Here is a 56,236-nt window from a genome sequence, read left to right as displayed (position 1 = left end):
CGGCGCGGTCTTCGGGCTGCTGGCCTGGCCCCGCGGCGCCCATGACGAGTTGCGGTTCGCGGCGGCGGAACTGCTGCGCAGGGCGGCCGAGATCGTGGTGGCGACCAGTGCCTCGGTGGCCCGGCGGGGACCGGTGCCGGTTCCGGCGGGGATGCCCGGGCATCGTTCGCTCCAGCACGCGGTGATCCTCGCGGAGTCCGCGTACGGGCAGTTCCAGAGCGAGCCGACACCGTTCGGCGGCAGGGGGCGCGGGCCGGCGCTGCCCGGGGTGGACTGGCAGGCGGCGCTGATGGCCGGGCACCACACCCTGTGGGGTTCGGAACGGCTGCTGGAGCCGCCGTGCACCGGCCTCGGCCCGGCGGCCGCGACGGTCAGCGCGCTCGGGGACCGCGTGGCCGGCCGGATGCTCCTGCTCTCGGCGGCACTGGACCCCGGCGGCGACACCCCGGCGGCCCCGGTGCCCCGCCTCGCCCGGACCCTCGCGGGCGCCGACGCGGAACCACCCGGGGCGCCGAGGCTGTACTACGCCACCGTGTCCTGGCTGGACTCCCTCATGGCCGATCTGTCCAGAGTCGCCCGCGGGGGACCGCCTCCCCCGCACTGACCCCGCCGGACCGCTGCGGGGATCCCCGATCCACGGGTAGGCGTGAAGGGAGGCCCGGCCCGGTCTCCCCCGTACGGCGCCGGCCGGGCTGGCCGGCGGAAGGAGCGAATGGGATGAGCGGAGGGACGCGGCACCCGGACCGGGACGAGCCCGGAAGGGCGCGGACCGGGGCGCGGCACGCCGCGCGGCCCCAGACCGAACAGCCCGCGCGGCCCCAGACCGAACAGTCCGTGCAGCCCCAGGCCGACCAGGCCGACCAGGCCGACCAGGCCGTCGAGCCGACCGGGCTGATGGATCTGCTGGGTGTCGCCGCGGTGCTCCTGGAGGCGGACGGCCGGATCGACATGTGGAGCCCTCAGGCCGAGGAGTTGTTCGGCTACGCCCGCGCGGAGGCCGTCGGGCAGTACGCGGCGCCCCTGCTGCTGCGCCCCGAGCACCGCGAGGCCGCGATCCGGCTGTTCGCCGAGGTGATGGAGACCGGGCGGGGCTGGGCGGGGGCCTTCCCGGTGCGGCACAAGGACGGCGGCACCAGGATCGTCGAGTTCCGCAACATGCGGCTGACCGACCACCTCGGCGATCACTACGCGCTGGGGCTGGCCACCGACCGCTCCACCCTGCGCCGGGTGGAGCGCGACGCCGCCCTCTCCGCCCGGCTGGTCACCCAGGCCCCGATCGGGCTGTCCGTCCTCGACACCGATCTGCGCTACGTGGCCGTCAACCCGGCCCTGGCGGCCATGCACGGCGTGCCCGAGGCCGACCACGTCGGCCGGCACTTCGGCGAGCTGCTTCCCGACCGGGCGTTCCGCTCGGTCGAGGCCCGCATGCGCGAGGTCCTGGAGACCGGGACCCCCGTGGTGAACCGGCAGGTGGTGGGCCGTACCGCCGCCGACCCGGGCCACGATCACGCCTGGATGACGTCGCTGTACCGGCTGGAGGACCACCACGGGCACACCCTGGGGATCGCCACGGTGGCGGTGGAGGTCACCGACCGCTACCGCGCGGCCCAGGAGGCCGAGCGGGCCCAGCGGCGGCTGCGGCTGATCGCCGGCGGCTCGGCGCGCATCGGCACCACCCTGGAGGTGGAGCGCACGGCGCGGGAGCTGGCCGACGTCCTGGTGCCCGACCTCGCCGACATGGCCGCGGTGGACCTGCTGGACAGCATGCTGCGCACGGGCCGCACGGAACCGGGCGAGGGCCCTCCGCTGTTCCGTGCGCTGGCGGTGAAGACCGCCTACCCCACCGACGCCGCCGGGGCGCTGGTGCCGCCCGGCCGGCTCACCGTCTACCACGCGGGCCACCCCGCGGCCGAGAGCGTGCGCACCGGGCGCCCCGTGCTGATCACCCACCTGGACAGCGGCGACGTCGGCCGCGTGGCCGCCGACCAGGTGGCCGCCCGGCTGCTGGCCCAGGCCGGTGTGCACACCGACATGGCCGTGCCGCTGATCGCACGGGGACAGTGCATCGGCGTCATGGGCCTGGCCCGCGCCCGCAACCCGCTGCCCTTCGACGCGGACGACCTGGCGCTGGCCTGCGAACTCGCCTCGCGGGCCGCTCTGAGCATCGACAACGCCGTCCTGCACCAGCACACCCGCAGCACCGCCGAGGCCCTCCAGCGCAGCCTGCTGCCCCGGCTCTCGCCCTGCCATCCGGGCCTGGAGATCGCCGCGCGGTACCGGCCGGCGCAGGCGATCGGCGAGGTCGGCGGCGACTGGTACGACGTGATCGCACTGGACGGCGACCGCACCGCCCTCGCGGTGGGCGACGTCATGGGCAGCGGGATCCCGGCGGCGGCCACCATGGGCCGGCTGCGCACCGCCACCTCCACGCTGGCGGACCTCGATCTCGACCCGGCGCGGGTCCTCACCCACCTCGACCGGATCACCCTCGGCCTCGACCCCTACATCGCCACCTGCGTGTACGCCGTGCACGATCCCCGGCTGGCCCGTCTGGAGGCGGCCTCCGCCGGTCACCTGCCGCCGGTCCTGATCCCGTCCGACGGGCCGCCGCGGCTTCTCGACCTGCCCACCGGCACCCCGCTGGGCGTCGGCGGCGTGCCCTTCGAGTCCACCACGCTCGCCCTGCGGCCCGGCGACCAACTGGTCCTCTACACCGACGGCCTGGTCGAGACGCGCGACGACCCGATCGACGCCCGGCTGGCCGAGCTGCTCCGGCTGCTTGCCCCGCCGTACCACCCCCCGGAGGAGACCTGCGACCGGCTGCTGCGGGAACTCCGGCATCCGGCCGGCCACGACGACGTGGCCCTCCTCATCGCCCGCGTGCTGCCGCTGGGGTCCTAGGGGGTGTCCGACGGGCCGGCCGGGCGCACCGCCGTGGCCAGCCAGGACGTGGTGGGGAGCCGGACCGTGCCGTTCTTCGTCTCGTGGGGGCGCAGATGGTCCGTCAGGGTGCGGCGGGCGCGGTCCCGCGCGGGGGCGTCGGCCTGTCGCATCAGATGGCCGCCGGGGCCCGTGCCCAGCAGGAAGTCCGCCGCGTCCTCGGCTCCGTGCCCCCAGGTCCCGTACGCCTGGACCCGGCTGACGGTGACGCCGGTGAAGCCGGCCGCGGTGAGGATCTCGTGGACGCGGTCCCGGGCGGCGAGGGAGAACATGCCGGGCAGCCCCGGCCTGCCGAGGTCGCCGAACGGCAGGATGTCGCGCAGTGCCGCCAGCGCCGCCACCCCGCCGTTGAGCGTGGCGTCGGCGGGGCAGACGAACGCCAGGCGTCCGCCGGGGCGCAGCGCCCGGCCGATGTTGCCGAACGCCGCCACGGGGTCGGCGAAGAACATCACCCCGAAGCGGCTGATCGCCGCGTCGAACGTGCCCGGTTCGAAGGGGTGCGCCTGTGCGTCGCCCTGGGTGAAGGAGACGTTGGTGATGCCCTCCCGCTCCGCGCGGGCCCGCGCCTCGGCCAGCATCGGGCCGGACAGGTCGAGGCCCAGCGCGCTCCCCCGGGGTGCGCGGAGCGCGGCGAGCCGGGTGGTCTGCCCGGAGCCGCAGCCGAGGTCGAGGGTGCGGTGCGCCTCGCTGATCGCGGCGGCTTCGAGCAGCGGCTCGTTGAAGCCCTCGTTCACGGCGTTCCAGCGGTCCTGGTTGCGTGCCCAGTGGGTGCCTTCCGGGCCGTTCCATGCCTGCGCCTGCTCGGTGTTGACGATGTCCGGCACGGGTGCCTCCTGCGGTGGACAGCGGAGAATGGGCGTGTGCCCAAACTGTATGGGCGCGCGCCCGTACTCGCAATCCCCGTTACCATCCGAGGAGTTCGCCCCCTCGCGGCCGAGGACGGCAGGACGCAGGAGAACGGAAGAGAACAGAAGAGAACGGAAGAAAGAGGCACATGTCACCGCGCGGAGTAGCGACGCCGGACGTGCGCGAGCGGCTGTTCGCGGCGGCCGAGCGCGTCGTGGACAGGGACGGGCCCGGCGCGCTCACCAGCCGTGCCGTCACCACCGAGGCGGGCTGCGCCAAGGGGCTGCTGCACGCGCACTTCACGGGGCTCGACGAGTTCGTGGCCGAGCTGTGCCTCGACCGGTTCGCGCGGACGGCGGCGAAGGCGCGGGCGCTGTCGGGGCTCGCCGGGCAGCACACGGTGACGCGGAACCTGGACGCCGTCGTCCTCGTGCTGTTCGACTCCGGTGGTCCGGCCCTGTCGGGCCTGGCCATGACGCGCCCCGCCGCCGCGGCCCGCATCCGCGCCGCCCTGGAGGGCGGGGCGCCGGGTTTCACCGCGATCGAGGAGTCCGTCACCGGCTATCTTCGGGCCGAACAGGGGCTCGGCAGGGTGGCGAAGACCGTCGACCCGGGCACCGCGGCCCTCGCGATCGTCGGTACCGCCCACCATCTCCTGATGACCGGTTGGCCCGGCACCCCCGACCCCCGGCCCGCCATGACCCGCCTGGTGGCCGCCCTGGTCGGGGCCTGAACCAGGCCCCGGTGGGTCACCGCTCGCGCGCCGGCAGAGCGAGCACCTGGGGCCGTACGACCGTCCACGCGGCGGCGGGCAGATCGCCGAGGGCGGTGGCGCGCAGGGACCGGAGGGTCTCCTCGGGATCGGCGTCGCGTACGGCGGCGCCGACGAGGACGTCGTAACCGTCGCGTACGGCGACGCGGACGACGTCCCCCGCGCCGTCGCCGGAGTGCAGGGCGGAGGCCGCCACGAGGGGCGGCGGGCCGCCCGCGTCGGCGGGGAGCTTGCGGTAGGCGCAGGCGACCGGGACGCGCCAGCGCAGAGCGATCAACACCGGGCGTTTCGCGATGACTTCGGCCAGGTCCGTCTCGTGGAGGCCGTCGGACTCCAGCACCGTGGCCCGCGCGTCGAGGACCAGCGCGGCGGGTAACAGACAACGCAGCGCGCTGCCCACGAGGTTGCCGCCGACCGTCGCCGTCCGGCGGACGGCCCCGGTGCCCACCGTGGCGGCCGCGAGGCGCAGTACGTCCGGCACCCGGCCGTCGATCCGCCCGAGGAGCACGGCGGCGCCGAGCGAGTCGGGTCCGATGACGTTGGCCTCCGGCAACCGGCACAGCGACATGGCCAGTTCGGGGAACCCGTCACGCTGCCAGGTGGCCCACACGAGCGTCGCCCCGCCGACCGGGACGGCTCCCTCGGCCAGGCATTCCCGCGCTTCGGAGACGGACGTGGGCAGACGCAGCAGCACAGTGACCGACCTGCCTTCCTCGGGGCCCCGAAGTCTGCTCGGGCGGGCGGGGGCGCGTACAGGGCTCACGCGGGCACAGCGACGCGCCCCCTCACCGTCAGTCGTGCGGCACCACCGCCACCGGCGCCGTCGCGTGGTGCAGCACCGCATGCGTCACCGGGCCGATGTGCGTGCCGAACGAGGCCGGGCGCCGTCGCCGGCCGACGACCACCAGCCCGGCGCCGTGCGAGGCCTCGACCAGTCGCAGCGACGCGCTCCCGTACCCGCATTCCTCGGTGACCTCGACCGCGGAGTACTTCCGCCGCCACGGCTTGAGCACCTCGCTGAGCGCGGCCTCCTCCTGGCGGGACCACTCCTGGTCGAAGGTGGGGTCGGCGGCGAAACCGTAGGCGTAGTACGGCGGCATGGACCAGGTGCGCAGGGCCCGCACCGGCGTCCCGCGCCGTTCGGCCTCCTCGAAGGCGAACGCGAGCACCGTGTCGTCCGGTTCGGTGGTGTCGACGCCGAGGACGACCGGGCCCTCGGGGGCGTCACCGTCCGGGCGCCACCCGGACCGCACCAGGACGACGGGCCGTCCGGCGCGCGCGACCACCGAGAACCCGACGGAGCCGACGAGGTGGCCGCCGAGCCGGCCGAGGCCCCGCGAGCCGAGCACCAGCAACTCGGACTCCTCGGCGACCGCCGCGAGCAACTCGCCGGGGAAGCCGTCCTGGTGTTCGGACAGCACCTCCAGGTCCGGGTGGCGCAGCCGCAGTTCCTCCGCCGCCTCGCGCGGGATCCGCTCGGTCCAGTGCCGCCGCGTCGCCACGCCGATCACCGGATCCTGCGCCATGGACTCCGTCACCGGCTCCCACACGTGCACCAGGCGCAGCGGCAGCCCGCGCAGCCGCGCCTCACCCGCCGCCCACTCGGCGGCGGTACGGCTCTCGGGGGACCCGTCGAGGCCCACGGTGACGGTGCGGGACATGACGTCCACCTCCTGTTGTCGGACATCCCGTTCGGGATCGCCTCAAGCCTCGTCGCCGCGCCGCCCGAGGGGCAGGGCCCTCAGGGTCCCCGTCCGGGGCCGACCGGCCCTGGGGCGGGCACCATGGCGAACGCGACCGCTTGTGCTCGACCGCGGACCGGTCCTGTACGGATTCGCCCATCACTGGTGCGTGTTTGCGCCAGGACGCGACAAGTCACGGCGGTGGGAGGCCGGTTGCGCTGGGATGTCCGTAGCAGCACGAGCGACATGGCGGGGTGGATATGAATGCGTGCGTGGACGAGCCGGCCTGTGCGGCGGACCCCGCGGTCCCCCGGCGGTGCCGGTGCGGAGCCCCCTTGTCGCAGGGCGGCCCGTCGACGGCCGAGGAGCGCTTCCGGGGGCTGCTGGAGGCGGCGCCGGACGCCATGGTGATCGTCGACGACAGCGGCGCCATCCGGCTGGTCAACGCCCAGACCGAGGCCCTCTTCGGCTACCACCGCGAGGAACTGCTCGGCCGCCCGGTCGAGTTACTCGTACCGCACCGCTTCCGCGACCACCACACCCGGCATCGCGACGGCTACGCGGCCAACCGGCAGGTGCGTCCCATGGGCGCGGGGCTCGAACTGCACGGACTGCGCAAGGACGGCAGCGAGTTCCCCGTCGAGATCAGTCTGAGCCCGCTGGAGACGGCGGACGGGCTGCTGGTCTCCGCCGCCGTGCGCGACGTCAGCGACCGCAAGGCGGCCGAGGCCCGGATCAACGAACTCGCCGCGCTCGTGGAGTCCTCCCAGGACGCCATCCTCGCCAAAACCCTGGACGGCGAGATCACGTACTGGAACGCGGCCGCCACCGAGCTGTACGGCTACTCCGCCGAGGAGGTCATCGGCCGGCACGTCTCCCTGCTCGCCCCCACCGAACTCCAGGACGACATCTGGGCGTTGCTCGAACGCCTGCGCCAGGGGGAGAAGGTCGAGCACTTCGAGACGCTGCGGGTCACCAAGGACGGGTCGCTGCTGGACGTCGACGTCACACTGTGGCCGACGCGGGACGCCGCCGGCAAGGTCGTCGGGGCGTGCGCCATCGTGCGGGACATCAGCGACCGAAAGCGGGTGGAGGCCGAGCTGACGGCCCTGCTGGAACAGCAGCGGCACATCGCCCTCACCCTCCAGCGCAGCCTGATGGGGACGCCGCCCGCGCTGCCCGGTCTGGACACCGCGAGCCGCTACCGGCCCGCCACCCAGGGCGCCGGTGTCGGCGGCGACTGGTTCGACCTGATACCGCTGGGCGCGGGCCGGGTCGGCGTCCTCATCGGCGATGTGATGGGCCGCGGTCTGGAGGCGGCCGCCGTGATGGGCCAGCTGCGCTCCGCCGCGCACGCGCTCGCCAAGACGGGCATGCAGCCCCGCCAGTTGACGCAGGCCCTGGACGCCGTGGTCGCCGACCTGGACGTGCCGGACCAGTTGGTCACCTGCTGCTATCTGGTCATCGCCCCGGACGCGGGCACCGTCACCGTCTGCTCCGCCGGGCATCTGCCGACCCTCGTCGTCGGCCCCTGGGAGGGCGTGCGGGCGCTGCCGGCACCGGTCAACGCACCGCTCGGGGTGGGCGGTGTGCTGTACGAGCAGGCGTGCTTCGACATCGCTCCGGGCGCCACGCTCGTGCTGTACACCGACGGGCTGATCGAGACGCCGGGCAGCGACATCGAGGCGCGGGTCGGCGAACTCACCACCGTCCTGGACACGTTCTTCCCGCGCTGCGCCGACCTGGAGGCGGCCGCCGACCATGTGCTGGCCGAGCTGCTGCCGGACGCCGACGGCCACGACGACGACGTGACCCTGCTGTTCGCGCGGCTCCCGGCGGCGCCGCTGGCCGCCGTCACCACCGAGCTGTCCGCCGTCCCCTCCTCGGTCCCCGAGGGTCGGGCCTTCCTGCGCCGGACGCTGGCCTCGTGGGAGTGTGCCGCCCCGGCCGACGACGCGCTCCTGCTGCTGTCGGAGACCCTCACCAACGCGGTGCAGCACGCCGAGGGCCCGGTGGGGCTGCGGCTGTGCCGTACGGCCACGGATCTCACCGTCGAGGTCAGCGACCGCAACCCGCACCTGCCCCGGCCCCGGCACGCCGCCGGGGACGAGGAGTGCGGACGGGGCCTGTTCCTGGTCCGCACCCTCGCCGACAGCTGGGGGGTACGGCCGACCGACGAGGGCAAGACGACCTGGTTCACGCTGAAACTGTGACCGCCCGCGCGGGGCCCCGGAAGGCGAGGCGGTCCGCGAGGGCCCGGACAAGGGCCGACCGGCCCTACCCCGGCCGGGTCCGCGCGGAGACGATGGCCTGGTGCTCCAGAACGACTTTCGCGCACTCGACAGGCGGACATGCCTGCGCCTGCTGGCCAGGGTGCCGGTCGGCCGGGTCGTGTACACCAAGCAGGCGCTCCCGGCGGTCCTCCCGGTCAATTTCTGCCTCGACGCGGACTCCTCCGTGCTGCTGCGCACCTCGGCGGGCTCCGATCTCGTGCGTGCCATCGACGGCGCGGTGGTCGCCTTCGAGGCGGACGAGTTCGACGCGGCGACCCGCTCCGGCTGGAGCGTGGTCGTCACCGGCCGCGCCTCGCTGCTGCCCGGCGCCGAGGGCCGTGAGCTCCTCGACGGCCCGGACTCCTGGATGCCGGTCCGCGACGACGTGCTCGTGCGGATCGACTCCGAGATGGTCACGGGGCGTGAGCTGACGGGTGCCTGAGCGGCCGCCGCCTCAGCCGGCGGTCACCGGGGCGAACCAGGTCGGTTCCTCGGTCATGGCCTGCTTGATCCGGGAGAGCGCGAACTCGTTCAGGCCGGGCAGCGCGTCCACCGCGAACCAGCCGACCTCCAGCGACTCGTCGTCGTTGACCCGGGCCTCGCCGCCCACCGCCCGGCAGCGGAAGGTGATGTCCATGTACTGACAGACGTCCCCGTTCTCGTACGTGACCGGTTGCAGCGCCTGGACCAGGACGACCCGCTCGGGCACGCACCGCACCGCCGTCTCCTCGAAGACCTCCCGCACCGCGCAGTCCGCGGGCTGCTCACCCGGCTCCGGGATGCCGCCGACCACCGACCATTTCCGGGTGTCGGTGCGCCGGCCGAGCAGCACCCTGCCCTCGTCGTCGAAGACGATCGCCGTGACTCCGGGCAGCCAGAGCAGCTGCCGGCCGGCCGAGGCACGCAGGGTGCGGATGAAGTCGGGAGTAGCCATGGCCCCGACCTTAACGGGCCACGGGCGCGCTCCCCGGTCACCCGCCCGTGTACTACGCCTCGACGGCGCGGCGGGCCCGGAGCCCGCTGCCGACCGCCCAGCCGATGCCGGCCACGGCGAGGAGCACGAGCACCGTCTCCGGCAGGACGCCCAGGTCGGTGGCGGGGGTGGTGGAGGTGCGCAGCGGCACCTTCTGCTCCAGGTAGGCGGGCACGAACATGCCGGTCCGCTGGGTGATCTTCCCGTCCGGCATGATGACCGCGCTGACGCCGCTGGTGACCGGGACGGTCACGGTGCGGCTGTGCTCGACGGCGCGGATGCGGGACATGGCGAGCTGCTGGTAGGTCATCTCGCTGCGGTCGAAGGTCGCGTTGTTGCTCGGCACGGAGATCATCTCGGCGCCGTGCGTCACGGTGTCCCGCACGTCCCAGTCGAAGGCGGCCTCGTAGCAGGTGGCGAGGCCGACCTTGGCGCCGTCCATGTCGAACACACCCGGCTCGGTGCCCCGGCTGAAGTCCTGGCGGAGCATGGTGGTCCAGTCCTTGTTGATGGCCCCGACGAATCCGCGCAGCGGCATGTACTCGCCGAACGGCTGGATCTGCCGTTTGTCGTACGTCTGCGTCGGTCCCTTGACCGGGTCCCACAGGATCTGCTCGTTGAGCTGCTTGCCGTCCTTGTCCACGACGGCGCCGACCGAGATGGGCACCCCGATCGCCCGCGAGGCCTCGTCGATGACGGCGGTGGCGTCGGCGTCGGCGTAGGGGTCGAGGTCGGAGGAGTTCTCCGGCCAGAGCACGAAGTCGGGCCTCGGGACCTTGCCCGCCTTGACGTCGGCGGCCAGCTTGAGGGTCTCGCGCACATGGCGGTCGAGCACCGCGCGGCGCTGCGCGCTGAACTCCAGGCCCGCGCGCGGCACGTTCCCCTGGATCACGGCGACCGTCCTGGTGCCGTCCTCGGCCTTGTCGCTCACCAGGCCGCGCGCGGCGAACGCGCCGGCCACCGGCACGGCCACGCTGAGCAGCGCGGCGGCGGCCGCCGCACGGCGCACGGGGTGGGAGCGGCGCCGTTCGGCGATCAGCCGGGCCGCCTCGTGGAGACCGAATCCGCACAGGACGACCGCGAAGCCCAGCACCGGGGTGCCGCCGACCGCGGCGAGCGGCAGGAAGACGCCGTCCGCCTGCCCGAAGGCGATCTTCCCCCAGGGGAAACCACCGAAGGGCACGCGCGCCCGTACGGCCTCGCCCGTGATCCAGAGGGCCGCGGCCCACACCGGCCAGGCGGGCAGCCTGGACACGGCGGCGACGCCCACGCCGACCAGCGCGACGAACACGGCCTCCACCGCGACCAGGGCCAGCCACGGCACCATGCCGACCTCGACGCCGGTCCACACCAGCAGGGGCAGCAGGAAGCCGAGCCCGAAGAGATACCCGAGCCCGAGGGCCGCCTTCCAGCCACGCCCCCGCAGCACCCAGCCGAACCCGGCGAACGCGGGCAGCGCCAGCCACCACAGGGAGCGCGGCGGGAAGCTGACGTAGAGCAGCACCCCGCAGAGCGCGGAGGCGACGGCCGGGACCAGGCGCAGCAGCCGGCGGCGGAGCGCGCCGGGCGCGGGGGACTGCCGGATCCGGTCCGACTGGTCCACGGAAGTTGCGGTGACGGTCACCCGGGTGAGTGTACGGCGGCTGACCTCGGCATTGACAGCCGCGGTCGGCGGGCGCGGACGGCCACGGCGGGCAGCGAGCGCTCGCCGGAAGCGGCTATGCCGCCGTCCCCGGGGCGATCGACCGCAGCCGTGCCCTGATCACCCGGACCGCCGACTCCGCGTTGTCCACGGTGACCGTGAACGTGTGCCCGTCCCACAGGCTGAGCACGATGCCCTCGCCCCGGCGTACGACCACCGCGGTGCCCTTCTCGGGACGCCACCGGTAGCCCCAGCCGCCCCACTGCCGCGGGGTCACCAGGGCGGTGAAGTCGGCGCCCGCCACGTGGGAGAGCGGGATGCGGCGGCGCGGCAGCCCGATGTGGCCGCAGCGCACCTCGACGCACTCCCCGTCGAGCCTGAGGTCCACGTGGACGAAGGCGAGGGTGCCGAAGAGGACCAGCAGCCCTGCCGCGATGCAGCCGACCACGGACATCGTCAGCGCGGTGGTCCCGGAGGACGTCCACGCGGAGTCCACGGCCAGCTTGATCCCCAGGGCCAGGCAGGCCGCCCCGGCCAGCGCCATCAGCCACTGCACCCGGTTGGTGGCCCGTCCGGTCCAGACCTCGGGGGTGAAATCGTCCTCGGTACGGGGCTGGTCCCTCATGACTACGAGGTTACTCAGGATTCCCCGCGCGGGTACCGTCTCTCGGCCCGCGCCTGCCCCATGCGGCCCTGGGGCGGTACCGGGATGTCCGTGCCGCGGCAGGCCCGCCGCGGACACGTCAGCTGCGGTCGGCCAGCGACCCCACCGCGGGCAGCAGTCGTCCCTCGGCATAGTGCAGTGCCGCCGCCGGCAGTCCGCCCTCGCGGCCGCTGAGCAGCACCGTGAGGGTGCCCTCGGCGGGGGCCCCCGAGGCGGGCGGTTCGCCGAGGCGGCGCAGCGCCTGGGCGGCCACCGCGCCGGCGGAGCCGTGCAGGACCAGCGGAGCCGCGCCGGGACGCTGCACGGCGGCGCGGATGCGTTCCGCGACCAGCTCGTAGTGGGTGCAGCCCAGGACGACAGTCGTCACGTCGTCCGGCGTCAGCGCGGCCGCCGCGGCGACGGCCGTCTCGATCGCCGCCTCGTCCGCGTGTTCGATGGCCTCGGCGAGACCCCAGCACGGCACCTCGGTCACCGGCACCCCGTCGGCGAAGTCCGCGATGAGTCCGCGCTGGTAGGGGCTGCCGGTGGTGGCGGGGGTCGCCCAGATCGCGAAGGGCCCGCCGCCGGCCGCGGCCGGCTTGATCGCCGGGACGGTGCCGATCACCGGGATGCCGGGCTCCAGCCGGGCGCGCAGCGCGGGCAGGGCGTGCACACTGGCGGTGTTGCAGCCGACGATCAGCGCGTCGGGCCGGCGGGCCGCGGCGGCCTCGGCCACGTCCAGCGCGCGCCGGGTGAGATCCTCGGGGGTGCGCGGTCCCCAGGGCATGCCGTCGGGGTCCAGGGAGAGGACGAGATCCGCGTCGGGGCGCAGGCGCCGTACCGCGGCGGTGGCCGCGAGCAGACCGATTCCGGAGTCCATGAGCGCGATCTTCACCCGGTCACGATAGACGATCCGCTCATGTGAACGGCTCGGGTGGGGCAGACTGCGCCCGTGAGCGCCTTCTTGTGGATCACCGTCGTGTCGCTGGCCGCCTGGTGCTGGCTGCTGCTGTGCCAGGGGTTCTTCTGGCGCACGGACGTCCGGCTGCCGCGGCGCCGGGAACCGGACGCGTGGCCGTCCGTCTGCGTGGTCGTACCGGCCCGCGACGAGGCCGCCGTGCTGTCCGTGAGCCTGCCGTCGCTGCTCGCGCAGGACTATCCGGGGCGGGCCGAGGTCTTCCTGGTGGACGACGGCAGCACGGACGGCACCGGGGAGCTGGCCCGGGACCTGTCCGCACGGCACGGCGGGCTGCCGCTCACCGTGGGTTCGCCGGGCGAGCCGCCGGCGGGCTGGACGGGCAAGCTGTGGGCGGTGCGGCACGGCATCGCGCTGGCCCGCGCGCGCGATCCCGAGTACCTGCTGCTGACGGACGCGGACATCGCCCACGCCCCGGACAGCCTGCGCGAACTGGTCGCGGCGGCCGGTACCGGCGGCTTCGACGTGGTCTCGCAGATGGCACGGCTGCGGGTGGAGAGCCGGTGGGAGCGGCTGGTGGTGCCGGCGTTCGTCTACTTCTTCGCGCAGCTCTACCCCTTCCGGTGGATCGGCCGCAGGGGCTCGCGCACGGCGGCCGCGGCGGGCGGCTGTGTCCTGCTGCGCGCCGGGATGGCGGAGAAGGCGCGGATCCCGGACGCCATCCGGCACGCGGTCATCGACGACGTCGCGCTCGCCCGCGCGGTCAAGGGCGCGGGCGGGCACGTCTGGCTGGGCCTCGCCGAGCGGGTGGACAGTGTGCGGCCCTACCCGCGGCTGCACGACCTGTGGCGGATGGTCTCGCGCAGCGCCTACGCCCAGCTGCGGCACAACCCGCTGCTGCTGCTCGGCACCGTGGCCGGGCTCGCGCTGGTGTACCTCGTGCCACCGGTGGCGGTGGTCGCGGGCGCGCCGGCGGGCAGCGCGCCGGTGGCGGCCGTCGGCGCGCTGGCGTGGGCGGTGATGGCGGGCACCTATGCGCCGATGCTGCGCTACTACCGGCAGCCGCTGTGGCTCGCGCCGTTGCTGCCGTACACCGCGTTCCTGTACCTGCTGATGACGGTGGACTCGGCCGTGCAGCACTACCGGGGCCGGGGGGCCGCCTGGAAGGGCCGGACGTACGCCCGCCCCGGCGCGGTGCCGGACGAGGGCTGAGCACCGCTCACTTGCGGCCGGGCTGCCAGTTCAGGCCCCAGCCGTAGGCGCGGTCCATGGTCCGCTGCGGGCTCACCCCGCGCTCCGGCACGAGGTAGCGGGCCTCGCGCCGGACGACGAGGTCGCCGCCCGTGTTGGTGATCAGGGCGAGCGCGCACACCGTGGAGGGGACCGTGCACTCGTCCAGCGAGAAGTCGACGGGGGCGCCGTGCTGCGGCTGGAGGGTGACGGTGGCGTGCAGTCCGGCGAAGGAGGCGGCGCCCTCGTAGACGGTGACGAAGACGAGGACGCGGCGCAGGTCCTGCCGGTGGTCGAGGTTGATCGTGAGGTTCTCGCCGCCGGCCGCCGCGCCGGTGCGGTCGTCGCCGTCGAGATGGATGTACGGCGGCCGGTGCAGCGATCCGAAGGAGTTGCCGAGCGCCTGGACGACCCCCTTGCGGCCGTCGGCGAGCTCGTACAGGGCGCACAGGTCGAGGTCGAGGTTCCCCGAGCCGCCGCCCCGGCGGGCGTCCGGACCCGAAATCCCTTGGCTGGTCCGCCAGTTGAGGTTCACCCGCATGACGCCCGAGGTGCCGCCCTGCTTCGTCAGCGAGACGGAGGGGGCGGCCTTGGTGAGGGTGACCTTGGTGAGGCGGACCGGGGGCGCGGCTTGGGCGGGGGGCGGCGGCGCGTCCGTCAGGGGCGCCGGGGCGGGCGGTGGCACGGCACGCTGCGGCTCGTCCACGGTGATGCCGAACTCCGTGGCGAGTCCTTCGAGTCCGCTGTCGTAGCCCTGGCCGACGGCGCGGAACTTCCAGCCGCCCTGGCGGCGGTAGAACTCGCCGAGCAGGAAGGCGGTCTCCACGGTCGCGCCCGGACTGTCGAAGCGGGCGACGAGCCGGCCGGTCGCGGGGTCGGTCACCTCGATGTACAGGTCCGGGACCTGCCCGAAGGTACCGCCGTCCGCCGAGGCGGCGAGGACGATCCGCTCGATCGCGCCCTCCACGCGCGCGAGGTCGACGGACAGGGTGTCGGTGACGACCGCGCCCTCGGTCCGCTTGCCCTCGTGGCGGACCGCGCCCGAGGGATGCGCGGGCTGGTTGTAGAAGACGAAGTCCGCGTCGGAGCGGACCTTCCCGGTGGCGAGCAGCAGCGCCGAGGCGTCCGCGTCGGGCACCCCGGGTCCGTGGCGCCGGCCCAGTTCGACCCGCAGCGCGGTGGTCGGCACCGGCGTGTTCGATCCCTTCGGCATGGACATGTCCGCCCCCCTCGTCTCCCCGCCCGCGGTGTCCGCGGACGCCCGGATCATCCCTGCATGCCCAGCCTGCTCCCGGCCACACGGAACTCCCCCGGGCCGCACGGGAAAGATGCGGGAAGATCGCCGGTCAACCGCCGGTAACCCTGCCACAGGATCCGTTCCTTACATGATCTATACGTGAACCGCTGCCCTTTTTCGGTAAGTTCGCTCGAATTGGGCATCCCCGGTCGCCACCGACACGGAAAACAACCCTCTTATCGGTCTCCCCAACCAGCACATCGTGGGCTTAACTTATGTGCCATGACCTCCCCCCGCTCCACCTATGGCGGCGGCTACTACTCCGCCTCCTTCCGGGACACCCCGATCTACGACTCCCTCGTGGCCGAGCGGGGAACCCCGCAGATCGCCCCGATCCGGGTCCCCGGCGTCTACGACTCGGGCAACAACCTGCCCGCCCTGCCGTCGGCTCTGCCCGCCCTGCCGGCCGCGCCCTCCCCGCAGCCCCAGGCTCCTGCCTACGGCTACCCCCAGCAACAGCAACCCGCCCCGTTGCAGCAGGCGCCCACGGCGTACATCCCGCAGCAGGCGAGCGCCCCGCGCGGCTACCCCGGCCCGCAGGCCCCGCAGCAGCGCCCGATGGCGCCGGGCACCGGCTACGAGGCGATGCGCCCGGCGGCGCCGCGTCCCGTGCAGGCGCCGTACCAGGACCCGTACAACAACCCTCAGCAGCGGGGTTACTGATCGCGGCACCCCCGCCGTCGGTGGCACCTGGCACGATGGCGACATGGAAATCGCCGAAGTGCAGTCGATCCATCTCTACCCGGTCAAGGCGTTCCAGGGCCTCACGGCCGAAGCGGCCGCGGTGGAGCCCTGGGGGCTGGCCGGGGACCGGCGCTGGGCGCTGATCGACGCCAGGGGGAAGGTCGTCACCCAGCGGGAGCAGCCGCGCCTCGCCCTGGCCGCCGCCGAGCCCCTGGCCGGCGGCGGCGTGCGGCTGTCGGCGGCCGGTCGGGCGGCGGTGACGGTCGGGGTGCCGGAACCGGCGGGCACCGTGCCGGTGAACATCTTCGGCCAGAAGGTGGAGGCGGTGCCCGCGGCGGCGGACGCGCACGCCTGGTGCAGCGCCTATCTCGACCAGGACGTGCGCCTGGTCCACCTGGACGATCCGGCCACCCGCCGCCCCGTGGACCCGGACTACGCGCTGCCGGGCGAGACGGTCTCCTTCGCCGACGGCTACCCCCTGCTCATCACCACCTCGGCCTCGCTCGACGCCCTCAACTCCCTGATAGCGCAGGGCAGTCACGCCGATGAGGGGCCACTGCCCATGAACCGGTTCCGGCCCAGTGTCGTGGTCCGCGGCACCGAGGCCTGGGCCGAGGACGAATGGGCGCGCGTCTCCGTCGGCGAGGTCGTCTTCCGGGTGGCCCGCGAGTGCGGCCGCTGCGTGGTGACCACCACCGACCAGCGCACCGCCGCGCGCGGCCGCGAGCCGCTGTACTCGCTGGTCCGGCACCGCAGGAAGGACGCGGGCCTCGTCTTCGGGCAGAACCTCGTGCCGCTCACCGGCGGCACCGTCCGGGTCGGCGACCCGGTGCGGGTGCTGGAGCGGGGCGGCGTCCGGTAGCCCGGTTTTCCCGATCGGGGAACCCTGGGGTGGCACCCGGTCGTTGAGGAGAGATGAGAAACGCGTGAGACGTCGCGGCCGTGACCGGCCGTGGCGGACGTGGGGGGTGGGGAGATGCGGGCAGTCACGGGCCTGTGGCGCTGGAGACGCAATCCGCTGTGCCGCGCGACCGATCTGGCCGAGGCGTGGGTGGCGCTCGTGGCGCTGGTGCTGATCGGCGTGGTGGCGCCCGCGACCGGCGCCCTGGTCGGCGCCGCCGCCCAGGACTCGCTCCAGCGTGCCGCGCGGGTGCAGCAGCACACCCACCACCTGGTCAGGGCCACCGTGGTGCGCGCCCTGGGCAAGGCACCCGAGAGCGATCCCGACTCCACCAGCGCGCGGGAGGCCCGTATCCGCGTCGTCGCCGACTGGTCCGCGCCGGACGGCACCGCGCACCACGGCCCGGTCCTCGCCGACCTCAAGTCCCCCCACCCCGGGGACCACTTCGGGCTCTGGACGGATCCGCGGGGCCGAATAACGACCCGCCCGCTGGACTCCGTCACCGCGACCACCCATGCCGTCCTGGCCGGATTCGGCGCCGCCTTGCTGGTCGCGGCCCTGGTCGAGACCGTACGACGCCTCACGCTCTGGCGCATGGTCCGCCGCCGGTACGCACGCTGGGAGCAGGACTGGGACCGGGCGGGCCCGGACTGGGGCAAGGCGGGCACCGGCAGCTGACCGCGGGCGGGCTGTGGTCAACCCACCCCGGGCGCACACGCTACGGTGGACCGGCCGAAGTGCTTTCGGCGACAACCCGCAGGCAGGCGCACCGCAAGGGCTCGCAGGGACGCCGGAACGCGAACGGGCAGGCCCAGCGGCCGGGCACGCTCGCGGACCCGGCACCGGCACCACCGCCCCGACGGGGCGTCAGCCGCCAGTACCACGAGGTGGGGGCAGAGCAGCGCCATGGCACAGGGCACGGTCCAGGTGACGCACACCGGTACGTCGCGGTGGCGGCGCCGCACGGGTGAGTACGCATCGCTCGCCGCCGCCCTGGAGGCCGCCGCCGACGGCGACGTCCTCACCATCGCCCCCGGCACCTACCGGGAGAACCTCGTGGTCCAGCGGGCGGTGACGCTCCGCGGGCCGGAGGGCTCGTCCGGCTCGGTGCGGATCGCGCCGGTGGACGGCGTGCCGCTGACCGTGCGGGCCTCGGCCGTGGTGCACGACCTGCATGTGGAGGGCCAGGACGCGGCGGCGCCCGCGGTGCTGGTCGAGGAGGGCACGCCCGAGCTGATGGACGTGCGGATCGTCACGCGCTCGGCCGTCGGCGTGGAGGTGCGCGGCACGGCCCGTCCGACCGTGCGCCGGCTGACCGTGGACAATCCGGGCGGCATCGGCATCGCCGTACTCGACGGCGGCAGCGGGGTGTTCGAGGAGTGCGAGATCGTGGCGGCCGGGCAGGCGGGCGTGGCGGTCCGCGGCGGCGGCCATCCGCGCCTGGACCGCTGCCGGGTGCACCACGCCTCGGGCACCGGGTTCACCGTGACCGGTGAGAACTCCGCGCTGGAGGCGGTCGGTTGCGAGATCTACGAGGTCCGCGGCTCCGGTGTGCAGGTCACCCAGCGGGCCACCGCCCACCTGACCGACTGCGATGTGCACCGCACCACCGCCGACGGGGTCACGATGGACACGGACGCGGTGCTCACGCTGGAGGACTGCCGGATCCACGACATCCCGGAGAACGCGATCGACCTGCGCTCGCGTTCGGTGCTCACGCTGACGCGGACGACGATCCGTCAGTTCGGGCGCAACGGCCTTTCGGTGTGGGACCCGGGCACCCGGGTGGACGCCAACCAGTGCGAGATCTTCGACAGCACCGGCGACTATCCGGCGGTGTGGGTGAGCGACGGCGCCACCGCGGTGCTGGACTCCTGCCGGGTGCACGACGTGCCGGACGCGCTGTTCGTGCTGGACCGCGGTTCGCGCGCGGACGTGGTGGACAGCGACCTCTCCCAGGTGCGCAACACGGCCGTGTCGGTGAGCGACGGGGCGACCGCGCAACTGGACGACTGCCGGATCCGGGAGGCGGCGACCGGCGCCTGGTTCCGGGACCACGGCAGCGGCGGCACCCTCGACAACTGCACCGTGGACGGCACCCAGACCGGAGTGATCGTCACCAAGGGCGCCGACCCGACCATCGAGCGCTGCACCGTCGACTCCCCCGCCGAGGCCGGTTTCTACGTCTCCGCGGGCGGCCGGGGCAGCTTCCTGAACTGCCGGGTCAGCGGGAGCGGCGGCTACGGCTTCCATGTGATCGACGGCTGCCGCACCACGCTGCGCAGGTGCCGCACCGAGCGCTGCGCGCGCGGGGGGTACGAGTTCGCCGACGCCGGCCCGGACGCCGGCTCCGGGTCGGGTCCGGTGGTGGAGGACTGCACCAGCGACGAGAGCGGCAGCCTGCGGCCCCCGGCGCCGCGGGAGACGGCCGTACAGACGGTGTCGCACTCCGCCGGGCTGCTCGGCTCGATCCCCGGGCAGCGCAGCACCGAGCAGGAGCCGTCGGCCACCGCGCCGGAACCGCTGGAGCCGCCCCGTACGTCCAAGGACGTGCTCGGTGAACTCGACGCGCTGGTCGGTCTGGAGAGCGTCAAGCGCGAGGTGCGGGCGCTGACCGACATGATCGAGGTGGGCCGGCGCAGACAGCGGGCGGGCCTCAAGGCCGCCTCCGTCAAGCGGCATCTGGTCTTCACCGGCTCCCCCGGCACCGGCAAGACGACGGTCGCCCGGCTCTACGGCGAGATCCTCGCCTCCCTCGGTGTGCTGGACAAGGGCCACCTGGTCGAGGTCTCCCGGGTGGACCTGGTCGGCGAGCACATCGGCTCCACCGCGATCCGCACCCAGGAGGCCTTCCAACGGGCGCACGGCGGCGTGCTGTTCATCGACGAGGCGTACGCGCTGTCGCCGGAGGACGCCGGGCGTGACTTCGGCAAGGAGGCCATCGACACGCTGGTGAAGCTGATGGAGGACCAGCGGGACGCGGTGGTGGTGATCGTCGCCGGTTACACGGCGGAGATGGAGCGTTTCCTCTCCGTCAACCCCGGGGTGGCCTCCCGCTTCTCGCGCACCATCACCTTCGGCGACTACGGCCCGCGGGAACTGCTGCGGATCGTGGAACAGCAGGCCGACGAGCACGAATACCGTCTCGCCCCGGACACCGCCGACGCCCTGCTCGCGTACTTCACCGCGCTGCCCAAGGGTCCCGCTTTCGGCAACGGCCGCACCGCCCGCCAGACCTTCGAGGCGATGGTCGAACGGCATGCGAGCCGCGTCGCCCAGCTCCCGGACCCGAGCACCGACGATCTCACCCTGCTGTATCCGGAGGACCTGCCGGAACTGCCCTGAACACCGGCGCCGGCCGCGGCAGAGCGCGGGGAGCGGGCGTCAGACCGGTGGTGCCTCGCGGGGTGCGGGGAATTCCGGGCGCAGGCGGCTCAGCAGGCGCGCCCGTAGGCGGGCGAAGTCCGGGTCGGCCTGGTAGTCGGAGTGGCCGAGGATCGGGCCCGGAAGCGGATGCTCGGGGGTGCGGCCGTAGGCGAGGGGGTCCCGCAGCGGCGGCTGGTCCACAGGGGGGTGGCCGTCGGGAGGCAGGCGCACCGGGCCGCCGATCGGGTCGGTGAGGCGGTAGAGGTTGTTCCAGCACGCGACGTCACGGTGCAGCGCGGCGAGCGCCGCGGGCCCGAAGTGGGCCGGGAACCAGCGGCCGTACAGCCGCTCCAGCGGTGAGCCGTACGTCAGCAGCGCGATCCGCCGCCGGGTGGACGGCGCCAGTTGCCAGGCCGCCGCCGCGGCGAGCACGCTGCCCTGGGAGTGGCCGGACAGGACCAGACGGCCCCCGGTGGCCTCGGTCCACGTCGCCATGCGCCACGTCAGGTCGGGCACCGCGCGCTCGGCGTAGCACGGGGGCGCGAAGGGGTGCGCGGCGCGCGGCCAGAACGTGCCGACGTCCCACAGGATGCCGACGGTGCGCCGGGCACCGCTGTCCTTGTAGGCACGCCGGCCCCAGGTGACGAACAGCAGAAAGCCGAACCCGACCAGCCACGACCCCAGCCCCTGCGAGATCCCGGCGACGACCCGCAGGGCGTCCACGGTGCCGCGCGCCGCTCCGTCCGGCGTCTTCCCGCTGGTCAGGGCCCCGGCCAGCGCTCCGCCGCCGAGCACCAGGGTGGCGGCGGAGAGCACGGTGAGGACGAGCGGCGCACGGTCGGTGAGCACGGCCATGGCCCGGGTGTGGGCGATGGCGCGGGTGCGGGCCGGGTCCTCGGGCTCGCCGGGGTACTCCTGGCGTACGCGGGCGCGTTCGGCACGGGCGAGCCGCGCGGTGCCGACGGCGAGCCAGACACCGAGGCCCAGCAGCACCGTGAGAAGCGGCGGGATCACGGAAGCCTGCCAGGTCAGCGACACCGGCGGCCCGACGAGTGCGGAACCGCTCCCGTCCAGCCAGTCGGCCACCCGCTGGGCGACCCCACCGGACATCACCCCGCCCAGGGCACAGGCGAGCAGCGCGGTGGCGGGCCCGCCGAGGCCGTGGGTGCCGGTGCGCGGGACGGCGGGCTGACCGGCGTCGGAGCCACGGCGCCCCTCGGCCCTCCGGTACTCCTCGGCCCCCCGGCGCTCCTCGACCGGTCGGCGCTCCTCGGCCCCCCGCCGGTACAGCCCCCACGCGACCGCCCCGAGCGCCACCACCAGCACCCCCTGCGCCAGCATCAGCCCGCCGAACGCCGGGTCGCCCGGCAGTCGCCCGGCCGACCGCCACGCGGGACGGGACCAGCCGGTGTAGAGCACGGCGAGGAGCAGCAGGGCGAGCGCGCCGAGCGGGAGCAGCCGTGCCAGGCGCCGGTCGAGCTCCTGGTCGAGACGGTGTTCGTCGCGGCCCCGGCGGCAGACCACGGCCACCGTCGCGCCCGCCCCGGCCAGCAGGAGGACGATCAGCAGCCGGCCGGCGGCGTCCAGCGGCGCGGGCCCGCCGGTCCGGTGGTCGAAGCGGGCCGCCGGAGTGACGAGGGCGGCGGCGACCGTCAGCAGCCCGGCTGCCGTGTGGGCGGCGCGCAGCCGGGCCACCAGCCGGCGCCCGTACCAGAACCCGGGCCGGGCCAGGGCGCTGCCACCGGGGTCCGCCGCGGGGTCCGGGTCCCGGACCAGCGGCCGGTGGGACTCGTACGCACTCCAGGTGCGGTGCGAGAGGAACCAGAGCAGGAGGACCAACGCACCCGGCACGACCGCCGCGAGCGCGAGCCGTCGCCCCGGCTGGACCCACCAGCCCCCGGAGGTGCCGAGGAGCGCCGCCCACCGCCGTACCCGGGGCCCCTCGGCCGCGTCCGGGGTGAGGAAGGCCAGCCAGAAATGGCGCCGGGCGCAGGACCGTACGCCGGCGCACTGCCAGGCCACCAGGTCCAGGGCCACCTCGCACGCGGCCGCCACCAGCAGCACCGTGAGGGTGAGGGCGGCCAGGCGCACCAGCAGGCCGTAGAGCCGGACGGCGCGCGAGCGGGCGGCGGCGGGCGGGCGCATCCAGTGGGCGAGGTTGACCACCATGAACGGCAGCAGCACCAGCCACAGGGCGCGGCCGGCGTCACCGGAGGTGAGGTTGCACCAGACGTACGCCTCCTGGACCGGCCCGCTCCGGGGCCCGGTGCCGGCTCCCGGACCGCCGGCGGGCCCGGCGTCGTCGGCCCGCCGGAAGACGGCCGCCGTCGCGTCCCCGGCGACTCGCACGGTGCGGGCGTCGCCCAGCATCCTCTCCGGAGTCGTACCGCCGACCCCGTGGACCAGTAACTCGAGATCGGCCGGTTCCGGCCGTGCGGGGCGTTCCCGCCCCTGTGCTCCGGAGTGTTCCTGGGCGCGTTCCACACTTCCCCCGTGAGCCGTGCGGTCTGTGTCCGTGCGCGCTTCAGGATGTCCGGTTCCCGGACGCCGCGCACCGCTCGTCACGGAATCTCCCCGATCGGTGCGTCGGCGACCGCTCCCGGAAGGGCCCGCCCGGGTCGGCGCCGGGCGGTGGGGCACCCGGTGCCGACCCGTGAAAAGATGGGACGCCCGCGCACCTCCGGACGGACGAACGCACTGGTCGAAGGCAGGTGGGCCGGGTGTCTCGGACGGTTGGCGGCGAAAGGACCGGAGCGTACGTGAGCGAGAATCAGCACCTCCTCGCGGAGCAGCGCCGCGCCCTGATCCTGGACGAGGTCCGGCGCCGCGGCGGTGCCCGGGTCAACGAACTGACCCGCAGGCTCGGGGTGTCGGACATGACCGTGCGCCGCGACCTGGACGCGCTGGCCCGGCAGGGCGTGCTGGAGAAGGTGCACGGCGGCGCGGTCCCCGTGGTCGAGGCGAGCACCCATGAGCCGGGTTTCGAGGCCAAGTCGGGCCTGGAGCTGTCGGCCAAGGAGGACATCGCCCGGGCCGCCGCCGCCCTGGTCACCCCCGGCACCGCGATCGCCCTCTCGGGCGGTACGACGACCTACGCGCTCGCGCAGCACCTGCTGGAGGTGCCGGACCTGACCGTGGTGACGAACTCGGTGCGGGTCGCGGACGTCTTCCACGCGGCACAGCGCGGCTCGGGCCGGCCGCAGGGCGCGGCCACGGTGGTCCTGACCGGCGGGGTGCGCACCCCCTCCGACTCGCTGGTGGGCCCGGTGGCCGACCAGGCGATCGCCGCGCTCCACTTCGATCTGCTCTTCCTCGGCGTGCACGGCATATCGGTCGAGGCGGGCCTGTCCACGCCGAACCTGGCGGAGGCCGAGACCAACCGCCGCCTGGTGCACTCGGCGCGACGGGTGGTGGTGGTCGCCGACCACACCAAGTGGGGCACGGTGGGGCTCAGTTCGTTCGCCGCGCTGGACCAGGTGGACACCCTGGTGACCGACTCGGGCCTGCCGCAGGAGACACGCGCCGAGGCCTGCGAGCATCTGCGGCGGCTGATCGTGGCCGGGGAAGACGACGCCGAGGACGCGGATGTGGAGGACGGGGAACCGGAGGGCGACGCCGAGGACGACTGAGGCGGCGTCAACTGGGCTGCTGCCAGGGCTCGGTCCGTCACCGACAAGCCCGAGGTGTACACGTACCGCGTCGACGTCACCAACGCCCCGGGCGCTCGTGCCTGGCCGGAGGAGCGGCGGCCGGCCCAGGGATCGTCGGCAACTCGCCGGTGATGTGCGCTCGTTCAGGGCGCCGAGCGGAGCCGGGACTGGTGGGCGACGGCCGCCCCGGTCACCACGGCACGGGCGTGCCGTCCCAGGAGAAGAACCCGCCGGTCGGCCCGTCGTCCGGCAGGAGCGCCAGCCGTACCGCGCCCTGAGCGGCCTCCGCCGGGTCGCCGCCCGCGGCCGCCGCCCGGGGGTTGAGGTCGGTGGCCCGCAGACCGGGGGCGAGCGCGTTGACCTTGAAGCCCTCCTCGGCCAGGGTCTGGGCGTACAGGACGGTGAGGGCGTTGAGGGCGGCCTTCGACGAACGGTACGCGGCCGCACCACCGCTGCCGGGCGCGAACTGGGGGTTCGGGTTCGTGCTCCAGGTCAGGGAGCCGGTACCGCTGGAGATGTTGACGACCCTGGGGTGCGGGGAACGGCGCAGGGCGGGCAGGAAGGCGTTGGTGACCGCGGCGACCCCGAACACGTTGGTCTCGTAGGTGCGCCGGAAGTCCTCCACGGCGGTTTCGGTGGGCGGGGCGAGTGACGGCGAGACGCCCGCGTTGTTGACCAGTACGTCCAGGCGGTCCAGCCGCCCCGCGGCCGCGGCGATGCTGTCCGGGTCCGTCACGTCGAGGACCAGCGGACGCGCCCCGCCGCCGATCTCCTCGGCGGCCCGCCGTCCGCGCCCGGCGTCGCGGGAGCCCACGTGCACGACGAAACCCTCCGCGGCGAGCAGCCGGGCGATGTGCTTGCCGATGCCCTTGTTGGCACCGGTGACCAGTGCTGTGCGATCGTTCATGACACCCACGGTCCCCTGGTGCCGGCCACCCTGCCAGGGACTACCTGTACCAGGCACGGGAAGAGGTGAGGCGGCATGGCACGGGAGGAACTGGCCCGGTTCCTACGGGAGCGCCGCGCGGCCCTGCGCCCGCAGGAGTTCGGCATGCCCGCGGGCGTCCCGCGCCGCACCCCGGGCCTGCGCCGTGAAGAGGTGGCCGAACTGGCCCACATGTCCGTGGACTACTACGTGCGCCTGGAGCAGGCCCGCGGCCCCCGTCCGTCGCCCCGCGTCCTGGACTCGCTGGCCGGGGCGCTCCGCCTGACGCCGGCCGAGCGCAGCCATCTCTTCCGCCTGGCCGGGACGAGCGCGCCGCCGCCCGCCACCGGCGCGGTACGGCGCGTGCGCCCGCACGTGGCGCGGATGCTGGAGCGCCTGCCGGAGACCGGCGCGATCGTCACCGACGCCGCCTACGGCCTCGTCGCCTGGAACCCGCTGGCCCAGGACCTGCTGGGTGGTGACCTCGGACAGGGCACGACGAACCTGGCCCGGCGCCGGTTCCTCGGCGAGGGACGGACGTACGAGACCTCCAGCTCGGAGGAGTTCGGGCACATCGTGGTGGCCCGGTTGCGCCGGGCCGCCGACCGCTACCCGCACGACGTCCAGCTCGCCGCCCTGCTGTCCGAACTGCGCTTTGGCAGCGAGGAGTTCCGCCGGATCTGGGAGACCCGCCCCGTCCACGCCCCCGGGCACCGGACCAAGACCCTCGGCCACCCGACGGCAGGCCGCCTGCGACTGAACTGCGACGTCCTCCTCGTCCCCGAGGACGATCAGGAGGTCGTCCTGCTCACGGCCGATCCCGGCTCCCCCTCGGCCAGAGCCCTGCGCCGACTGGCGGCGAGCGCCTAGGGATCGCCCGACGGCGGCGCGAACCGGAGCCGCCCGGGGCGCTCACTCGGGCCAGACCCCCGTGGCCAGCAGCGTCTCGATCGCCGCCGTGTACGGCGCGATGTCCAGGCCCTGCTCCGCCAGCCAGGCGTCCGAGTAGTACTTGTCGAGGTACCGGTCGCCCGGGTCGCACAGCAGGGTGACGACGCTGCCGGTACGGCCCTCGGCCACCATCTCGGAGACGATCTTCAGCGCGCTCCACAGCCCCGTCCCGGTGGAGCCGCCCGCCTTGCGGCCGATCACACCCTCCAGGGCCCGTACGGCGGCGACACTGGCCGCGTCCGGGACCTTCATCATCCGGTCGATCGCGCCGGGCACGAAGCTCGGCTCCATCCGCGGCCGGCCGATGCCCTCGATCCGGGAGCCGCACTCGCAGGTGACCTCCGGGTCGCCGGTGGTCCAGCCCTCGAAGAAACAGGAGTTGTCCGGGTCGGCGACGCAGACGCGGGTGTCGTACTGCATGTAGTGCACATAGCGGGCGAGCGTCGCCGAGGTGCCGCCGGTGCCCGCCGTGGCGACGATCCACGCGGGCTCCGGGAACCGCTCCAGCTCCAGTTGGCGGAAGATGGATTCGGCGATGTTGTTGTTGCCCCGCCAGTCGGTGGCCCGCTCGGCGTAGGTGAACTGGTCCATGTAGTGGCCGCCGGTCTCCACCGCGAGGCGGGCGGACTCCTCGTACATCTTCCGGGAGTCGTCCACGAAATGGCAGCGTCCGCCGTGGAATTCGATGAGGCGGCACTTCTCGGCGCTGGTCGTGCGGGGCATGACCGCGATGAAGGGCACCCCGATCAGCTTGGCGAAGTACGCCTCGGAGACGGCGGTGGAGCCGCTGGAGGCCTCGATCACCGGGCGGCCGGGCCGGATCCAGCCGTTGCAGAGGCCGTAGAGGAACAGCGAGCGGGCGAGGCGGTGCTTGAGGCTGCCGGTGGGGTGCGTCGACTCGTCCTTCAGGTAGAGGTCGATGCCCCAGCGCTCGGGCAGCGGGAAACGCAGCAGGTGGGTGTCGGCAGAGCGGTTGGCGTCGGCCTGGACCTTGCGGACGGCTTCCTTCAACCAGTCGCGGTAGGCGGGATCGGTGCGGTCGACATCGAGGGTGGCGCCGGTCCGGGCCTGGGGGGTGATGCTCACGTCGGGCTCCTTACGGTCTGCGCCGACGGCGCCTCGGGCGGGCCGGCACTTCCGAGCATAAGCATCTTCCAGACCGCTCCCCACCTGCATAAACGCATCTTTGGGCGACCCAAAGACACCCCTGGGGCGCAGGCGTACGAGACGAGTGGGCTTGCCGCCGCGTGTGCTCCGGGCCGCTGTCGTGCGCGCCCCCGCGCGCACTGGTGCTCCGGGCTGCGGCGCGGCAGACTGCACGCGTCGGGGCGATGGTCCCGCATGCGGGCGGGGGCACACCGGCACGAGGGAACACGCGCACAAGGGGGCGGCGAGGATGGCGGAACCGGAGTTCACGGCCATGGGCGTGCGGATCGGTAAACGCATGCGCTCGCTCACCCGGGCCGGACAGGTCCGGATCAGCGACGGCAGGGTGGAGTTGCTCAACAGCCACGGCAGCGAGATCGACAGCGCACCGGTGCAGGCGGTGCGCGCCTCCAAGCCCTGGTTCGCCCCGGACGACAAGGCGTTGGCCGACATCAACGGCCAGCGGTACCTGCTGACGCTGGGCGACCAGGACCCCGCCCCGGGCGAACCGGGCACCCCTGCGGCCCGCCGCTTCATCGAGGCGGTCCGCCGGGCGGCGGGCCGCGGCGGCTGAACGCGGACCGAGGCCTCTGTCGGCCGAGCGGCCGACAAGGAACGTTCACGCCTGGACGGGCGGCGCCCCCGGGACCACACCACCCACCCGCCAACACCCTCCGTGTCCGTACGGATGCGGCGAGTTGCGGTGAGCCGCCCCCTGCGCCACGCTGGTCTCACGTCACTCTGGGTTTACCGGCGACAGCGCTGCGAACCAGCCCGCCGGCCACGACAGCAGGCGGCCGCATTCCCGGGGGCCCTGCTGGATCCGTTGTTCTCCGTGTTTTCCGGTTCCCTCCGGACCTCACATCGGGGAGTCGCAGCCGTGATCAGTCACCCAAGCAGGCACTGCACGGTGGAGCTCCAAGCCCTGCCGTCGCGGATCGGCCAGGTCCGCAGAATCGTATCTGCGCAGTTGCGCTACTGGCATATGGACCCGTTGATAGACCGGGCCGCACTCGGCGTGACGGAGCTGCTCAGCAACGTCCACCGGCACGCCAGGCCCGACAAGTCGTGCACCGTCGAACTGGAGCTGCACCCGGACCGGCTCACGGTGTCGGTGCGCGACCACGATCCACGACTGCCGGTGCCGGCCGACGAGACGGCGGAGGCGGAGGCAGCGGCGGAGGACACGACTCCGCTCGCCACCTGCGGGCGGGGCCTCGCCATGGTCGCCGCGGTCAGCGAGAGCTGGGGCGCGCGGCCGGACGGCGACAACGGCAAGGTCGTCTGGTTCACCCTGCCCGCGACGCCTGGCCGGCCGGCCCGTACGCCGTGCCACACACCGGAACCCCAACCGGCGCCCACCCCGCTCACGGCGGGCGCCGTCAGCACGGCGGCACCCGCCGGCCCGCCCCGGGCCCCGGTCCCCGCGGCGGCCACCGCGGCTCCCGACGGGCAGGAGCTGGCCGCCACCCACTCGGTCGCGGCGAGCTGACCGAACCGTCGGGCAGGAGTACGGCGAGCGGCGACGAACCGCCCGCCGTACACCCGCGCCTTCACCCGCCCTGCGCCTAGCTACGTGGGCACCAGCCCCAAGGCGATCCTGGAGCGCGCGGGCGCGGGCCAGGGCAGCATGTACCACCACTTCAAGGGCAAGCCGGACCTCGCCCTCGCGGCGATCCGGCGGACCGCCGAGCAGTTGCGGGCGACGGCCGAGCGCTCACTGGAGGGTCCCGGCACGCCGTACGAGCGCATCGCGGCGTATCTGCACCGCGAGCGCGAGGTGCTCCGCGGCTGCCCGATCGGCCGGCTGACCATGGACCCGGACGTGATCGCCAGCGACGAGCTGCGCGCGCCGGTGGAGGAGACGCTCGCCTGGGTCCGGGGGCGGATCGCCGGGATCGTCGAAGAGGGCAAGGCGCAGGGGCAGTTCGCGCCGGAGCTGGACGGCGAGCGGATCGGCGCGACGGTCCTCGCGACCGTGCAGGGCGGCTATGTGCTCGCCCGCGCCGCGGGCTCCCCCGCCGCCTTCGACGCGGCCGTCGACGGCTTGCTCGCCCTGCTCGCGCCCCGAACCGCCTGAGGAGAGAGGCCAGTTGATGCATGCCATGCAGTACGAGGTGACCCTCCCGGCGGACTACGACACGGACGTCGTCCGCGCCCGCGTCGACCGCCTCGGCCATCTGCTGGACGACTGGGACGGCCTCGGTCTCAAGGCGTACCTGCTACGGGAGCGCGGCATCCACGGCTCGCCGGTCAACCAGTACGCGCCGTTCTACCTGTGGCACACCGTCGAGGGCATGAACCGCTTCCTGTGGGGCGGCGGCTTCCAGCGGCTGGCCGACGACTTCGGCCGGCCGGCGGTGCGCCAGTGGACGGGGCTCGGCTACGCGGAGGGCACCGGCACCCGCGCCGCGTTCGCCGTGCGGCGACGGCAACCGGTCCCGGACGGCGCCGACTTGACGGAACTGATGGCCGAAGCGGCCCATGCGGCCGAGCGGTCGGCCGCCGAGGCTCGGCCTGCGCTCCGGCCGGGGCCTGGCCGCCCGGTCAGCGCAGAGCGGCCAGCGGGTCGTCCAGGACCGGCTGCCAGGCCAGTTCGGCGGCGCCGACCAGGCTGTTGTGGTCGAGGGTGCACGGCAGGATCGGGACGCCGCCGCTCTGACCCCACAGGCTGCGGTCGGCGACGACCGCGCGCAGCCGGCTCGGATCCGCGTCCAGCAGGGTGCGGTGGAGACCGCCGAGGATGATGCGGTCGGGGTTGAGGATGTTGACGAGACCGGCGAGTCCGAGGCCGAGCCGGTCGATCAGGGCCTCGGCGGCCCGGCGGACGACGGGGTCGTCGTACTGGGTGCGCAGCAGGTCGTTGGCCTGCTGGAGGAGCGACACCTCGGGGCCCGGCGCGCGGCCCGCTTCCACGAGCAGCGCCAGCGGGTCGGCCTCGACGTCCAGACAGCCCCGGCTGCCGCAGTGACAGGGGCGGCCCTCGGGGTTGACGGTGAGGTGGCCGACCTCCAGGGCGAGCCCCGAACTGCCGGTGTGCAGACGGCCGTCGAGGACCAGCGCGCCGCCGACACCCCGGTGCCCGGTGGCCACGCACAGCAGGTCACGGGAGCCCCGGCCCGCGCCGTGCCGGTGCTCGGCGAGCGCCGCGAGGTTGACGTCGTTGCCCGCGAACGCGGGGCCCGGGATTCCCGCCGCGCGCACGCGCTCCTCGAACAGGCGGCGGACCGGCGCCCCGACGGGCCAGGCGAGGTGCAGGGGATTGAGGGCGAGGCCGTCGGGTTCGGCGACGGCGGACGGCACGGCGAGCCCGGCGCCGACGCAGCGGCGGCCGGTGCTGCGCAGCAGTTCCGCGCCCGCCTCGACCACCGAGCCGAGCACCTTCGCCGGGTCGGCGGCCACGGTCTCGCAGCCGGGCGCGGTGGCCACGATCCGTCCGCCGAGGCCGACCAGCGCGGCCCGGAAGCCGTCGGCGTGCACCTGCGCGGCCAGCACCACCGGGCCCTCCTCGGCGACGTCGAGCCGGTGCGAGGGGCGCCCCTGGGAGCCGGCCGCCGCGGCGGGGCGGGCGTCCACCCGGATCAGCCCGAGGGCCTCCAGTTCGGCGGCGACCGCGCCGGCCGTCGCCCGGGTGACGCCGAGTTCGGCGGTGAGCACGGCCCGGGTCGGCGCCCGCCCGGTGTGCACCAGCTCCAGTGCGGGCCCGAGCGCGCCACGCCCCCGGTCCAGCCGCGCCCTCGTGGTGGTCCTCTCCCCCGCCGCCCGGGGTTCCGCCTTGCCGCTCATGAGGGCGAGTCTCCCATGATCCGCATCGCCCGTGGCCCGCGCGGCCGTCACAGTCCGCTCACCCGCAGCGTGATGTTCAGCCGCCCGGCCAGTCCCAGCCAGGGCGGTGCCGTGCCCGGGTGGACGCGGGGCACGCCGTGGTAGGCGGCGCGGGAGGGGCCGCCGAAGACGAACAGGTCGCCGCTGCGCAGCTCCACGTCGGTGTACGGGCGCGTCCGCGTCTCGGTGTTGCCGAAGCGGAAGACGCAGGCGTCGCCGAGGCTCAGCGAGACCACCGGCGCGTCGGCCCGCTCGTCGCTGTCGCGGTGCATGCCCATGTGCGCGGCGCCGTCGTAGAAGTTGATCAGCGCGACGTCGGGCGCCGGCCCGGATGCGGCGGCCGGGCCGAACGCGTCGGCCACCGCGCGGCGGCCGACCTCGCCGAGCCATGCCGGGAAGGGTTTGACCGGGGCGCCGTCGCCGTCGGTGGCCGTACGGGTGTAGGCGTAGGGATACTGATGCGGGCCGGGGCAGCCGGGGTTGTCCCGTACGGGCCGTCCGCAGGCGGGGCAGGCGCGTACGACGCCCCAGTGCAGGCCGAGGCAGACCTGGCGCGCGGTCATGGTGCCGCCGCCCGGGGTGCGCACGGTGCGCAGTCCGGCCGGGGGCCGTGCCCAGGCCCGGCAGGCGGCGAGCAGTTCGCGCTGCCGCTCGGCCGGCAGCCAGTCCGGGAGGTGCGCGGCGCCCGGCGCGATGTCCGCGCGCTCCCGCGGGAACAGTTCCACGCCCCCATCCTCCCCCCAGCGGCCTCCCCGCCCCCGCCTTCCCCTACGGCTTCCGCCCCTACGGGGTCTGAGCTGCGGTTCCGCTAGCCTGGAGCGCGATGAGCGACCGTATGACGACACCGTGGGGCGAGGTCGAGCTGTCCCGCTTCCCCGAGGACCCCCGCGACCCGCTGCGTGCCTGGGACGCCTCCGACGCGTATCTGCTGCGCCATCTGGCGGCGGAGGAGGTGCCGCTGACCGGGGAGGTGGTGGTCCTCGGTGACCGCTGGGGCGCGCTGGTGACGGCGCTGGCGGAACACCGGCCGACCCAGATCACCGATTCGTTCCTGGGTCAGGAGGCGAGCCGTGCCAACCTGGCGCGGGCCGGCGTCGAACCGGGCGCGGTACCGCTGCTGACCACGCGGGACGAGCCGCCCGAGCGCGTGGACGTGCTGCTGGTGCGGGTGCCGAAGAGCCTGGCGCTGTTGGAGGACCAGTTGCTGCGGCTGGCGCCCGCCGTGCACCCGGGCACGGTGGTGATCGGCACCGGCATGGTGAAGGAGATCCACACCTCCACGCTGCGGCTCTTCGAGCGGATCCTCGGCCCCACCCGGACCTCTCTGGCCCGGCAGAAGGCCCGGCTGATCTTCTGCACCCCCGACCCGGCGATGGAGCGGCCGGCGAACCCGTGGCCGTGCCGCTACGACGTCCCCGGCGGCGTCGGCGCGATCTCCGGCCGCCCGGTCGTCAACCACGCGGGCGTCTTCTGCGCCGACCGGCTGGACATCGGCACCCGCTTCCTGCTCCAGCACCTGCCGGGCCCCGGCCCGGCCCGCGTGGTGGACCTGGGCTGCGGCAACGGCGTGGTCGGTACGGCGGTGGCGCTCGCCGACCCGGCGGCCGAGGTGCTGTTCGTGGACGAGTCGTTCCAGGCGGTGGCCTCCGCGGAGGCCACCTACAAGGCCAACGGGGTACCCGGGCATGCCGAGTTCCGGGTCGGCGACGGGCTCGCCGGGGTGGCACCCGCGAGTGTGGACCTCGTCCTGAACAATCCGCCGTTCCACTCCCACCAGGCGACGACGGACGCGACCGCCCGGCGGATGTTCACCGGCGCCCGGCGCGCGCTGCGGCCGGGCGGCGAGCTGTGGGTGATCGGCAACCGGCACCTGGGTTACCACGTGACGCTGAAGCGGCTGTTCGGGAACTGTGAACTCGTCGCGAGCGACCCGAAGTTCGTCCTGCTGCGGGCGGTGAAGAAGGGGTAGCCCCGGGCCCGGCCGGGATGAGACGGGATCACGCGGGATCGGACGGGTCCCCGGCGAGGACCCCGATGACGCGCCGCACCTCCCGGGCCATCGCCTCCCTTCCGACGCCGAGGTACGTGCGGGAGTCGACGGCCTCCGGGCGGGCGGCGAGGAACTCCCGGATCGCGCCGGTCATGGCGATGTTGAGCGCGGTGCCGACGTTGACCTTGGCGATGCCGCCCGCGACCGCCTCGACCAGGCCCTCGTCCGGTACGCCGGAGGAGCCGTGCAGCACCAGGGGAACGGGCAGCGCGGCGGACAGCCGTTTGAGCAGCGCGTGGTCGAGGGCGGCGGTGCGCGTGGTCATGGCGTGGACGCTGCCGACGGCGACGGCCAGGGCGTCGACCCCGGTGCCGCCGACGAAGTCCCGCGCCTGCGCCGGGTCGGTACGGGCGCCGGGCGCGTGGGCGTCCAGCGGAGGGCACCCGTCCTTGCCGCCGACCTCCCCCAGCTCGGCCTCGATGTACAGCCCTTGGGAGTGCGCCCAGTCGGCGGCCGCCCGGGTCGCGGCGAGGTTGTCGGGGTACGGCAGCCGGGCCGCGTCGTACATCACCGAGCTGAATCCGGCGCCGGGGGCCTGGCGCAGCAGGTCGTCGCTGTGCACATGGTCCAGGTGCAACGCGACGGGTACGGCGGCCCGTTCGGCGGCGGCGCGGGCCGCGCGGGCGAGCGGCAGCAGCCGTCCGTAACGGAACTTGACCGCGTTCTCGCTGACTTGGAGGACGACGGGGGCGCCGGCCGCCTCGGCGCCGGCGATGACGGCCTCGATGTGTTCCAGGGTGATGACGTTGAACGCGGCGACGGCCGAGCGGGCTTCGGCGGCGCGGGCGACCAGCTCGCCGGTGGGCGCGAGGGGCACTTCGGGTGTCCTTCCGGGGCGCGGTACGGCGGGAACGGGTCAGGCGGAGTCGGCGGAGGCGGCGGTCTCGGGGGCCTGGCGGGGCTCGGGGACGTCCGCGGCTCCGGCCGCAGCGGCGGCATCGGGGAGGATCACCGAGCGCGTGAGGTGGCGCGGCCGGTCCGGGTCCAGGCCGCGCGCGGCGGCGACGGCGACCGCGAGCCGCTGGGCGCGGACGAGTTCGGCGAGCGGGTCGAGGCCGCCCGCGATCCACCGTCCGCCGGTGGCGCGGACCTGTTCGGCGAGGCCCTCGGGTGCCTCGCCGAACATCCAGGTGGCGGTGCCCTTCGTGGTGATGCTGATCGGGCCGTGCCGGTACTCCGTCGCCGGGTAGGCCTCGGTCCAGGACAGGGACGCCTCGCGCATCTTCAGCCCGGCCTCGTTCGCGAGGCCGACCGTCCAGCCGCGTCCCAGGAAGGTGAACTGGGTGCAGTCGGCCAGCCCTTGGGGCAGATCGGTGGTGAGCGCCGTGCGGCCGTCGGCGACCACGGAGTCCGTGTGCAGGCCGAGGTGGGCGCGCAGGAGGGTGAGGGCGGTGGTGGCGAACCGGGTCTGGACGACGGAGCGTTCGTCGGCGAAGTCCAGCACGACGAGATCGTCGGCGGCGGTCCTCACGGGCGTGGCCGGGTCGGCGGTGACGGCCGTGGTCCGGGTCGGCGTGTCCCTCAGCCGGCCCAGCAGCTCCAGCACTTCGGTGGTGGTGCCGGAGCGGGTGAGGGCCACCACCCGGTCGTACGACCGGGTGCGGGGGAACTCCGAGGCGGCGAAGGCGTCCGTCTCGCCCGCTCCGGCGCCCTCGCGCAGGGCGGCCACCGCCTGCGCCATGAAGTACGAGGTCCCGCAGCCCACCACGGCGACCCGCTCCCCCGGCGCCGGCAGCGCGTCCCGGTGCCGTGCCGCCTCTCCGGCCGCCCGCGTCCAGCACGCGGGCTGGCTGTTCAGCTCGTCCTCGACATGGGTCATGCCCACACCCTCCCCTGGCCTGGCTGATCGTTCCTGCAAGATATAGCGCACTTTCGAGCACGATCAAGCATTTTCGGGGGGCCGGGGGCGCACTCCGGAGGTGCGTTAGGGTCACCGCGCTGGAAACGATCGAGGAACGGAGGCCCCGGATGTCCCGGGACGCCCGCTGGAAGGCGCTGCTGGAACTGCTCGTGGAGCGCGGCCGGCTGGACGTCGAGGAGGCGGCGGCCGAGCTGTCGGTGTCGGCGGCGACGATCCGCCGGGACTTCGACCAGCTCGCCGAGCAGCAGATGCTGGTCCGCACCCGGGGCGGCGCGGTGGTGCACGGGGTGTCGTACGAACTGCCCCTGCGCTACAAGACGGCCCGCCGCGCCCCCGAGAAGCAGCGCATCGCCACGGCGGTGGCCGATCTCGTCGCGCCGGGCGAGGCGGTGGGGCTGACCGGCGGTACGACGACCACGGAGGTGGCCCGCGCCCTCGCCGTCCGCGGCGACCTGGCCACCGGCTCGCCTGCGCTGACCGTGGTCACCAACGCGCTCAACATCGCCAACGAGCTCGCGGTGCGGCCCCAGTTCAAGATCGTGGTCACCGGCGGGGTGGCCCGCCCGCAGTCGTACGAGTTGACCGGACCGCTCGCGGACGGGGTGCTCGGGCAGATCAGGCTGGACGTGGCGGTGCTCGGGGTCGTCGCCTTCGACCTGGTGCACGGCGCGGCGGCGCACGACGAGGCCGAGGCGGCGATCAACCGGCTGCTGTGCGAGCGCGCCGAACGGGTGGTGGTCGCCGCGGACTCCAGCAAGCTGGGCCGGCGGGCGTTCGCCCGGATCTGCCCCGCGCGCCTGGTGGATACCCTGGTGACGGACACGGCGGTGGACCGGGACACGGTGAACCGCTTCGAGGAGGCCGGGATCCGCGTCCTCGCCGTATGAGAGCGACCCGCCGGCCCGTCCTCAGAACGCCCCGAGATCCACCTTCACGAATCCCGCGCCGCGCTGGTCGTTGCAGCCCATCAGCGGGCGGTCGACCGTGTCGGGCGGGGACTGCTGCGCCTGGAGCGCCACGCTGACCAGGGTCAGCAGCAGATCGACGTCGCTCGCGGCGTCGAGACGCAGGGTCACCCACGGCGAACCGGGCACGATCCTTATCACGCCGGAGCGTCTGAGATCCCTGGCGAACCGCCGGATCGCCCGGTCGGTCAGCCGCAGGTCGACATCGCGGTCCGAGTGGAAGTGGACGACCTCGCCCTTCGCGGAACTCACCGCCTGTCCCTGACCGCAGCTCGGCACGGTCTGTCTCAGGTCCGGCCAGGTCGCCAGTTGCGCGCATGCGCGCGAGGCCAACGTCATGGGGCCATCATGACGCGCTCACCCCGTCGCAACCAGCGTGTGCGCAAGCATTAACCGACCTGTGTCCGCCCGGGGTTGGCGCACCCGCCGCTACGTCCGCAAGTGCCGGCTCACATCGCCGACAAGATGGATCCGGACCCGCCGCTCCGCAAACCGCCACTGTCCGCCCCGCCGTTCGAAGCGGTCGTCGTACCGCCCCGCCGCGATGGGCTGCAACGGCAGCTCGGGCAGCGCCTGGAAGACGGTGACGTAGGAACTGGCGGCGGCGGTCCCGCGCTCCTCGTCGATCTCGACGGCGATGTTCGTCGTGGCATGGTGGGTGCGCGGCGTCCCGTCCTCGTGGAGAATCACCGTGTCCCGGAGCATCCTCTCGACGCCTTCGCTCCCCTCGGCCGGTTCCCCGCTCCCGATGAACACCGCGTCGGCGAACAACGCCCCGGCCCCGGCGAAGTCACCGCCGTCCACCAACTCGGCATACCTGGCGATGAGGTTCGTCACGGCGGTCGTGCCCACGGCTGCGTCCATGGCACCCGAGGGTACGGGCCTGCCGCACAACCCCCTTGCTCCGCCCCTCGCCCTCACCCTAGGCTGATTTTGTGCCGCTCATAAACAAAACCCGAACGCACAGCGTCGTGCCGGGCCGGGAACTCGTCGGGCTGCGGGTCGCGATCACCGCGTTCTTCGCTTTGGACGGGTTCATCTTCTCTGGCTGGGTGGTGCGGATCCCGGACATCAAGCACCAGACCCACGCCTCCGCGGGGGCCCTCGGGCTCGCGCTGCTCGGGGTGTCCGCCGGGGCCGTGCTGACCATGATGCTTACCGGTCGCCTGTGCCGCCGGTACGGCAGCCATCCGGTGACCGTGGCGTGGATGATCGTCCTCTCCCTCAGCGTCGCCCTGCCCCCGCTCACTCACTCCGCGGCCGCCCTCGGCGCCGTGCTGCTGCTCTTCGGCGCGGCGTACGGCGGTGTGAACGTCGCCTTCAACAGCGCCGCCGTGGATCTCGTCGCCGCCGTACGACGGCCGATCATGCCCGGTTTCCACGCCGCCTTCAGCCTGGGCGGCATGGTCGGCGCGGGCGTCGGCGGGCTGGTCGCCGGCTTCCTCTCGCCCACCCGTCATCTGCTCGGGATCACCGTGATCGGGCTGCTCGTGACGGCGGTGGCCGGGCGCGGCCTGCTGCGGCACGAGTCTCCGGCGCCGCCCGCGGACGACCGCGAGCCCGCGGCCGCCGGCGCGGGCCGGACGCCCCGCGTCGGCGGCCGCTGGCTCGTCGTGGGCTTCGGGCTGGTCGCGCTGTGCGACGCCTACGGCGAGGGCGCCATGGCCGACTGGGGCGCGCTCCATCTCAAGCAGGACCTGACGGCGTCCGCGGGGACGGCGGCGGCCGGGTACGCCTGTTTCGCGTTCGCCATGACCGCCGGGCGGCTCACGGGTACCGCGCTGCTCGGCCGCCTGGGCCGGGCCCGCACGGTGATCGCCGGAGGCTCGGTCGCGGCGGTGGGCATGCTGCTCGGCTCGCTCGCGCCGTCGGTCTGGGCGGCCCTGGCCGGTTTCGCGATCACCGGGCTCGGGCTCGCCAACATCTTCCCGGTCGCCATCGAACGGGCCGGCGCCCTGGCCGGGGCGTCCGGTGTCGCCGTCGCCTCCACCCTCGGATACGGCGGCATGCTCCTCGGACCGCCCGCGATCGGGTTCATGACCGACTGGTTCTCCCTGCCCGCCGCGCTCACCAGCGTGGCCGTGCTGGCCGCGGTGGCCGCCCTCATCGGGGTGACGACGCGCCGGGCCCTGAACGGCTGACACCTTCCGGTGAGGCATGTGGGGGAACCCACGCTGGCCGCCCGCCGCGCGGCCCCGCTATCATTGCGGCATGCATCTTTCGTCGTGTCTGTGCTGGTGGCGCTCCTCTTAGGAGCGGCCGCCACACAGTCATGAACCGAGGGCCGTTCGCATGGACGGCCCTTTCTCATGTCCCTGGAACCAGGGGCGGGGCGTCCCGGCGGCCCGTCCGACCCACCACCAGGAGACGCAGATGAACGCCCACCCGCAGGACGCGCCGTCCCAGACCCCGGCGGCCCCCGACGCGCTCGGCACGTCCGCCGCGCAGGCCCGCAGCGCGGAGCTGGAGAAGCTGATCACCGAGGACCCGGGCAAGTTCCGGATCCTGACCGGCGACCGGCCCACCGGACGGCTGCACCTGGGCCACTACTTCGGCACGCTCCACAACCGGGTGCGGCTGCAGGACCTCGGCGTGGAACTGTTCGTGATCATCGCGGACTACCAGGTGCTGACCGACCGCGACGTCGCGGACGACCTGAAGACCCACGTCGAGGAGCTGGTCCTCGACTACCTCGCCATCGGCGTGGACCCGGAGCGCAGCACGGTCTTCGCGCACAGCGCCGTCCCCGCCCTCAACCAGCTGATGCTGCCCTTCCTCAGCCTCGTCTCCGTCGCCGAGCTGAACCGCAACCCCACGGTCAAGGACGAGATCGCCCACTCCCGCCAGTCCGCCGTCAGCGGGCTGATGTTCACCTATCCCGTGCACCAGGCCGCCGACATCCTCTTCTGCAAGGCCAATCTGGTCCCGGTCGGCCAGGACCAGCTCCCGCACCTGGAGATCACCCGGACCATCGCCCGCCGCTTCAACGACCGCTACGGCGACGGCACCCCCGTCTTCCCCCGGCCCGAGGCCCTGCTGTCGGAGGTACCGCTGCTGCTCGGCACCGACGGCACCAAGATGAGCAAGAGCCGGGGCAACGCCATCGCCCTGGCCGCCGACGCCGACGAGACGGCACGGCTGCTCAAGGGCGCCAAGACCGACTCCGAGCGCCACATCAGCTACGACCCGGCCACCCGCCCCGAGGTCTCCTCGCTGCTCCTGCTGGCCGCGCTGTGCCAGGGCAGCAGCCCCGAGGAGATCGCGGCCGGCATCGGCTCCGCGGGCTCGGCGGCGCTGAAGAAGACGGTGACCGAGGCGGTCAACGAGTACCTGGCCCCGATCCGGGCCCGCCGCGCCGAGTACGCCCGGGACCGCGCCGAGCTGCGCCGCATCCTGCGCGCGGGCAACGAGCGGGCCAACGCCGTGGCCGACGCCACCCTCGCCGAGGTGCGTGCCGCGATGAACAGCGACTACTGAAACCCCGGTGCGGCGCGGCGGGCCAGTCCGGCAGGATCACCCCATGCAGACTGCCGATTTCCTCAAGACCCTCGATCGCGAGGGCCAGTTGCTCGCCGCGGCCGCCGAGCGGGCCGGCACCGACGCCAAGGTGCCGACCTGCCCCGAGTGGCAGGTGCGGGACCTGCTGCGGCACACCGGCGCCGTCCACCGGTGGGCCGCGGGCTTCGTCGCCGAGGCTCACACCGAGCCCCGGCCGATGGGCGACGCGCCGGACCTCGCCGGCGCCGAGCTGGTGGCCTGGTACCGGGACAGCCACCGCCTGCTGGTCGACACCCTGGCCGCCGCCCCCGCCGACCTGGAGTGCTGGACCTTCCTCCCGTCGGCGGGCCTCTCGCCCCTGACGTTCTGGACCAGACGGCAGGCGCACGAGACGACCGTCCACCGGTACGACGCCGAGGCGGCCCGGGGCGGGGCGCCGTCCCCCCTCGCCCCGGACTTCGCGGCGGACGGCATCGACGAGTTGCTGCGCGGCTTCCACGCCCGGCCCAAGAGCCGGGTGCGGACGACCGAGCCGAAGACGCTGCGGGTCCGGGCGACGGACGCGGGCCAGGACGCGGTGTGGACCGTACGACTCACCGCCGACGAGCCACCAGTGACGGACCGTCAGGCCGACGGGGAAGCCGACGCCGAACTCTCGGGTCCGGCGGACCGGTTGTACCTGGCCCTGTGGAACCGCGCCCCCGTCCCGGAGGTCTCCGGCGACCGCGCCCTCGCCGCCCTGTGGCAGGAGACGTCGGGTATCTGACGCCCCGTCAGTCGGTCTGCGTCAGCATCCTGGCCAGTACCGCGCGCTGCACCGGCCGCACCTCGGCGTGCAGCGCGCGGCCCTTCCTCGTGAGGGCCACCCGTACACCCCGCCGGTCCTCCGCGCAGGCGCCCCGCTCGACCAGGCCCTCCCGCTCCAGGCGGCCGATGAGCCGCGAGAGGGCGCTCTGGGTGAGGTGGACGCGCTCGGAGATCTCCTGGACGCGGTAGGCACAGCCATGGGGACCCTTGCGCCCGGCCAGCAGGTCGAGGACCTCGAAGTCGCTGGCGCACAGGCCGTGGGCGTGCAGCGTCCGGTCCAGTTCGCACTGGGTGCGGGCGTGCAGGGCCAGGATGTCCCGCCACTGCGCCACGAGTGCGCGCTCGTCCGTCGTCGACGTCATCGACGCACCGTAGCAGTCCCATAGGTGGGTAAAGAATGCCGGTGCCGTGCCCTTTTACGGCTATCGCAGCCCGGCCCCGTGCGCCAGCACCGTCACCGCGTGCCGGAAGAACCGCTCCCGGTCCTCGATCACGTTGTTGAACTGGCCGAACAGCTCGAAGCTCACCAGGCCGAACAACTGCGCCCAGGCCGCGACAAGGGTGGCGGCCACCTCGGGGGGCAGGTCCGGGGCGAGATCCGCGGCCAGCCGCTCGGCCTCGGGGCGCAGTCCGTCGGGCAGCGGGAGTTCGGCCAGGCCGGGGCCCCCGTGGGCGTCGCGGAAGATGCCGATGAGGACCATGCCGGTGCGGGCGGCGGCCGGGATGGTGGCCTCCGGGGCGGCGTAACCGGGCACGGGCGAGCCGTAGATCAGCGCGTACTCGTGCGGGTGGGCGAGCGCCCAGGCCCGCACCGCCTCGCACACCGCGGTGAAGCAGGCCACGGGAGCGGCGGCGCCGGCGGCGTCCCGCGCCCGCTCCGCGGCCGCGCCCAGGGCGTCGTACGCGTCGATGATCAGGGCCGTCAGCAGCTCGTCCCGGCTGGGGAAGTAGCGGTAGAGGGCGGAGGAGACCATGCCCAGCTCGCGGGCGACGGCCCGCAGGGACAGCTTGGCCGCGCCCTCGGCCGCCAGTTGCCTGCGGGCCTCCTCCTTGATCGCCGCCGTTACCTCGTTCCTCGCCCGCTCACGGGCTCCCTGCGCGATGGTCATGCCTCCAGTCTGCCACGGCTGAGATCGGTGCACACAAAAAAGAGCAGTGCTCTTGCGATGGAGCACCGGTCTCCCCCATGCTGGTGTCAACCAAGAGCGCTGCTCTGCACAACCGTGGGGGTTCACCATGACGACGTCTTCTCCGTACTACCTCAAGGGCAGCCCGATGAATGTGCGCCTCAACGGCGTGATCGGATGGCTCGCCCGGCACGGGATCAGCTTCGCGGGCACCGCCGAGCTGTCCGTGAAGGGCCGCAAGAGCGGCAAGATGCAGCGCATCCCGGTCAACCCGCACACCTGCGACGGCACGCAGTACCTGGTCTCGGCACGCGGTCACTCGCAGTGGGTGCGCAACATGCGCGTCGCGAACGGCGGCGAACTGCGCGTCGGCCGCAAGGTGCGCGCGTTCACCGCGGTGGAGCTCCCCGACGCCGAGAAGCTCCCCGTCCTGCGGACCTATCTGGAGAAGTGGGGCTGGGAGGTCAACCAGTACTTCGCCGGGGTGACCGCCCGCTCCACGGACGAGGAGATCATCGCCTGCGCCGGCGACCACCCCGTCTTCCGGATCACCGTCACGAACTGACGGGCTCCTCCTCCGGCTTGGCGGTCTCCGGCGCGTCCTTCGCCTGCGCGGGGCCCGAGTCCAGCATGGTCAGGGCGCGCTGGGCGAGCGGGTGGGAGCGGACCAGCTCGCCGAGGGAGGTGGCGCCCCGGGTGATGTTGCGGAACGCGTTCCAGGCCGGGCGGAAGCCGGTGAGGGCGGCGTGGAAGAGGCCGGGCCGCCGCTCGAACGCGGCGAGCAGGCGCCTGCCGACGCTCATCTCGACGCCGAGCCCCGCCTTGATCGCGAAGGCGTAGTTCAGGGCCTGGCGGCGGGTGTCGACGGCGTCGTGCGCCTCCGCTATGCGCACCGCCCACTCGCCGGCCAACCGGCCCGAGCGCAGCGCGAAGGAGATGCCCTCGCGGGTCCAGGGCTCCAGGAGTCCGGCCGCGTCGCCGCACACGAGGACCCGGCCGCGCGAGAGCGGCGAGTCGTCGGCGCGGCAGCGGGTCAGGTGCCCGGAGGAGACGGCCGGTTCGAAGCCGGCCAGGCCCAGGCGGGCGATGAAGTCCTCCAGGTAGCGCTTGGTCGCCGCGCCCTGGCCGCGGGCGGAGATCACACCGACCGTCAGGGTGTCGCCCTTGGGGAACACCCAGCCGTAACTGCCGGGCATGGGGCCCCAGTCGATGAGCACCCGCCCCTTCCAGTCCTCGGCGACCGGCTCGGGGACCGGGATCTCCGCTTCGAGGCCGAGGTCCACCTGGGCCATCTTCACGCCCACATGGGCGCCTATCCGGCTGGCGCTGCCGTCGGCGCCGACGACCGCGTGGGCCAGCACCGTCTCGCCGCCCTGGAGGACGACGGCGACCGTGCGCCGGTCGGGGACCGCCGAGCCGTGCTGCTCGACCCGCTGCACCGTGACGCCCGTCCGCAGCTCGGCGCCCGCCTTCTGGGCGTGCTCGACCAGTTGCTGGTCGAACTCGGGCCGGTTGATCAGCCCGAACAGCATCTGCCGGGACCGGCGGGTGCGGGTGAAGCGCCCGTTGTTGGAGAAGGTGACCGCGTGCACCCGGTCCCGCAGGGGCAGTTCGAAGCCGGGGGGCAGGGCGTCCCGCGAGGGGCCGATGATCCCGCCGCCGCAGGTTTTGTAACGGGGCAACTCGGCCTTCTCCAGCAACAGGACGCGCCGCCCCGCGACCGCCGCCGCGTAGGCGGCCGACGCCCCCGCGGGTCCCGCGCCCACCACGACGACGTCCCACACACGCTGCACGTCGTCCGCCGAAGAGTTCTCGCCGCTCACGATGGTCTACTGCTCCGATCAAGCCGCTGCCGCTCCCCGCACCCGCGACATCCGCGAGCAGGGGGTTACCCAATGTATCCGCATCCTACGGCCGCGAGCGGGGTGCGCCGCTGTGGGAGGATCGTTCCTATCCAGCAGTACAACGTCGCACCTACGAGGAGCGTGCCCATGCCGTCGAATCCGGTCGCCGAGACCGTCGCCTCGCTGCTGCCGCGGGCCAAGGCGGAGCTGGCCGAACTGGTCGCCTTCCGGTCCGTGGCGGACTTCGAGCAGTTCCCGAAGAGCGAGAGCGAGGCCGCCGCGAACTGGATCGCCGACGCGCTGCGCGCCGAGGGATTCGTCGACATCGCCCTGCTCGACACCCCCGACGGCACCCAGTCGGTGTACGGCCGCCTGCCGGGCCCCGAGAGCGCCAAAACGGTTCTGCTGTATGCGCACTACGACGTGCAGCCGCCGCTGGACGAGGCCGGCTGGATCTCTCCGCCGTTCGAGCTGACCGAGCGCGACGGGCGCTGGTACGGGCGTGGCAGCGCCGACTGCAAGGGCGGTGTGATCATGCACCTGCTCGCCCTGCGCGCGCTGAAGGCGAACGGCGGCGTCCCGGTGAACGTCAAGATCATCGTGGAGGGCTCCGAGGAGCAGGGCACGGGCGGCCTGGAGCGGTACGCCGAACAGCACCCGGAACTGCTGACCGCGGACACCATCGTGATCGGTGACGCGGGCAACTTCCGGGTGGGCCTGCCGACGGTAACCACGATCCTGCGCGGCATGACCCTGGTCCGGGTGGGTGTGGAGACCCTCGCGGGCAATCTGCACTCGGGCCAGTTCGGCGGTGCCGCGCCGGACGCGCTGGCCGCGCTGATCCGGGTGCTGGACTCGCTGCGCGCGGAGGACGGCTCCACGGCGGTGGACGGTCTGGACGCGTCGGCCGTGTGGGACGGGCTGGAGTACACCGAGGAGCAGTTCCGCTCGGACGCCAAGGTGCTGGACGGCGTGGGTCTGACCGGCTCCGGCTCGGTCGCCGACCGCCTGTGGGCCCGCCCCGCGGTCACCGTGCTCGGCATCGACTGCCCGCCGGTCGTCGGCGCCACCCCCTCGGTGCACGCCGGGGCGCGTGCGCTGGTCAGCCTGCGGGTGCCGCCGGGCGTGGACGCGGCGGAGGCGAGCAAACTGCTCCAGGCGCACATCGAGGCGCACACCCCGTGGGGCGCCCGGGTCACCGTGGAGCAGGTCGGCCAGGGCCAGCCGTTTCGCGCCGACGTCTCCAGCCCGGCCTACGAGGCGATGGCCGACGCGATGGCGGTCGCCTACCCGGGCGAGACCATGCAGTACGCCGGCCAGGGCGGCTCCATCCCGCTGTGCAACACCCTCGCCGACCTCTACCCGCAGGCGGAGATCCTGCTGATCGGCCTCAGCGAGCCGGAGGCCCAGATCCACGCCCTCAACGAGAGCGTGTCCCCCGAGGAACTGGAGCGCCTGTCGGTGGCGGAGGCGCTGTTCCTGCGGAACTACGCGGGCTAGCACGCGCGAGCCCGCCGGGCGGCGACCGTTCGGGGGCGGGCGTCCGGTTGGTCGGGCGCGGGGCAACCGCCGCGCCCGGCTCGGACAGACGCCCACCGGACAGCGAGCCACCCGACGGGCGCAGGACGTTCGCGGCGCGGGCCGGGCCAGAGGGCCCGCGCGGCGTTCACCGGGCGCCTAGGGGGTGTCCGGCCGGGACGCCGGGGCGGCCGGAACCCTCGACTGAGCGTCGGTTCCGGACGCGGGCCGGGGACAGCCAGCCCCACGCACCCCGCACCGCCGCCCAGGACGTCGCGCACCACCAAGCCCGCCTCCGCCCCCGGCCGGGGCGTTGCCCAGTGGGGCGACCCCGAGGACGGCCGGTGATCGGGCCCGCGCACCGCCCACCGCATCTCCCCCGTCGGCCGGACACCTTCGCCGTGCGGACGGCCCCAGCCCCTTCGCGCACCAGCGCGTCGAGGGCCGCGAGGCGCATCTCCACCCCGGCCGGGCAAGGACCCGTCGGCCGCGGCGACCCCGGCGCGGGCGGTGGGCGGGACATCGCCCGCCCAGGGCACGGCCCCACCGGTGTCGCCAAGCGGCTGGCGTGCGGTGGTTCCGCCGTGAGCGGAGAGGCTTCGCGGCTGCCGGGCCCCGGCCTACGGTCGACGCATGGACGTGATCGAGCTTCTGCCCCGCCTGCACCTGCTCCGCTTTCCGGTCGGCCAGGCCTATCTCTGGCGGGACGGCGAGGAGTTGACGCTGATCGACGCGGGTCCGATCGGCTCGGGCCCGTTGATCGCCGGCGCGATCAGGGCGCTGGGGCGCGCCCCGGAGGACGTACGACGCCTTGTGCTGACCCACTTCCACGAGGACCACGTGGGCGGGGCGGGCGAGTTCGCCGCGCTGAGCGGCGCGGAGGTGCTGGCGCACCGGCTGGACGCCCCGTTCGTGCGGGGTGAACTCCCGGGCCCGCCACCCCGGTTCGAGGAGTGGGAGCTGCCGATCCACGCCGGGGTGTCCCGGCAGCTGCCCGACGGCACCCCCGCGCCGCCGCCCTCGGTCACGGCCGTCGCGGACGGCGAGACGCTCGGCTTCGGCGGCGGCGCCACGGTGCTGCACGTCCCCGGCCACACCGACGGCAGCATCGCCCTGTTCCTGCCCACCGAGGGCGTGCTGTTCACCGGCGACACGGTGGCGGCGGCCCCCGCGGACGGCGCCGTGATCCCGGGGGTGTTCAACCTGGACCGCCCCCGACTCCTGGACTCCGTGCGGCGGTTGGCGGGCCTCGACGCCGAGGTGGCGTGCTTCGGGCACGGCGCCCCGGTGCTGCGGGGCGCCGCCGCCGAACTGCGCGGGGCGGCCGCGGGGTGACGTCAGCCGACCGGCACCCCGGCCTCCAGATACAGTGCGGTGCCGCGCTCGCGGGCGCGCAGCGCCCAGCGCAGGCGTTCGTAGCGGACCGGCGGCAGCATTCCGGCGGCCTCCTGCTCGGTGGCGAAGCGCCAGCCTCGCAACTCCGGGCCGGGCAGCTCCACTTGGGACGCCTCGCGGGAGCCGAGCCGGCCGCCGTCGAAGAGCAGCCGGAGCCCGCCGTAGCCGGGCGGGACGGGTCGTTCCCAGTCGACCACGAGCAGCCGGGGCACCTCACGCAGCCGTATCCCGGTCTCCTCGGCGACCTCGCGGATGCCCGCGCGGGCCGGGGCCTCGCCCCGCTCCACCACACCGCCGGGGAACTCCCAGCCGGGCTTGTACGTCGGGTCCACGAGCAGCACCCGGTCCTGCTCGTCGAAGAGGAGCACCCCCGCGGCGAGGGTCTCGGCGGTGGGCTCGGGGGTCTGCACGATGTCGCAGGCCGTGAAGTCGCCGCTGCCCAACGACGCCGCGATCCGTACGGCGGTTTCGTAGGGGGTCAGCGCGCTGGTGTCGACCAGATGGGCGTCGGCGGCGAGCCAGGAGGCGAGGGCGGCGCGGTACGGCTCGATGTGGTCGTACGACCACTGCCGGACCCGTATCTCGCCGTCGGGCAGGTCGGGTGGCACCTCCCGCTCGGCCACCCGCTGCCGCAGGATCGTTTCGGCCGGGGCGAGGACCAGGTGCCGTACGGGGATCCGGCGGGCGGCGAGGCCGCCGAAGATCTCGTCGCGGTACTCCTGACGCAGCAGGGTCATCGGCACGACGAGCGTGCCGCCCAGCTCGGCGAGCATCGCGGCGGCCGTGTCGACCACGAGCCGCCGCCAGATCGGCAGGTCCTGGTAGTCGCCGACCTCGGCGAGGTGTTTGGGCGGCAGCAGGTGCGTGAGCGACCCGCCGATGACCTCGGGGTCGAAGAGCGTGCTGTGCGGGATCAGTTCGATCAGTTCCCGTGCGGTCGTGGTCTTTCCCGCACCGAACGCGCCGTTGATCCAGACGACGGTCACGGACTCCCCCTCTTCTGTTGGCCCCCTGAGGCTTGCCCGCTTCACCCTGCCACGGAAACCCCGCCGCGGTGAGGGTGCGGTAAAGCGCTGTGCCGGTGCCCCCCGCGCGGGGACACCGGCACGCGTGCGGCTCGGGGCGCGGACTACTCCTGGCCGGGCACCGGGGCGTCGGCGGGGGCCGGGCCCTCCTGGCCTGCCTGATCAGGGGCGGAGTGCACGGTGCCGGCGGCATCGAGGCCGTCCAGCGGCCCCTTGTCCGCCGCGGGGGACGGAGTGACGGCTGCCACGACGAAACCGGTGGCCAGGGTGGCGAGGGCGAGGATGCTGCGCTTCTTCATGCCCGGCTCAACTCCGCGAGGGGGCCCGGGGTCACGCCGATACCGCCGGAACAGCGACATCGCGGTGGCTGGTGGCTTCCGGACGGCGACGGGTCACAGGTGCGCCGCCGTACCCCTTCCACCGCGCTCGGGCGCGTTCTACCGTGAACGCCCTTGCCTGTCCTGCGAGTTGGAGGAAGGTCGATCATGCGCACATCCTCGACCCGCACCACCGCCAGAAGAGCGGCCGGCACGCTCCTCGCCGGCCTGCTCTGCGCCGCGGCCCTCGTCACCGCGCCCACCGCCTCCGCCGCTCCCACCGTCTCCGCCGCGCCCGCCCTGGCCAACGGCCTCGCCCTCACCCCGCCGATGGGCTTCAACAACTGGAACTCCACCCAGTGCGGGCCCGGCTTCGACGAGGCCATGGTCGAGGGCATCGCGGACCTCATCGTCGCGAAGGGACTGAAGGACGCGGGATACCGGTACGTCAACCTGGACGACTGCTGGGCCTTCCCGCTCCGCGACCTCAGCGGCAAGCTCGTCCCGGACCCGGTCCGTTTCCCGCACGGGATCAAGGCGGTCGCCGACTACGTCCACGCCAAGGGGCTCAAACTCGGCATCTACACCAGCGCCGGCCTGCGGACCTGCGACCTCATCGGCATGCCGGGCGCCCTGGGCCACGAGTACAGCGACGCACGGCAGTTCGCGGACTGGGGCGTGGACTATCTGAAGTACGACAACTGCAACAACCTCGGCGTCGACGCGAGGCTGCGCTACACCACCATGCGGGACGCGCTCCAGGCGACCGGGCGGCCCATCGTCTACAGCATCTGCGAGTGGGGTCAGAACAAGCCCTGGGAGTGGGCCCCGGACGTCGGCAACCTGTGGCGCACCACCGGCGACATCAGCGACAACTGGTCCTCCATGCTGTCGATCGTCAAGCAGAACCTCCCGCTCGCCCCGTACGCGGGCCCCGGCCACTGGAACGACCCCGACATGCTGGAGGTGGGCAACGGCGGGATGACGGACACCGAGTACCGCTCCCACTTCTCCCTCTGGTCGGTGATGGCCGCGCCGCTGCTCATCGGCACCGACCTGCGCAAGGCCTCGCCCGCGACCTTCGACATCCTGGGCAACAGGGAGGTCATCGCCGTGGACCAGGACCCGCTCGGCAGACAGGGCACGGTCGTCTCCGGCACGGACGGCCGCTGGGTGATCGCCAAGGAGATGGCGGACGGCAGCCGCGCGGTCGCCCTGTTCAACGCGTCCGGCACCGCGCAGCCGATCACCACCACCGCGAGCGCCGTGGGCCTGCCCGACGCCGGCACCTACACCGTGCGGGACCTGTGGCAGCACACCGGCGACCACACCGGCGGCACCATCACGGCCACCGTCCCGGCACACGGCACCGTCCTGCTGCGCGTTCGGCCCGACGCGAGCTGATCCGGGCGGCGAGACTCCCAGCCCGCCCTAAAGCCGTACCAGCCCCGGCCCCCTGAGCAGCGCCGCCGCCGCGGCCCCCACGAGCCCGGCGTCGGTCCCCGTCTGCGCGGGCACCGCGGTCAGCCGCCGTACGAAGGACAGGGCGGCGTAGTCCGCGAGCGCCTCGCGCAGGGGTGCGAAGAGGACGTCGCCCGCGTTGCCGACCCCGCCGCCGATCACCGCGATGTCGATCTCCACCAGCGTCGCGGTGGCCGCGATGCCGGCGGCGAGTGCCCGCGCGGCCCGTTCGAAGGAGGCCACGGCGACCGGGTCGCCGGCGCGTGCCGCCTCGGCCACCGCGGCGGCCGAGGCGTCGCCGTCCGGGCCCGGCCGCCAGCCCCGCTCCAGGGCGCGGCGGGCGATGTTCGGGCCACTGGCGATCCGCTCCACGCAGCCGCGCGAGCCGCACGGGCAGGGGTCGCCGTCGAGGTCGACGCTGATGTGCCCGATATGCCCGGCGTTGCCGGTCGGGCCGGGGTGCAGCCGCCCGTTCAGGACCAGGCCGCCGCCGACGCCCGTCGAGACCACCATGCACAGCGCGTTGTCATGGCCGCGGGCGGCGCCCTGCCAGTGCTCGGCGGCGGTGATCGCGACGCCGTCGCCGATCAGCTCGACCGGCAGTCCCCCGGTGGCCGTCCGCACCCGCTCGACCAGCGGGAAGTCCCGCCAGCCCGGCACGTTCACGGGGCTCACGGTGCCCGCGGAGGCGTCCACCGGGCCCGCGCTGCCGATGCCGAGCGAGCGGACGTGGCCCCACAGGGGCGATCCGGCGAGCTCGCCGAGCACCTCCTCGACGGCCCGCATGACCGTCTCGCCGTCCTGTCGGGCGGGGGTGGCTCGCTGGGCCCGCTCCAGGATCAGTCCGCGGCCATCCACCAGTCCGCCGGCGATCTTGGTGCCGCCGATGTCCAGGGCTGCCACGAGGTCGGTGCGCATCAGAGTCAGATCTCCCCGTCGAACGGTCGGGAACCAGGAACAGGGCGGGTCGGCGCGACGATCGGGGCGCGGTCCCGCGCAGAGCGGTGGACAGTCTCTCGTGCACCTGACAACGTTGTCCAGGCTCTATGCTCGACGCCACATCTCATACAAGCCCATGGGCGGCCCCACCGCGCCCCCTGGGGACCACGGACAACAGGACAGGACAGCGCATCGTGCCCGAGACCACCCGCCGTGCAGACCGCCACACCGGGAACCGGTACGGCAACCGCCCGACGATGAAGGACGTGGCGGCACGGGCGGGGGTCGGACTGAAGACCGTTTCCCGGGTGGTCAACGGCGAGCCGGGGGTCACCCCGGACACCGAGCGCCGGGTGCAGGAGGCGATCGACGCGCTCGGCTTCCGCCGCAACGACAGCGCGCGGGTGCTGCGCAAGGGCCGCACCGCGAGCATCGGCCTCGTCCTGGAGGATCTCGCGGACCCCTTCTACGGCCCGCTGAGCCGCGCGGTGGAGGAGGTCGCCCGCTCGCACGGCGCCCTGCTGATCAACGGCTCCAGCGCCGAGGACCCGGACCGCGAGCGGGAGCTGGCGCTGGCGCTGTGCGCACGGCGGGTGGACGGCCTGGTGGTGATCCCGGCCGGGGACGACCACCGCTATCTGGAGCCGGAGGTCCGCGCGGGGGTGGCGACGGTGTTCGTGGACCGACCGGCCGGGCGGATCGACGCCGACGTGGTGCTGTCCGACAACTTCGGCGGCGCCCGCGACGGTGTGGCCCATCTGATCGCGCACGGCCACCGCAGGATCGGGTTCATCGGGGACATGCCCCGCATCCACACCGCGGCCGAGCGGCTGCGCGGTTACCGGGCGGCCATGGAGGACGCGGGGATACCGGTCGAGGACCGCTGGATGTCGCTCGGGGTGACCTGCCCGGAGCGGGTGCGCCGGGCGGCGCAGGAGATGCTGGCCGGGGCCGAGCCCGTCACCGCGGTCTTCGCGGGCAACAACCGGGTGACGGTCACCGTGGTCCGGGTCCTCGCCGAACACGCCCGCCAGGTGGCCCTGGTGGGGTTCGACGACTTCGAGCTGGCCGATCTGCTGCGGCCGGGCGTCACGGTGGTGGCCCAGGACGCGTCGGCGCTGGGCCGTACGGCGGCGGAGCGGCTCTTCCGGCAGCTGGACGGCGGTCTCGTCGCGCCGGAGCGGATCGAGCTGCCGACCCGCCTGGTCACCCGCGGCTCGGGCGAACTGCCCCCGGCGGACTGAGGCGCCCGTGGCCACACTGGAGGAGCTGGGACTGGCCGGGGTGCCGCGCGAGCATCCGCTGACGTATCCGGGCGCCTGGCCCGCCCGTTCGGGACTGCTGCACGGCGACCGGATACTGCCGCTGGCCCAACTGGTGTACGACGACCGGGCGCCGGTGCTCACGGTCGGCTCCAACGCCTGCCCCGGCCAACTGCGGCACAAGATGGCGGAGTTCGGGCTCGACTCCCCCGTGCCGATGGTGCGGGCCCGGGTGACCGGCCTCGATGTGGGCGTCTCCGCACACGTCAGCCGCATGGGCTATGTCTCCGCCTCGCCGGTCAAGTCGCCGTCCGTGACACGGGAGTTGTTCGTCCTGTGGCTGGACCGGCGGCAGCTCGACGTGATCGACGCCAGCGAGGGGGTGCCGCTGCCGGACGGCAACTTCCGGCGGGCCTGGCTGCCCGCGCCGGACGTCCAGGTCCAACTGGCCGACGGCACCGTGCTGTCGGGGACGTACTCGTACGTCAACCGGCACGGAGTGCTGCACGACGGCACCGGCGTGCCCCGCGGTCATCCGGGCCAGCGCCCGCTGCTCAGCGCACTCCTCGCGGCGTCGGCCTCGTTGCGGGCGCTGTTCGGGGCGACCCCGGAGGAGTTCAGCGCGCGGGCGCGCGGCGACGTGCGGTTGTGCGACCGGGGCACCCGGCTGTTCGCCGAGCACGCGTGGGTGACGGAGTCGGGGCTCGAACCGTACGTCGCCCCATGAGCCCGGCCGCTATCTCCGGGAGGCCGCGAGATCGCCGTGCCCGGGTGCGGCGAAGCCCTCCAGACCGGCGCGGGTCAGCCCGGTGCGCTCGGTGACCTCGCCGAGGTCGAGGGCGCCGCAGTCCAGGCCGCGCAGCAGATAGCCGCTGAGGGCCTTGGCGGTGGCGGGCTCGTCCATGACGTCGCCGCCGGCCCGGTCGGCGTAGCGGGCGAGACGGGCCGCGGCCTCCTCGAAGCCCTCGCGGTAGAAGGCGAAGACGGCCGCGTAGCGGGTCGGGAGGTGACCGGGATGCATGTCCCAGCCCTGGTAGTAGGCGCGAGCGAGGGCGCGCCGGGTGAGGCCGTAGTGCAGCCGCCAGGCGGCGTGGACCCGCTCTGCGGGGCCGACCGGGAGGACGTTGGTGGAGCCGTCCGAGACGCGTACGCCGGTGCCCGCGGCGGCGACCTGCATGACCGCCTTGGCGTGGTCGGCGGCCGGGTGGTCACTGGCCTGGTAGGCGGCGGCGACCCCCAGGCAGGCGCTGTAGTCGAAGGTGCCGTAGTGCAGCCCGGTGGCGCGGCCCTCGGCGGCCTGGATCATGCGGGCGACGGTCGCGGTGCCGTCGGCCGCCAGGATGGCCTGGCTGGTCTCGATCTGGATCTCGAAGCCGAGCCGCCCCGCGTCCAGCCCGTGTGCCTCCTCGAAGGCCGCGAGGAGCCGCGCGAAGGCGCTCACCTGCTCGGGGTAGGTCACCTTCGGCAGGGTCAGCACCAGCCCGTCGGGCAGCCCGCCCGCCGTCATCAGACCGGTGAGGAAGACGTCGAGGGTGCGGATGCCCCGCGCGCGCACCGCGGCCTCCATGCACTTCACGCGGATGCCCATGTACGGCGCCGCGGTGCCCTGCGCGTACGCCTCGGCGACCAGACGGGCCGCGCGGGCCGCGGTCTCGTCCTCCTCGGCGTCGGGGCGGGGGCCGTAGCCGTCCTCGAAGTCGACCCGCAGATCCTCGACCGGTTCGCGCTCCAGCTTGGCGCGGACGCGGGCGTGGACCGGCTCGGCGAGGTCGTCGGCGAGGCCGAGGACGGCGGCGAACGAGGCGGCGTCCGGGGCGTGTTCGTCCAACGCGGCGAGGGCGCGGTCGCCCCAGGAGCGGACGGTGCCGGCGGTGAAGGCGTCCCCGGGGACGTAGACGGTGTGGACGGGCTGCCGGGTGCCGGGGTCTCCGGGGTAGCGGCGCGCCAGCTCGGCGTCGACCGGTGCGAGCGAGGCGCTGATCTCCTCGCCGACGGCGCCGGCGAGGCTGGTCGCCGCCTTGTCCTGCTGACCCATCCCACACCCTCCCTCGTTATTCCGCTTTACGGAATCAGCAATCCGTAAAATGAAGTTATCCGGCACGCTTCCGGCCGGTCAACACCCCCACGACGCCTTCAGGATGCACCGAGGCCCCCGTGACCGCGCGGGTCACGGGGGCCTCGGACAGCCGGTCGGCGATCAGCCCTTGCGGGTCTTGATCTCCTCGGTCAGCTGCGGCACGACGTCGAACAGGTCGCCGACGACGCCGTAGTCGACCAGCTCGAAGATCGGGGCCTCGGCGTCCTTGTTGACGGCCACGATGGTCTTCGAGGTCTGCATGCCGGCACGGTGCTGGATCGCGCCGGAGATGCCGTTGGCGATGTAAAGCTGCGGCGAGACCGACTTGCCGGTCTGGCCGACCTGGTTGGTGTGCGGGTACCAGCCCGCGTCGACGGCGGCGCGCGAGGCACCGACGGCCGCGCCGAGCTGGTCGGCGAGGGCCTCGATGATCGCGAAGTTCTCGGCGCCGTTGACACCGCGGCCACCGGAGACCACGATCGCGGCCTCGGTCAGCTCCGGACGGCCCGTGGACTCACGCGGGGTGCGGCCCGTGACCTTGGTGCCGGTGGCCTTCTCGGAGAAGGTCACGGCGAGGGCCTCGACCGCGCCCGCGGCCGGGGCGGCCTCCACGGCGGCCGAGTTCGGCTTGACCGTGATGACCGGGGTGCCCTTGACGACACGGGACTTGGTGGTGAAGGACGCGGCGAACACCGACTGGGTGGCCACCGGACCCTCGTCGCCGGCCTCCAGGTCGATGGCGTCCGTGATGATGCCGGAGCCGATGCGCAGCGCGAGGCGGGCGGCGATCTCCTTGCCCTCCGCGGAGGACGGGACCAGCACGGCGGCCGGGGAGACGGCCTCGTGGGCGGCCTGGAGGGCCTCCACCTTCGGCACGACCAGGTACTCGGCGTACTCGGACGCGTCGTGGGTGAGGACCTTCACCGCGCCGTGCTCGGCGAGGACGGCCGCGGTGTCGGCGGCACCGTTGCCGAGCGCGACGGCGACGGGCTCGCCGAGGCGGCGGGCCAGGGTCAGCAGTTCGAGGGTGGGCTTGCGGACGGCACCGTCCACGTGGTCGACGTAGACGAGGACTTCAGCCATGGGATTGGTCTCCTGCGTAACGAAGTTGAGGGGCGGTCGGCGGGCGCGAACCCTTAGATGAACTTCTGGCCCGCGAGGAACTCAGCGAGCTGCTTGCCGCCCTCGCCCTCGTCCTTGACGATGGTGCCGGCCGTGCGGGCCGGACGCGCCGCCACGGTCTCGACCTTGGTGAACGCGCCGTCGAGGCCGACCTCTTCCGCCTCGATGTCGAGGTCCGACAGGTCCCAGGACTCCACCGGCTTCTTCTTGGCCGCCATGATGCCCTTGAAGGACGGGTAGCGGGCCTCGCCGGACTGGTCGGTCACGGAGACCAGGGCCGGAAGCTGCGCCTCCAGCTGCTCGGAGGCGGCGTCGCCGTCGCGGCGGCCCTTGACGGTGCCGTCCTCGACCGAGACCTCGGACAGCAGGGTGACCTGCGGGACGCCGAGGCGCTCGGCCACCAGCGCGGGCACGACGCCCATGGTGCCGTCGGTGGACGCCATGCCGGAGACGACCAGGTCGAAACCGGCCTTCTCGATCGCCTTGGCCAGTACCAGGGAGGTGCCGATGGCGTCGGTGCCGTGCAGGTCGTCGTCCTCGACGTGGATGGCCTTGTCGGCACCCATCGACAGGGCCTTGCGGAGCGCGTCCTTGGCGTCCTCGGGGCCCACGGTCAGGACGGTGACCTCGGCGTCGTCCGCGTCCTCCGCGATCTGCAGCGCCTGCTCGACCGCATACTCGTCCAGCTCGGAGAGCAGACCGTCCACGTCGTCGCGGTCGACGGTCAGGTCATCGGCGAAGTGCCGGTCGCCAGTGGCGTCGGGCACGTACTTCACAGTGACAACGATCCTCAAGCTCACGCCGGCTCTCCTACTGCATCGTGATTTCCTGGCTGCCTCTTCCAGGCAGCATAGGCGCCTGAAGCGGCCGATCCCGGTCGGGGCGTCAGCGCGCTCCGACCGAGATATTACTCGTCAGTACACCCAGTTCGTCCCCGCTAAGCAAGCGCTTTGAACTGTGACCTTCGCAACGCAGCGTAACCGGAACTCGACGGCTCCGCAGAGGAACGGGGCGTGATCAACGCCGCATCAGTCGCGCAGCGCCGTGAACCGGCCCTGGTGATAGAGGAGCGGACGGCCGCCGCCCGTCGGATCGCCGAGGACGACCTCGGCGAGCACGATGCGGTGGTCACCGGCCGGGACACGGGCGACGATCCGGCAGACCAGCCAGGCGAGCACGTCGTCGAGCACGGGCACGCCCTCGGGGCCGTCGCGCCAGACGGTGGGCGCGCCGAAGCGGTCCGCGCCGCTGCGGGCGAAGGTGGCGGCCAGCTCGCTCTGGTGCTCGCCGAGCACGTGGACGCCGATGCGGTCGGCCTCGGCTATCGCGGGCCAGCTTGAGGCGCCGGTGCCGACGCCGAAGGAGATCATCGGGGGCTCGGCGGAGACCGAGGTGAGGGAGGTGGCGGTGAAGCCGACCGGCCCGGCGGCGCCGCGGGCGGTGATCACCGCGACACCGGCGGCGTGCCGGCGGAAGGTGGAGCGCAGCAGGTCGGGAGAGGCGAGCTGGGGGGTGCCGAGTCCGGGCAGGGCCGTCATGGAGTTGTCCTTCTGTTCGGGAGGGCGAGCGGGGCCGTGGCTGCTCAACAGCCCGGACAGCAGGCGCTCGCGGTGCGCGCGAGGTCGACGTGGGCCCGCCCGTGGAGAAGGAGTTCGGTCGGCATACGGTCAGGCTGACGATGCGTGGTGCGTGCAGTCAAGTGCGGTCCGGGAACTGGGATCTCTCTCACCAGGCACTGAGGCCCCCTCACACCGCCTCCCCCAGCGCCGCGATGACATCGGCTCTGCGGGGCTGTCCGGCGGCGCGGCGCACCTCTCTCCCGCGCGCGTCCAGCACCAGGACGGTGGGGGTCTTCACGATGTCGAGGGCGCGTACGAGGTCCAGCCGGGCCTCGGCGTCGATCTCGACGTGGGCGACGCCGGGCACCATCGCGGCGACCTCGCCGAGGACGCGCCGGGTGGCGCGGCAGGGCGCGCAGAAGGCGCTGGAGAACTGCACGAGGGTGGCCCGTTCACCGAGACCGCGGCCGAGTTCCGCCGCGCCCAGCGCGGCCGCGCCCCACCCCGCAGCGCCCGGTTCCACGGCGGCCGGCCGGTCCGCGTCGCCGGCTTCCGTGCCGCCCGTAGCGGCGCCGTCGGGCCCGGCGTCCTCGCGCCCGTTCACCCATGCCCTCCCGCTCCGCTGCCCGTGCAGCACTCAAGAGCGCCCGCTGCTGCGGGCGTCGGCACCCGAGCCCCCGGCCAACGCGCCCATCGCGCGCCGCACGTCGAGCACGAACTGGTCCTTCCCCCCGTTGAGCGCGGTCG

Annotated in this window: 52 protein-coding genes and 3 pseudogenes (1 of these 55 cut by a window edge); 27 read left to right on the top strand and 28 right to left on the bottom strand. The window is 73.9% G+C overall.

Features of this window, described 5'->3' with window-relative positions:
* Window positions 1–604, top strand: partial view of an FUSC family protein gene (locus tag AB0927_RS34435; protein WP_366671738.1) — the end only. It extends 1,550 nt beyond the left edge of the window; the window shows 604 of its 2,154 coding nt (coding positions 1,551–2,154); the start codon falls outside the window, past its left edge; it ends in the stop codon at window positions 602–604.
* Window positions 605–894: 290 nt separating this feature from the next.
* Window positions 895–2,901, top strand: a complete 2,007-nt coding sequence (locus AB0927_RS34430; RefSeq protein WP_366671762.1) for a SpoIIE family protein phosphatase — start codon at window positions 895–897, stop codon at window positions 2,899–2,901.
* Here AB0927_RS34430 and AB0927_RS34425 read toward each other — a convergent pair.
* Window positions 2,898–3,764, bottom strand: coding sequence for a methyltransferase domain-containing protein (locus tag AB0927_RS34425; protein WP_366671737.1), 867 nt, complete (start codon window positions 3,762–3,764; stop codon window positions 2,898–2,900). The genes AB0927_RS34430 and AB0927_RS34425 overlap by 4 nt on opposite strands.
* Window positions 3,765–3,934: 170 nt before the next feature.
* Here AB0927_RS34425 and AB0927_RS34420 point away from each other — a divergent pair, with 170 nt between their 5' ends.
* Complete coding sequence (locus tag AB0927_RS34420) at window positions 3,935–4,519, top strand: TetR/AcrR family transcriptional regulator (RefSeq protein ID WP_366671736.1); 585 nt, start codon at window positions 3,935–3,937, stop codon at window positions 4,517–4,519.
* Window positions 4,520–4,535: 16 nt separating this feature from the next.
* On the opposite strand, the gene AB0927_RS34415 is transcribed toward AB0927_RS34420, so the two are convergent.
* Window positions 4,536–5,252 (bottom strand): FAD binding domain-containing protein, encoded by a 717-nt coding sequence (locus AB0927_RS34415; RefSeq protein ID WP_366671735.1) that lies wholly within the window; start codon window positions 5,250–5,252, stop codon window positions 4,536–4,538.
* A gap of 97 nt (window positions 5,253–5,349) precedes the next feature.
* Window positions 5,350–6,219, bottom strand: a complete 870-nt coding sequence (locus tag AB0927_RS34410; RefSeq protein WP_366671734.1) for a universal stress protein — start codon at window positions 6,217–6,219, stop codon at window positions 5,350–5,352.
* Between the two features lie 281 nt (window positions 6,220–6,500).
* Here AB0927_RS34410 and AB0927_RS34405 point away from each other — a divergent pair, with 281 nt between their 5' ends.
* Window positions 6,501–8,453: a PAS domain S-box protein gene (locus AB0927_RS34405; protein WP_366671761.1), complete on the top strand. Its 1,953-nt coding sequence runs from the start codon at window positions 6,501–6,503 to the stop codon at window positions 8,451–8,453.
* 97 nt (window positions 8,454–8,550) lie between these two features.
* A complete protein-coding gene (locus AB0927_RS34400) occupies window positions 8,551–8,955 on the top strand; it encodes a pyridoxamine 5'-phosphate oxidase family protein (protein ID WP_366671760.1) in 405 nt (134 codons plus the stop codon).
* Between the two features lie 12 nt (window positions 8,956–8,967).
* Here AB0927_RS34400 and AB0927_RS34395 read toward each other — a convergent pair whose 3' ends face one another.
* The 4 genes from AB0927_RS34395 to AB0927_RS34380 all read right to left on the bottom strand — a co-directional run bounded on the left by AB0927_RS34395 (window position 8,968) and on the right by AB0927_RS34380 (window position 12,651).
* Window positions 8,968–9,447 carry an NUDIX domain-containing protein gene (locus AB0927_RS34395; RefSeq protein ID WP_366671733.1) on the bottom strand — a complete coding sequence of 160 codons (480 nt, stop codon included), beginning with the start codon at window positions 9,445–9,447 and terminating at the stop codon, window positions 8,968–8,970.
* A gap of 52 nt (window positions 9,448–9,499) precedes the next feature.
* Window positions 9,500–11,110 (bottom strand): apolipoprotein N-acyltransferase, encoded by a 1,611-nt coding sequence (lnt, locus tag AB0927_RS34390; protein ID WP_366671732.1) that lies wholly within the window; start codon window positions 11,108–11,110, stop codon window positions 9,500–9,502.
* Window positions 11,111–11,204: 94 nt separating this feature from the next.
* Entirely contained in the window at window positions 11,205–11,753 is a 549-nt protein-coding gene (locus AB0927_RS34385; protein WP_366671731.1) for a hypothetical protein, read from the bottom strand.
* Window positions 11,754–11,871: 118 nt separating this feature from the next.
* Window positions 11,872–12,651, bottom strand: coding sequence for an aspartate/glutamate racemase family protein (locus tag AB0927_RS34380; RefSeq protein ID WP_366671730.1), 780 nt, complete (start codon window positions 12,649–12,651; stop codon window positions 11,872–11,874).
* Window positions 12,652–12,723: 72 nt separating this feature from the next.
* Here AB0927_RS34380 and AB0927_RS34375 point away from each other — a divergent pair, with 72 nt between their 5' ends.
* Window positions 12,724–13,899, top strand: a complete 1,176-nt coding sequence (locus AB0927_RS34375; protein ID WP_366671729.1) for a glycosyltransferase — start codon at window positions 12,724–12,726, stop codon at window positions 13,897–13,899.
* 7 nt (window positions 13,900–13,906) lie between these two features.
* Here the strand turns inward: AB0927_RS34375 and AB0927_RS34370 are convergent, their stop codons facing one another.
* Entirely contained in the window at window positions 13,907–15,130 is a 1,224-nt protein-coding gene (locus AB0927_RS34370; RefSeq protein WP_366671759.1) for a TerD family protein, read from the bottom strand.
* A gap of 306 nt (window positions 15,131–15,436) precedes the next feature.
* Between AB0927_RS34370 and AB0927_RS34365 the strand changes: the two genes are divergently transcribed.
* From AB0927_RS34365 to AB0927_RS34350, 4 genes are all read left to right on the top strand, one after another.
* Complete coding sequence (locus tag AB0927_RS34365; protein ID WP_366671728.1) at window positions 15,437–15,877, top strand: DUF6643 family protein; 441 nt, start codon at window positions 15,437–15,439, stop codon at window positions 15,875–15,877.
* Between the two features lie 43 nt (window positions 15,878–15,920).
* Complete coding sequence (locus AB0927_RS34360; protein WP_366671727.1) at window positions 15,921–16,760, top strand: MOSC N-terminal beta barrel domain-containing protein; 840 nt, start codon at window positions 15,921–15,923, stop codon at window positions 16,758–16,760.
* 114 nt (window positions 16,761–16,874) lie between these two features.
* The gene (locus tag AB0927_RS34355) at window positions 16,875–17,477 is read left to right on the top strand and encodes a hypothetical protein (RefSeq protein ID WP_366671726.1); all 603 of its coding nucleotides are present in this window, start codon (window positions 16,875–16,877) and stop codon (window positions 17,475–17,477) included.
* Window positions 17,478–17,705: 228 nt separating this feature from the next.
* Entirely contained in the window at window positions 17,706–20,144 is a 2,439-nt protein-coding gene (locus tag AB0927_RS34350) for a right-handed parallel beta-helix repeat-containing protein (protein WP_366671725.1), read from the top strand.
* A gap of 57 nt (window positions 20,145–20,201) precedes the next feature.
* On the opposite strand, the pseudogene AB0927_RS34345 reads toward AB0927_RS34350, so the two are convergent.
* Window positions 20,202–22,649 (bottom strand): annotated as a pseudogene (locus tag AB0927_RS34345) (hypothetical protein); the annotation flags it as partial.
* Window positions 22,650–22,924: 275 nt separating this feature from the next.
* Between AB0927_RS34345 and AB0927_RS34340 the strand changes: the two are divergent.
* Window positions 22,925–23,794, top strand: a complete 870-nt coding sequence (locus AB0927_RS34340) for a DeoR/GlpR family DNA-binding transcription regulator (RefSeq protein WP_366671724.1) — start codon at window positions 22,925–22,927, stop codon at window positions 23,792–23,794.
* Window positions 23,795–24,005: 211 nt separating this feature from the next.
* Here the strand turns inward: AB0927_RS34340 and AB0927_RS34335 are convergent, their stop codons facing one another.
* A complete protein-coding gene (locus tag AB0927_RS34335) occupies window positions 24,006–24,722 on the bottom strand; it encodes an SDR family oxidoreductase (RefSeq protein ID WP_366671723.1) in 717 nt (238 codons plus the stop codon).
* Window positions 24,723–24,797: 75 nt separating this feature from the next.
* On the opposite strand from AB0927_RS34335, the gene AB0927_RS34330 reads away from it, so the two are divergent.
* On the top strand, window positions 24,798–25,610 hold the full coding sequence (locus AB0927_RS34330) for a helix-turn-helix transcriptional regulator (RefSeq protein ID WP_366671722.1): 813 nt from the start codon (window positions 24,798–24,800) through the stop codon (window positions 25,608–25,610).
* A 42-nt stretch (window positions 25,611–25,652) separates the two neighbouring features.
* Here AB0927_RS34330 and AB0927_RS34325 read toward each other — a convergent pair whose 3' ends face one another.
* On the bottom strand, window positions 25,653–26,777 hold the full coding sequence (locus AB0927_RS34325; protein ID WP_366671721.1) for a PLP-dependent cysteine synthase family protein: 1,125 nt from the start codon (window positions 26,775–26,777) through the stop codon (window positions 25,653–25,655).
* Window positions 26,778–27,087: 310 nt separating this feature from the next.
* On the opposite strand from AB0927_RS34325, the gene AB0927_RS34320 reads away from it, so the two are divergent.
* The 4 genes and pseudogenes from AB0927_RS34320 to AB0927_RS34305 all read left to right on the top strand — a co-directional run.
* Complete coding sequence (locus AB0927_RS34320; protein ID WP_366671720.1) at window positions 27,088–27,411, top strand: hypothetical protein; 324 nt, start codon at window positions 27,088–27,090, stop codon at window positions 27,409–27,411.
* Window positions 27,412–27,717: 306 nt separating this feature from the next.
* The gene (locus AB0927_RS34315) at window positions 27,718–28,329 is read left to right on the top strand and encodes an ATP-binding protein (protein WP_366671719.1); all 612 of its coding nucleotides are present in this window, start codon (window positions 27,718–27,720) and stop codon (window positions 28,327–28,329) included.
* 84 nt (window positions 28,330–28,413) lie between these two features.
* Window positions 28,414–28,917 carry a TetR/AcrR family transcriptional regulator gene (locus AB0927_RS34310; protein ID WP_366671718.1) on the top strand — a complete coding sequence of 168 codons (504 nt, stop codon included), beginning with the start codon at window positions 28,414–28,416 and terminating at the stop codon, window positions 28,915–28,917.
* Between the two features lie 16 nt (window positions 28,918–28,933).
* Window positions 28,934–29,344 (top strand): annotated as a pseudogene (locus AB0927_RS34305) (DUF4865 family protein); the annotation flags it as partial.
* 40 nt (window positions 29,345–29,384) lie between these two features.
* On the opposite strand, the gene AB0927_RS34300 reads toward AB0927_RS34305, so the two are convergent.
* Together AB0927_RS34300 and AB0927_RS34295 are read right to left on the bottom strand one after the other, a co-directional pair.
* The gene (locus AB0927_RS34300) at window positions 29,385–30,623 is read right to left on the bottom strand and encodes an ROK family protein (protein WP_366671717.1); all 1,239 of its coding nucleotides are present in this window, start codon (window positions 30,621–30,623) and stop codon (window positions 29,385–29,387) included.
* 47 nt (window positions 30,624–30,670) lie between these two features.
* On the bottom strand, window positions 30,671–31,387 hold the full coding sequence (locus tag AB0927_RS34295; protein WP_366671716.1) for an alpha-ketoglutarate-dependent dioxygenase AlkB: 717 nt from the start codon (window positions 31,385–31,387) through the stop codon (window positions 30,671–30,673).
* A gap of 110 nt (window positions 31,388–31,497) precedes the next feature.
* Between AB0927_RS34295 and AB0927_RS34290 the strand changes: the two genes are divergently transcribed.
* A complete protein-coding gene (locus AB0927_RS34290) occupies window positions 31,498–32,631 on the top strand; it encodes a methyltransferase (RefSeq protein WP_366671758.1) in 1,134 nt (377 codons plus the stop codon).
* Window positions 32,632–32,659: 28 nt separating this feature from the next.
* Here the strand turns inward: AB0927_RS34290 and AB0927_RS34285 are convergent, their stop codons facing one another.
* Both AB0927_RS34285 and AB0927_RS34280 read right to left on the bottom strand, forming a co-directional pair.
* Window positions 32,660–33,529 carry a ketose-bisphosphate aldolase gene (locus tag AB0927_RS34285; RefSeq protein ID WP_366671715.1) on the bottom strand — a complete coding sequence of 290 codons (870 nt, stop codon included), beginning with the start codon at window positions 33,527–33,529 and terminating at the stop codon, window positions 32,660–32,662.
* 39 nt (window positions 33,530–33,568) lie between these two features.
* Window positions 33,569–34,531, bottom strand: a complete 963-nt coding sequence (locus tag AB0927_RS34280) for a sugar isomerase (protein WP_366671714.1) — start codon at window positions 34,529–34,531, stop codon at window positions 33,569–33,571.
* 149 nt (window positions 34,532–34,680) lie between these two features.
* Between AB0927_RS34280 and AB0927_RS34275 the strand changes: the two genes are divergently transcribed.
* Entirely contained in the window at window positions 34,681–35,460 is a 780-nt protein-coding gene (locus tag AB0927_RS34275) for a DeoR/GlpR family DNA-binding transcription regulator (RefSeq protein WP_366671713.1), read from the top strand.
* Between the two features lie 21 nt (window positions 35,461–35,481).
* Here AB0927_RS34275 and AB0927_RS34270 read toward each other — a convergent pair whose 3' ends face one another.
* Both AB0927_RS34270 and AB0927_RS34265 read right to left on the bottom strand, forming a co-directional pair.
* Entirely contained in the window at window positions 35,482–35,877 is a 396-nt protein-coding gene (locus AB0927_RS34270; RefSeq protein ID WP_366671712.1) for a luciferase family protein, read from the bottom strand.
* 90 nt (window positions 35,878–35,967) lie between these two features.
* On the bottom strand, window positions 35,968–36,402 hold the full coding sequence (locus tag AB0927_RS34265) for a nuclear transport factor 2 family protein (RefSeq protein WP_366671711.1): 435 nt from the start codon (window positions 36,400–36,402) through the stop codon (window positions 35,968–35,970).
* A gap of 107 nt (window positions 36,403–36,509) precedes the next feature.
* On the opposite strand from AB0927_RS34265, the gene AB0927_RS34260 reads away from it, so the two are divergent.
* The 3 genes from AB0927_RS34260 to AB0927_RS34250 all read left to right on the top strand — a co-directional run bounded on the left by AB0927_RS34260 (window position 36,510) and on the right by AB0927_RS34250 (window position 39,802).
* Window positions 36,510–37,679: an MFS transporter gene (locus AB0927_RS34260; RefSeq protein WP_366671757.1), complete on the top strand. Its 1,170-nt coding sequence runs from the start codon at window positions 36,510–36,512 to the stop codon at window positions 37,677–37,679.
* A gap of 232 nt (window positions 37,680–37,911) precedes the next feature.
* Window positions 37,912–39,015 carry a tryptophan--tRNA ligase gene (gene trpS / locus AB0927_RS34255; protein ID WP_366671710.1) on the top strand — a complete coding sequence of 368 codons (1,104 nt, stop codon included), beginning with the start codon at window positions 37,912–37,914 and terminating at the stop codon, window positions 39,013–39,015.
* Between the two features lie 43 nt (window positions 39,016–39,058).
* Complete coding sequence (locus AB0927_RS34250) at window positions 39,059–39,802, top strand: maleylpyruvate isomerase family mycothiol-dependent enzyme (protein WP_366671709.1); 744 nt, start codon at window positions 39,059–39,061, stop codon at window positions 39,800–39,802.
* A gap of 7 nt (window positions 39,803–39,809) precedes the next feature.
* Here the strand turns inward: AB0927_RS34250 and AB0927_RS34245 are convergent, their stop codons facing one another.
* Entirely contained in the window at window positions 39,810–40,205 is a 396-nt protein-coding gene (locus tag AB0927_RS34245; RefSeq protein WP_366671708.1) for a MarR family transcriptional regulator, read from the bottom strand.
* A gap of 60 nt (window positions 40,206–40,265) precedes the next feature.
* Window positions 40,266–40,952 carry a TetR/AcrR family transcriptional regulator gene (locus AB0927_RS34240; RefSeq protein WP_366671707.1) on the bottom strand — a complete coding sequence of 229 codons (687 nt, stop codon included), beginning with the start codon at window positions 40,950–40,952 and terminating at the stop codon, window positions 40,266–40,268.
* Window positions 40,953–41,079: 127 nt separating this feature from the next.
* On the opposite strand from AB0927_RS34240, the gene AB0927_RS34235 reads away from it, so the two are divergent.
* Window positions 41,080–41,535, top strand: a complete 456-nt coding sequence (locus AB0927_RS34235; RefSeq protein ID WP_366671706.1) for a nitroreductase/quinone reductase family protein — start codon at window positions 41,080–41,082, stop codon at window positions 41,533–41,535.
* Here AB0927_RS34235 and AB0927_RS34230 read toward each other — a convergent pair.
* The gene (locus tag AB0927_RS34230) at window positions 41,525–42,793 is read right to left on the bottom strand and encodes a geranylgeranyl reductase family protein (protein ID WP_366671705.1); all 1,269 of its coding nucleotides are present in this window, start codon (window positions 42,791–42,793) and stop codon (window positions 41,525–41,527) included. The two genes, AB0927_RS34235 and AB0927_RS34230, sit on opposite strands and share 11 nt — an antisense overlap.
* A gap of 168 nt (window positions 42,794–42,961) precedes the next feature.
* Between AB0927_RS34230 and AB0927_RS34225 the strand changes: the two genes are divergently transcribed.
* Both AB0927_RS34225 and AB0927_RS34220 read left to right on the top strand, forming a co-directional pair.
* Window positions 42,962–44,314 carry a dipeptidase gene (locus AB0927_RS34225; RefSeq protein WP_366671704.1) on the top strand — a complete coding sequence of 451 codons (1,353 nt, stop codon included), beginning with the start codon at window positions 42,962–42,964 and terminating at the stop codon, window positions 44,312–44,314.
* Window positions 44,315–44,965: 651 nt separating this feature from the next.
* Entirely contained in the window at window positions 44,966–45,667 is a 702-nt protein-coding gene (locus AB0927_RS34220; RefSeq protein ID WP_366671703.1) for an MBL fold metallo-hydrolase, read from the top strand.
* A gap of 2 nt (window positions 45,668–45,669) precedes the next feature.
* Here the strand turns inward: AB0927_RS34220 and AB0927_RS34215 are convergent, their stop codons facing one another.
* Window positions 45,670–46,713, bottom strand: a complete 1,044-nt coding sequence (locus AB0927_RS34215; protein ID WP_366671702.1) for an NUDIX domain-containing protein — start codon at window positions 46,711–46,713, stop codon at window positions 45,670–45,672.
* Between the two features lie 143 nt (window positions 46,714–46,856).
* A complete protein-coding gene (locus AB0927_RS34210) occupies window positions 46,857–47,051 on the bottom strand; it encodes a hypothetical protein (RefSeq protein WP_366671701.1) in 195 nt (64 codons plus the stop codon).
* Between the two features lie 186 nt (window positions 47,052–47,237).
* Here AB0927_RS34210 and AB0927_RS34205 point away from each other — a divergent pair.
* Window positions 47,238–48,455, top strand: a pseudogene (locus AB0927_RS34205) (glycoside hydrolase family 27 protein); the annotation flags it as partial.
* A 45-nt stretch (window positions 48,456–48,500) separates the two neighbouring features.
* On the opposite strand, the gene AB0927_RS34200 reads toward AB0927_RS34205, so the two are convergent.
* Entirely contained in the window at window positions 48,501–49,448 is a 948-nt protein-coding gene (locus AB0927_RS34200; protein WP_366671700.1) for an ROK family protein, read from the bottom strand.
* A gap of 215 nt (window positions 49,449–49,663) precedes the next feature.
* On the opposite strand from AB0927_RS34200, the gene AB0927_RS34195 reads away from it, so the two are divergent.
* Both AB0927_RS34195 and AB0927_RS34190 read left to right on the top strand, forming a co-directional pair.
* Entirely contained in the window at window positions 49,664–50,713 is a 1,050-nt protein-coding gene (locus AB0927_RS34195; protein WP_366671699.1) for a LacI family DNA-binding transcriptional regulator, read from the top strand.
* A gap of 7 nt (window positions 50,714–50,720) precedes the next feature.
* On the top strand, window positions 50,721–51,458 hold the full coding sequence (locus AB0927_RS34190) for a hypothetical protein (RefSeq protein WP_366671698.1): 738 nt from the start codon (window positions 50,721–50,723) through the stop codon (window positions 51,456–51,458).
* 9 nt (window positions 51,459–51,467) lie between these two features.
* Here the strand turns inward: AB0927_RS34190 and AB0927_RS34185 are convergent, their stop codons facing one another.
* The 5 genes from AB0927_RS34185 to AB0927_RS34165 all read right to left on the bottom strand — a co-directional run bounded on the left by AB0927_RS34185 (window position 51,468) and on the right by AB0927_RS34165 (window position 56,012).
* Window positions 51,468–52,766: an aldolase/citrate lyase family protein gene (locus tag AB0927_RS34185; RefSeq protein WP_366671697.1), complete on the bottom strand. Its 1,299-nt coding sequence runs from the start codon at window positions 52,764–52,766 to the stop codon at window positions 51,468–51,470.
* A 162-nt stretch (window positions 52,767–52,928) separates the two neighbouring features.
* Entirely contained in the window at window positions 52,929–53,891 is a 963-nt protein-coding gene (locus AB0927_RS34180) for an electron transfer flavoprotein subunit alpha/FixB family protein (protein WP_366671696.1), read from the bottom strand.
* A 53-nt stretch (window positions 53,892–53,944) separates the two neighbouring features.
* A complete protein-coding gene (locus tag AB0927_RS34175; protein WP_366671695.1) occupies window positions 53,945–54,730 on the bottom strand; it encodes an electron transfer flavoprotein subunit beta/FixA family protein in 786 nt (261 codons plus the stop codon).
* Window positions 54,731–54,958: 228 nt separating this feature from the next.
* A complete protein-coding gene (locus AB0927_RS34170) occupies window positions 54,959–55,468 on the bottom strand; it encodes a flavin reductase family protein (protein ID WP_366671694.1) in 510 nt (169 codons plus the stop codon).
* 208 nt (window positions 55,469–55,676) lie between these two features.
* Entirely contained in the window at window positions 55,677–56,012 is a 336-nt protein-coding gene (locus tag AB0927_RS34165) for a thioredoxin family protein (RefSeq protein ID WP_366671756.1), read from the bottom strand.
* Window positions 56,013–56,236: the final 224 nt, after the last annotated feature.

Source organism: Streptomyces sp. NPDC048106 (genome assembly GCF_040706415.1).
GTDB lineage: Bacteria > Actinomycetota > Actinomycetes > Streptomycetales > Streptomycetaceae > Streptomyces.
Note: the sequence above shows the minus strand (reverse complement) of the source record. Positions and strands in the feature narration are given on the sequence as shown.

Coding starts and splice junctions, on each gene's coding strand:
- AB0927_RS34430 (WP_366671762.1), top strand. CDS start 895: ATGGATCTGCTGGGTGTCGCCGCGGTGCTCCTGGAGGCGGACGGCCGG.
- AB0927_RS34420 (WP_366671736.1), top strand. CDS start 3,935: ATGTCACCGCGCGGAGTAGCGACGCCGGACGTGCGCGAGCGGCTGTTC.
- AB0927_RS34410 (WP_366671734.1), bottom strand. CDS start 6,219: ATGTCCCGCACCGTCACCGTGGGCCTCGACGGGTCCCCCGAGAGCCGT.
- AB0927_RS34405 (WP_366671761.1), top strand. CDS start 6,501: ATGAATGCGTGCGTGGACGAGCCGGCCTGTGCGGCGGACCCCGCGGTC.
- AB0927_RS34395 (WP_366671733.1), bottom strand. CDS start 9,447: ATGGCTACTCCCGACTTCATCCGCACCCTGCGTGCCTCGGCCGGCCGG.
- AB0927_RS34385 (WP_366671731.1), bottom strand. CDS start 11,753: ATGAGGGACCAGCCCCGTACCGAGGACGATTTCACCCCCGAGGTCTGG.
- AB0927_RS34380 (WP_366671730.1), bottom strand. CDS start 12,651: ATGGACTCCGGAATCGGTCTGCTCGCGGCCACCGCCGCGGTACGGCGC.
- AB0927_RS34370 (WP_366671759.1), bottom strand. CDS start 15,130: ATGCCGAAGGGATCGAACACGCCGGTGCCGACCACCGCGCTGCGGGTC.
- AB0927_RS34365 (WP_366671728.1), top strand. CDS start 15,437: ATGACCTCCCCCCGCTCCACCTATGGCGGCGGCTACTACTCCGCCTCC.
- AB0927_RS34360 (WP_366671727.1), top strand. CDS start 15,921: ATGGAAATCGCCGAAGTGCAGTCGATCCATCTCTACCCGGTCAAGGCG.
- AB0927_RS34355 (WP_366671726.1), top strand. CDS start 16,875: ATGCGGGCAGTCACGGGCCTGTGGCGCTGGAGACGCAATCCGCTGTGC.
- AB0927_RS34350 (WP_366671725.1), top strand. CDS start 17,706: ATGGCACAGGGCACGGTCCAGGTGACGCACACCGGTACGTCGCGGTGG.
- AB0927_RS34335 (WP_366671723.1), bottom strand. CDS start 24,722: ATGAACGATCGCACAGCACTGGTCACCGGTGCCAACAAGGGCATCGGC.
- AB0927_RS34330 (WP_366671722.1), top strand. CDS start 24,798: ATGGCACGGGAGGAACTGGCCCGGTTCCTACGGGAGCGCCGCGCGGCC.
- AB0927_RS34320 (WP_366671720.1), top strand. CDS start 27,088: ATGGCGGAACCGGAGTTCACGGCCATGGGCGTGCGGATCGGTAAACGC.
- AB0927_RS34300 (WP_366671717.1), bottom strand. CDS start 30,623: ATGAGCGGCAAGGCGGAACCCCGGGCGGCGGGGGAGAGGACCACCACG.
- AB0927_RS34290 (WP_366671758.1), top strand. CDS start 31,498: ATGACGACACCGTGGGGCGAGGTCGAGCTGTCCCGCTTCCCCGAGGAC.
- AB0927_RS34280 (WP_366671714.1), bottom strand. CDS start 34,531: ATGACCCATGTCGAGGACGAGCTGAACAGCCAGCCCGCGTGCTGGACG.
- AB0927_RS34275 (WP_366671713.1), top strand. CDS start 34,681: ATGTCCCGGGACGCCCGCTGGAAGGCGCTGCTGGAACTGCTCGTGGAG.
- AB0927_RS34270 (WP_366671712.1), bottom strand. CDS start 35,877: ATGACGTTGGCCTCGCGCGCATGCGCGCAACTGGCGACCTGGCCGGAC.
- AB0927_RS34265 (WP_366671711.1), bottom strand. CDS start 36,402: ATGGACGCAGCCGTGGGCACGACCGCCGTGACGAACCTCATCGCCAGG.
- trpS (WP_366671710.1), top strand. CDS start 37,912: ATGAACGCCCACCCGCAGGACGCGCCGTCCCAGACCCCGGCGGCCCCC.
- AB0927_RS34250 (WP_366671709.1), top strand. CDS start 39,059: ATGCAGACTGCCGATTTCCTCAAGACCCTCGATCGCGAGGGCCAGTTG.
- AB0927_RS34245 (WP_366671708.1), bottom strand. CDS start 40,205: ATGACGTCGACGACGGACGAGCGCGCACTCGTGGCGCAGTGGCGGGAC.
- AB0927_RS34240 (WP_366671707.1), bottom strand. CDS start 40,952: ATGACCATCGCGCAGGGAGCCCGTGAGCGGGCGAGGAACGAGGTAACG.
- AB0927_RS34235 (WP_366671706.1), top strand. CDS start 41,080: ATGACGACGTCTTCTCCGTACTACCTCAAGGGCAGCCCGATGAATGTG.
- AB0927_RS34225 (WP_366671704.1), top strand. CDS start 42,962: ATGCCGTCGAATCCGGTCGCCGAGACCGTCGCCTCGCTGCTGCCGCGG.
- AB0927_RS34220 (WP_366671703.1), top strand. CDS start 44,966: ATGGACGTGATCGAGCTTCTGCCCCGCCTGCACCTGCTCCGCTTTCCG.
- AB0927_RS34210 (WP_366671701.1), bottom strand. CDS start 47,051: ATGAAGAAGCGCAGCATCCTCGCCCTCGCCACCCTGGCCACCGGTTTC.
- AB0927_RS34200 (WP_366671700.1), bottom strand. CDS start 49,448: ATGCGCACCGACCTCGTGGCAGCCCTGGACATCGGCGGCACCAAGATC.
- AB0927_RS34185 (WP_366671697.1), bottom strand. CDS start 52,766: ATGGGTCAGCAGGACAAGGCGGCGACCAGCCTCGCCGGCGCCGTCGGC.
- AB0927_RS34180 (WP_366671696.1), bottom strand. CDS start 53,891: ATGGCTGAAGTCCTCGTCTACGTCGACCACGTGGACGGTGCCGTCCGC.
- AB0927_RS34170 (WP_366671694.1), bottom strand. CDS start 55,468: ATGACGGCCCTGCCCGGACTCGGCACCCCCCAGCTCGCCTCTCCCGAC.